Genomic DNA, 56240 nt, shown 5'->3' with positions numbered 1-56240 from the left:
GCTGTGGCAATTCTGCCCCGACTTGTCCGCTGCAAAAATCCGATTTGCATTAAGTACGGTTCGTACACGTCCTCAATTGTTTGAGTGTCTTCTCCTGTGGAAGCTGCAAGAGTTTCTAAACCCACCGGGCCGCCGTTAAAGTTTTCGATCATTGCTGTCAAAAGACACCTATCTGTCCAATCCAAACCTAGCGGATCGACGTTGAACAGTTCTAGGGCCACTGAGGCGACTTCGGCATTGATTGGCTTTAAATTTTTGACTTCGCTGTAGTCTCTAACTCGCCGCAGCAAACGGTTAGCGATGCGGGGCGTTCCGCGAGCTCGGCGGGCAATTTCTGTGGCTCCTTCTGGGGTGATTTGAGTGTCGAGAACTTGGGCGGTTCTTTGGACAATTAGACTAAGTTCGTCTATTTCGTAGTAGCGCAATCTTTGGATCAAGCCGAAGCGATCGCGCAATGGAGCTGTCAGCGACCCGACTTTTGTGGTTGCTCCTACTAAGGTAAAGGGTTTCAGGGGAATGCTGCGGATTTTGGCGCTTTTGCCTTGACCGATCGTAATATCTAACCGACAGTCTTCCATCGCCGGATAGAGGATTTCTTCTGTAACTTTAGATAAACGGTGAATTTCGTCGATAAACAGCACGTCGCCTGCTTTGAGGTTGATCAGCAATCCAACAATATCTCGCGGTTTTTCTAAAGCTGGGGCTGTGGTGATTTTGCATTCAACTTCCATTTCTGCTGCTAGAATTAGCGACATTGTGGTTTTTCCCAACCCAGGCGGCCCGTACAGTAACAGGTGATCCATCGGTTCGCCCCGCGATTTGGCTGCGGCAATTGCGATCGCCAAAACTTCTCTCAAGTCTTTTTGCCCGATGTATTCAGCTAACCGCTGTGGTCGGATTTTGTCGTCTTGTTTGCTGTTGATTTCGTCGGGTAGTTCTTGCGATTCTAGCAAAGATTCCGCCTCGGGTTTGGCCACTTTTTTGCGACGGGTCGGGGCTATGTCTTCGGGTAGATTTTGGTCGGAGGGCTGTTGTTTGGAGGAGATAATAGCCATATTTATCTGCGATCGGGCAGCGGGAATTGTTTACAATTATTGGCAGAATCTTGACAATTATTGAGTTCGTTATGAGTATTCCATCTTCTTTATTAGCATCGGAAAGCATAACTTTTGAGGGGGCGATCGAGCTGACTCAATCTTTACTGTCGTTTATTGAGGCCGATCGACTTTTACAAGCCGACATCCGGCAAGCTGTTACATCTCTGGTGAAAACACAGAACGGTGCTAGGGGGTTTTTTGTCACCTATCTAACGGACGATCGACAGGAGGCAGATCAGCCATCACCCGGAGTAGTCGAGGCGCTGCGATCGGCTCCTGAGATCGTAGCAGAACTGCTGGTGAAAAATTTGGCGATGTCGGCGGCGATGGTTGTACATCATTCGCGCCAGCAAAAGGAGGAAATGGCGGCCGATTCTGCTAGAGTGCAGGAGCGATCGCGCAATTTAATTCAAATGCTGCAAATGCCAGCCTGTCAAACTATAGCGTCGCAAATGCTAAAAAGTTTGCAGAGTGCCAACGGCGAGTATGAAAAATTTTTCCAGCGGTGGGGCTACGACAACGAGCAAAAACTAGCGATCGGTTCGGCAGTGCGATCGGCGATCGGCTAAAATAACCTCCGAAGGAAGGGGAAAGAAGAAAGAAGGAAGAAGCCCAAGCCAAGGTGGCAGATGCTTGATCAAAACGACGGGGCTGTGGAATAATTGCGGTTTAGCAAAAGCTGCACAATTGTAGCTTGAGTTGATTTAGGTGTGAAGCTAGTGAACGAGGGCGAAAAAATTGCAGAGAACTGTGAAAGGAGTTGCCCAAAAGGCCCGAAAGCTGGGCGGCAGGCTGCCCAGAAATACGCCCCGGCGGTGGGCGAAGCTGAATCTGCTGGCAACATTGGTGCGCCGGGACTTGGAAGCTCAATACAAAGGCTCGATTCTGGGCAATTTGTGGCCGCTGCTGAATCAGCTATCGCAATTGGTGATTTACACTTATGTATTTTCGATCGTCCTCAAGGTAAAGCTCAGCCTTGCAGGCTTCCCAGAAAACAGCGACATTACATTTGGAGTCTGGTTGTTTGCAGGTTTGCTGCCTTGGACTGCCTTCACCAGCGGTTTGATCAAGTCGGGAGTATCGGTGGTGGGGCAGCCGAATTTAGTAAAAAAAGTGGTATTTCCTCTCGGTTTGCTGCCCCTAGTGCCGATTTTTACAGCTTTTATTGAAAGTTCTCTGGGTTTAGCAGCTTTGATTGTGATAGTAGCAGTGTCGTCACAAAAGCTCAACGCTACTTTATGCTTGCTGCCGCTGGTGTGGATACCTCAGTTGCTGATAACTGCTGGTTTGGGATATTTGACAGCGGGCTTGACTGTATTTTTGCGAGACATTCCTCAGACATTAGGTGTTATTCTAAATTTTTGGTTTTATTTGACGCCGATCGTCTACCCAGCATCAATCATCCCCCAAGAGTGGCGAGCGTGGATATTTTGGCTAAATCCAATGGCCGCCATCTCGGAGGTTTATCGAGATCTCATACTGCTTGGAGAAGTTAAGCATTGGGGCGAATGGGGTGTCGCCACGCTAATTTCTGCTGCTATATTTTGTGGAGGTTTGGCGGTTTACCGGCGTTTGCGTCCCGCTTTTGCTGACGTGCTGTAAATTTATTTGAGAGCGAAAGTCCATCTAAAATCTAAAATCTAAAATCTAAAATCGATTGTGCTGTAAATATGTTTGAGATTTCAAGTCAATCTAAAATCTAAAATCTAAAATCTAAAATCGATTGACTGCCGCCAATGACAGAAAATGTAATTTCACTAAAAAATGTTTCCAAATGCTTTAAGCGGTACGATCGTCCAGGAGACCGCTTAAAGGAAATTATTTACCCCGGCAAAAAACTTGCTGACGAATTTTGGGCCCTACACGACATCAATCTGGAAATTCCTCAAGGACAAACTCTGGGAATCGTCGGTCGCAACGGTTCGGGGAAAAGCACTCTCCTGCAAATAATTGTAGGGACGCTAACGCCTACCGCAGGAAGCGTGGATGTTAAAGGGCGAGTCTCCGCTTTGTTGGAACTCGGAAGCGGGTTTAACCCGGAATTTACCGGGCGACAAAATGTGTTTTTTAACGCTCAGTTACTGGGATTCAATCAAAAAGAAACTGAAGAAAAATTTGACGATATAGCTGCTTTTGCTGATATTGGCGATTTCATCGAACAGCCAGTCAAAACTTACTCTAGCGGTATGTTTGTCAGGCTAGCTTTTGCCGTTGCGACTAGCGTTGAGCCAGATATTTTGGTGGTTGACGAGGCGCTTTCGGTGGGCGACGAAGCTTTTCAACGCAAGTGTTTTGCCCGCTTGCAAAGCATTCAGGAAGGTGGCGGAACAATTTTATTTGTTTCTCACGCTGCTACTTCTGTGGTGCAACTTTGTACGTCGGCGATTTTAATGGATAGCGGTGAATTGCTGCTCGCTCACACGCCGAAAGTGGTAATTTCTAAGTATCAAAAGCTGATTTATGCCGATCCGGATCAGGTTTTGGGGTTGAAGTCAGATATTCGAGCTCTGAACCAACTGACAAAACAGGAAAGTCAAGACCACATTCAGGATGCTAATTTAGAAAGCACAAAGAGGGAAGTTAAACCGGAGCAACATCTCTCCAAACCCCAGGAATATTACGATGAATTTTACGATCCGGGGATGATACCGTCGAATACGGTAAGGTATCCGTCTCGCGGAGCAGAAATTATCAACCCCCACATCGAGACGCTGAAGGGAAATGTGGTAAATCACTTGCTCGGCCGTCAAGATTATATTTATACTTACTCTGTCACTTTCTCCCGGTCAACTTCCAAAGTTAGGTTTGGAATGTTGATTAAAACAATTAGCGGTTTTGAGTTGGCGGGTGCTTCTTTGAAGGCTTCTACTCAGTCAGTTAGGTATGTGGAAGCGGGAACGACAATTGTAGTGAAGTTTCATTTTAAATGTTTGCTGAATCCGGGTGTTTATTTTCTGAATGCTGGGGTTGTGGGAACGGTAGATGGAGATTTAACTTATCTGGATCGCTGCGTTGATGTGGCGATGTTTAGAGTTCAGTCTTGTACTGAGTCCTGCGGTAACGGCATCGTTGACTTGCTGATCGAACCGTGTTTAACTGTTGTTAATGCTGATTCTCTAGTGAAAGAGCAGTCAACAGAGGTTATCTAAAATTCTGTAAAAACAATGAGCGATATCAATTTAGATTTAGTCGAAAATCCCGTAATCAAAGCATTTATTCAAGATCAAGCTAAGTTCCCCGAAAATTTTAAACTGAATATCTGCGAAGACGATGAAATGTATTTGTTCAGCTTGAACAACGTCAAAGACGATCGCGATCGAGCTTTGGTGCGCTATTATTCGATCGGGCGTCGCATCTTGGATACGGTTAAACAAGTTGTGGACTGGCATTTTGGCAGTTTTGAAAAGGTACCCTCTTTTCTGGATTTTGCCTGCGGTTACGGTCGATTTACCAGGTTTTTGATTCAGGAAATACCGCCCGAACAAATTTGGGTTTCTGATATTTATGCTAACGCGGTTAAGTTTCAAACTGAATACTTGGGCGTCAACGGTATTGTCTCAACTGGAAAACCAGAAAAATATTTAATTGACCGCAAGTTTGACTGCATTCTGGCTAATTCTTTTTTCAGCCATATGCCGGAAAGAACTTTTACAAGTTGGTTGCAAAATTTGTACGATTTGTTGACTCCTAACGGCATTTTGATGTTCAGCGTTCACGATGAGTGTTTGCGCCTAGCCAATATAGAAATGCCAGCTAATGGTATTTTGTTTAGTCCTCAAAGCGAAAGCCAGTCTTTAGATAAGGAGGAATACGGCACAACTTATGTAACTGAAAAGTTTGTGAGAGAATGTGTCGCGCGAGTTAGCGGAGGCAAAGCTTTTGTTCACCGCATCAAAAAAGGCATATGCAGGTTTCAGGATTTGTATGTTGTAACAAATGAGTTAGTTAGAGATTTTTCGGAGTTGAAATTCCATCATCACCCGGAAGGATATATTGATGTTGCTGCTTTTACGAATAAGGAGAATTTGTATCTAGAAGGATGGGTAGCTGATGTGAATTTAGACGGTCGAGTTGAGGAGCTGCAAGTGCTGGTAAACGGCGAGGTTGTACAGAGGTGCGAGCCTTTTTACGATCGCCCGGATGTGGCTGGATATTTTGAAACTGATGGGGCTTTGCAGTCGGGTTGGAGGTGTTATTTACTAAAAAATACCGTGGCGTTGGAGGATGTGTTAATAGTCAAAGCAATCAATAACTATGGTTTGGAATGGATTCTGGAAACTTGCACGGTTAAATCGCTGGTTAACCAAAGGCAATCGCAGTCTTTATTGGGGTCTACTCAGACAAAACTAAAATTACTCGAAACTCAGTTAGCTTCGGCTAAGATAGAATGGGAGCAAAGCCAAAGTAAGTTAATGATTACTCAAACGAAGTTGGAAGAAACTCAAACTGAATTAGTTTTAGCTCAAACGCAGTTGGAGAAAACTCAAAATCACTTATTATCGGTGCAAATGCAGTTGGAGAAAACAGAAAATCAGCTAATTAATCTCAATCAAGAACTAGAGCAAGCGAAGTGTCGAGTTTTAGCAATGGAAAGCAGCAAGTTCTGGAAGATCAGAAGCGCGTGGTTTCAAGTCAGGCGATCCCTGGGCTTAGCGGGAGAGTAGCGATAGCAAGTAATTTGGGTGTGGGAATTAGGGCAAGGGAGAGAAATTGTGAGTACAAATGACAGCAAACCGTCGGTTTTTATTGTTACTGGAATGCACCGTTCCGGTACGTCTTTAACGGCTTCTTTGTTTCAGAAAGTCGGGGTTGATATTGGCAAAAAGTTGGTGGGCCCGGCCGACGGAAATGTGAAAGGTCATTTCGAGAATGTTGATTTTGTGGAGTTTCACAAGAGTGTTTTACGATCGCACGGCATAGATGAACTCGGCTGTACGTTGGAAAAAACGATTCCGGTAGCAGCGGAATACGTGGAAATTGCGAAACGGGCGATCAACCAAAATCAACAAACTCAGAAGCATTGGGGCTGGAAAGACCCGCGAACCGCCTTGTTTTGGGATTTTTGGTTAAAATTGCTCCCCGAAGCTAATTTTATCTGCGTTTATCGATCGCCCTGGGAAGTAGTCGATTCGCTGTACCGCCGGGGAACCGATGTCAGCTTGCTGCAGCATCCCGAAATGGCAGTAAAAATGTGGCTGCACTACAACCAACAAGTATTAGAATTGTTTGAAAGTTTTCCCGATCGCTGTCTGCTGGCCAACGTTTACCCGATCGGCAACACTCCCGAATTTTTTATCGATCGAGTCAACGAAAAATTTAACGTTAACTTAAGTGCGATCGCAGCCGACAACTTTGAAGAATCTTTATTAGTCAACGATATTGTTAAAAGTCATAGACCGAGTTTAATAGAACAATATTTTCCCGAAGCATTAGAACTATATCAAGTTTTAGAAACCAAAGCCGGCAATCTCAGCAGCAAATCTAAATTGTCGAATGACCAAATTATTCATTTTCCAGTATCTCCTGTCGGGCCTTTTGAAGATTGGCTCAAAATCCGCTTGCTGGAAAAACAACAAAAAACCAGCAATTTAGAAGTCAAACAGTGGCAAGAACAATTTCAACAAGCTCAAGCAAAAGTGTTGGAATTGGAAACGAAGTTAGGAGAAACTCAAGTACAGCTTGATGGCAAAGAATCTCAATTTCAAAAAGCCCTAGCAAAACTGCTCGAATTAGAAACAGAATTAGGAGACACTCAGGTACAGCTTGACGGTCAAGAATCGCAATTTCAAGAAGCCTTAACAAAAGTCTTGAAATTAGAAACAGAATTAGGAGAAACTCAAGTACAGCTTGACGGCAAAGAATCTCAATTTCAAGAAGCCTTAGCAAAACTGCTCGAATTAGAAGCAGAATTAGGGGAAACTCAGGTACAGCTTGCCGGCAAAGAATCGCAATTTAAAATAGCCTTAACAAAAATCTTAGAATTAGAAGCAGAATTAGGAAAAACTCAGGTAAAGTTTGAAGAAAAAGAATTTAAATTAGATCAAAAATTAGCTGAATTATTGAGCTTGGAAACAGTCCAGAGTCAAACTCAGCAATATTTGGAACAATCGCGGCAGGAAAATGCCAAAATCCAGGCTGAACTTTCTGCAATCAAGTCTTCTGACTGGTGGAAACTTAGAGAAAAATGGTGGGAATTTAAGCACAAAATCCGCGATTTGTTCCCAAGATTTGTTTTTTCTTTAGACCAACCAACTACTTGGCAAGTTAGCGATTCCCACCTGTTAATTGTGGGCTGGGTTTTTAACACAAAAAAAAATATTAAAGCCGTCCGCGCCCGAATTGAAAATAAGAGTTTTGCCGCTGTTTACGGTCGGGAAAAAAGCGACATAGCTTGCTGGTATTCTAATATTGAGTCGGCAAAAAAATCGGGTTTTACAATTGAATTGCAAGCCCCCGCCGGACGGCATGAGGTGTTGTTGGAAGCGCAAGACGAGGGAGGAAAATGGCATTTTTTGGCAGCTTATCCGCTGTTAGTTTCAACGATTCAAGCGTCGTTAGATGTACCGGTGGTGTGGGAACAGCGTCAGGGTCAAGTTTTGTTTGCGGGTTGGTGTTGCCACCACGATCGCAAAATTGCTAAATTAAGTCTTTTGTGCGGCGATACTTCTGTAGAATGCGCCTACGGTTTGCGCCGAAAAGATGTCGGCGAAGTGTTTCCTGACTGGGTTAACAGTTCGGAAAGCGGCTTTGAGGCGCTTGTCAATTTGCCTCCGGGTGAATGGCACGTTTCTCTGCAAGCCGAGTTAGAAAACGGGGAAATTTTGTATTTTCAAGCACCGAAAATATTGACTGTGCGGCGCTACGATATTTGGCAGCGAAGTGCTGATAAATTTGAGGAGTTTTCGAGTTTTGTAGAGGCAATTCGGCAGCGGGCGAGGGAGAGAAAACAGCGTCTCGGCAGAATTGTGCCGATGCCTTGGGAAATTGTGAAGGTGATGCGTCAGTTTGGGAAGATTTACAAGCAGCAAAAACAGTTTACTGCGCCGGGAGATTTGCTGCCGCCTGCGGGTTTTGTGATTGCTTCACCGATTGATAGGTATGATGCTTGGCTGCAGGTGAATCAGTGGAACGATCGCGCGCGCGATTACCTGATTTCTCGGCTAAAATCCTGTGGGGAAGCGCTGCCAAAAATCTCGGTGGTAATGCCAGTTTACAATCCGCAGATAGATTTTCTCGAAAGTGCGATCGACAGCGTAATCAATCAAGTTTATCAAAACTGGGAACTCTGCATCGCCGACGATCGCAGTACCGACGCTAGGGTTGCTGAAACTTTGAAAAATTGGGCCGCAAAGGACGATCGTATCCGCATCACATTTCGCACAGAAAACGGCAACATCAGCGCCGCCACCAACAGCGCCGCCGCCCTCGCCACAGGCGACATCATCCTGTTTTTAGACAACGACGACGAACTAACTCCCGACGCATTAGGCGAAGTCGCCTTACATTTTGCCGCGCATCCAACCACCGACTTTCTCTACTCAGACGACGACAAAATCGACACCAAAGGTCGCAGATTCGCCCCGCAATTCAAACCAGAATGGTCGCCGGAACTGCTGCTTTCCTATATGTATCTCGGTCATTTGTGCGCCGTCAAAAAAGAAATCTTTGAACAAATAGGCGGCTTGCGGCTCGGTTTTGAAGGCTCGCAAGATTACGATTTTGCCTTAAGAGCAACCGAAATTTCTCGCCGCGTCGCCCACCTGCCTTTAGTGCTTTATCACTGGCGAACCGCACCAGGTTCTACAGCCGTATCTGGCGCCGCGAAACCATCCAGTTTTTCCGCAGGTCAACAAGCCATTCAAGACGCACTAAACCGCAGAAAAATTAAGGGAACTGTCGCTCAGCACGCCTGGGCAATCAAAGAAAATTTGGGCATATTTGCCCAAGATTTCCCTGATGATGGCCCGTCAGTAACTTTGATTATTCCTACTAAAAATCAAGTTAAACTGCTGAAAGCCTGTATCGATTCTCTCGAAATTACAACATACAAAAATTATCAAATTGCTGTCATTGACAACGAAAGCGACGATCCAAAAACCCTGGAATATTTAAATCAGTTAACTTGTCAAGTTTTACGAATCAAAAATCCTGGAGGAAAGTTTAGTTTTGCGGCAATTAACAACCGCGCTGTCGAACAAGTTGACAGCGAATACGTGTTGTTTTTGAACAACGATACTGAAGTAATTACCCCGCGATGGCTGAGTCAAATGGTCGGATACGCTCAAATTCCTGCTGTGGGTGCAGTCGGTGCGAGGCTGTTATATCCCGACGGCAGAATTCAACACGCGGGCATAATTCACGGCCTCCATCACGGTTTAGCGGGTCACGCTTTTAAGCTGATGAACAGCGACAATCGAGGTTATCTTTCTCAAGCGATGGTAACGCGAAATTACTCGGCGGTAACAGCCGCTTGCACGATTACTCCGCGTCAATTGTTCTTAGAATTGGGAGGCTTTGATGAGGAGAATTTTGCTGTTGCTTACAATGATGCAGATTATGGATACCGATTGTTAGAACTCGGTTATCGGTGCGTTTACTGTCCCGATGCGGAGTTGTTGCACAAGGAGGGAACTTCTAGAGGTTTTACTGACAATCCTCAAGAAGTTGCAGCTTTTAGGCGCAAGTATGCGAGGAAAAATGATGGTTTTTACAGTCCTCATTTGTCTTTGGAAGATGAGTATTTTCATATTCAACCCCGACGGGTTTTTATGAAGGAAGAAGGTTCGGCAACGGATTATGTAACGGATGTAACGGATGTAACGGATGGCGGATTGGCAGCGGATTTTGTAGCGGATTTAACGGATTTAACGGATGTCACTGATGGAAGGGACAAGGGAGAGTTACAATTTGCTGATGCTGGTTTGTTGGTAGGAGAAGCAGAGAATCTGATTCATCCTATCAAAGTTTTGATGTGCAGCAATTCGCTGGATTTTACGGGCGCGCCGCTGCATCAGTACGAAATTGCGGTGAAATTGGCGGCTGAGGGTGCGATTTTGCCGATCGTACTTTGCACCACAGACGGGCCCCTGCGTCAAGCTTACGAACAACAGGGAATTGAAGTCATTGTGCGCGACAATCCCCTCGAACACATCTATCAGCGCGATGCTTACGATGAAGCTATCCGCAGTTTTAGCAAGGAAATTGAAAGTTTAAAAGTAGATGCAGTTTATGCCAATACTTTAGAAAACTTCTTTGTAGTTGATGCGGCCCAAGAAATCGGAATTCCGACGGTGTGGAACGTGCACGAAAGCGAACCGTGGCAAACTTATTTTAATAGGTTTGGTTCGGAGATTGCGGCGAGAGCTTTGGAATGTTTTCGCTTTCCTTACAAGGTAATTTTTGTGGCGGATGCGACGCGGGACAGATATTTACCTCTCAACAGCCACTACAATTTTACAGTGATTCATAACGGCTTAGATTTGAGCAAACTGGAAAATTTGGATAATTCAGAATTTGCTAGAAAAAGTTTAGGTGTTGCAGCCGAAGATGTGGTAATTTTGTTGCTGGGGACAGTGTGCGAACGCAAAGGCCAGCAGGATTTAGTTAAAGCACTTTCGCTTTTACCTGAAAAATGGCACAATAAAATCAGGTGTTTCATTGTGGGCGATCGACCGAGTATTTACAGCAGTAAATTAGCTGATATGGTGGGCGAATTGCCGGAAGAGTTGCGGCAAAGGGTGACAGTAGTTCCAGAAACTGGGGAAGCGGGAAAATATTATAAAGCGGCGGATATTTTTGTTTGCACTTCTAGGATAGAAAGTTTTCCGAGAGTGATTTTGGAGGCGATGGCCTGCGATTTACCAATTATTACATCGCCGGTTTTTGGGATTAAGGAACAAGTCAGACCGGGAATTAACGGTTTGTTTTATACACCCGATCGCCCGGACGAATTAGTTGCAGCTTTGATGAGTTTATTGGAGGATAAATCATTGCGGCAGCAGTTAGCGGGAAATGCTAAATATGTCTTGGATTCACTCAATACTTTTGAGGAAATGACTCAAGCTTATGCAGAGATTTTCTGCGAAGCATATTTCAGCAGTGATTAGTCATGGGGCATGGGGCATTGGGCATTGATAATTGGTAATATCAAATCCGGCTGTACCGGAATTATTAAACCGCAGAGAACACAGAGGACACAGAGGGAGAGAATGGAGAGATGAATCATTCCAATGAAGACCGGATTTGATATAATTGGTAGCACAGGGAATGAGAAATGAAGACTTGCGGAACATATTGAAAATCCAGACATCTATACTATAAAACAATCAAAAATGAATGATGAAAAAATGACCGATCGCCCAAGAGTAGATTATGAAACCGCATGGGATAGTTACGCCCAACAGTGGCAAAAAACTAATGCCGAACTTGCCCATATTGGCGACGAATGGATAGGTAAAGCTGCAGGTGCCGCCAACTCCTTAACCGAATACGAAGCGCTGATCGAACAGCAATTTATTGCACCGTACATCAAAAAAGAACATCGGGTTTTAGAAATTGGTATCGGTGGCGGAAAAACTGGTTCCCTGCTGCTGAAATATTGCGATCGCCTAATTTGCGCCGACATTTCCAGTCAAATGCTGCAAGCCGCCCGATCGCGCTTGGGAGACGATCGCGTTTCCTACGTCAAACTCGACGGTTTAACATTAGACGGCATCACCCCCGGTGCAGCCGATGTCTGCTTTTGCTACGATACAATGGTACACGTAGAACCCGTAGACATATTCAACTACCTAACACGCATTCCCAAACTGCTGCGGGGCGATCGTCTTTGCGTCTTTCACCACGGCAATATTCTCAGCGATTTAGGTTGGGAAAAATTCGCCAGCGAGTGGGATAAAAACTTATTGGGACGCAGAGATGGCACTGCATTCTCAGTAATGACTGATACAATTATGGAAAAATTTCTCAACCATTTAAACTATGAAATCATCCTGAAAAACACCGAATCTGTCCCGCGAGATTGCGTCTGGATCTGCAAAGCGCCAGTCAGTAGTTAGGAGTCAATAGTCATTAGTCATTAGTCATTAGTTAGGAGTCAGTTGGTAGGGGCGGTGCCCCCGTGCGGGCCCTCTTGGTAGTCATCAGTTAGGAGTCATCAGTCATTAGTTAGTTGTTATTGGTAAGAGTTAACGAATCACCAACAGACAACATTCAACAGTCAACAGTCAACAGTCAACAGACAACAGTCAACAGTTAACAGTCAACAGTTAACAGCCAACAGCCAACAGTCAACAGTCAACAGTCAACAGTCAACAGACAACAGTCAATGAAAGCATTATTTCTTCACCCAAACTTCCCCGCCCAGTACCGCCACATAATCACGGCTTTAGGCGCAGATCCCAAAAATCAGATTGTTTTCGGCACTAAAAACGAGCGTCCCGAATGGAACATTCCCGGCGTTCGCAAAGCAGCATTTACCCCCAGCCGCGAACCCAACCCGCAGACTCACCAATACGTCCGCCCTTTAGAAAGTGCAGTCATCTACGGACAAGCTGTATTTAGAATGGCAGAACAACTCAAAGCAGACGGTTTTGTACCCGATATTATTTGCGGACATTCCGGTTGGGGGCCGACACTGTTTGTCAAAGAAGCTTTTCCAAATACGCCGCTTTTGTGTTATTTCGAGTGGTTTTATCACTCTATTGGTTCCGACGCAGATTTTGATCCGGCGGAACCTTTAACAGTTGACGACATGGCGAGAATTAGAATCAAAAATGCGCCGATTTTGATCGATTTATACTCTTGCGATTGGGGTTTGTCGCCTACATACTGGCAGCGATCGCAATTTCCCCCAGAATTGCAGCAAAAATTGTCCGTACTCCACGACGGCGTAGATACAGATTACTTCAAACCCGATCCAGGCGCTAAACTAATTTTACCCAACTTAGATTTGTCCGGCGTTGATGAAATTGTTACCTATGTATCGCGGGGAATGGAACCTTATCGGGGCTTTCCAGAGTTCATTGAGTCGATCGCCTACGTGCAAGAACGCCGCCCCAACTGTCACGTAGTTGTTGTTGGTTCAGACAGAGTTTGTTACGGCCGTTCGTTACCAAATGGCGAGTCTTACAAAGACCATATGCTCAAAAAAGTGCCGCTAGATATGTCGCGAGTTCACTTTGTTGGGCCGCTACCTTACGGACTGTATTTAAAAGTAATTCAAGCATCGGACGTACACGTTTATTTAACCAGACCTTTCGTGCTATCTTGGTCGATGATTGAATCTTTATCGGCAGGATGTTTAGTAATCGGTTCCGACACCGGGCCCGTGAGAGAAGTTATCCGCGACGGAGAGAACGGTTTAATCGTCGATTACTTCTCGCCGAAACAAGTAGCCGATCGCATTGACGAAGTTTTAGACCATCCTACCCGCATGGCAGAAATTCGCGTCAAAGCCCGTCAAACCGCTCTAGAACGCTACAGTTTAACTAAAATGCTGCCGCAGCAATTACAATTGATCGAGCAAGTAGCAAATCGTTCCATGCCACCTACAGTTGGTATGGAACCAGAACGGGAATTAGCAGCATCTTTTGCAGTGAGAATTTAGCAATAAAGTTAGTCAGGACTACGCGCTGCATAATAGCGGGATGATTTTGATTTTTTTTGTGGGATGGGCGTCCCGCCCGTCCGGCTTATTTTCGGGCCTTCCATAATGGAAGGCAGTCCGTTAATCATTTCTAGGCTAGTCGCAAACTAGCTTCCAGAGCAATAGACCTCTTGCAAAAAAAATCTATGTTATACCAATTTCCTAAAGTTCGGCTACAGATATAGCCTCTAAAATGAACGGATATCCCGTCAAAGAAGCAATGACTTCATTTGTTAACTTTTCTAATTCTTTTTGCACCGCATCTCTCAACTATTCTATATTATCAAATCTAACCATTTCAATTGTTCTTTTATACAGCAGATTCCATGTATATATGATACACTGTATTGAGTAGATTAGCGAAAAAAATGAAAGCTTATTCGATTGAGTTTCGTGAGAAAATAGTTAAAATACAGCGGATTCCAGGCTCATGAACTACAGTAGCAGCAGCTTGTAAACCAGTTTTTAAAGTGCTTAATATTGACTAAATCAAGCGCAGTAGCAAGTATTACATCAACCATCTTGGTAGTGGTTGGTGAAAACTGACGTAAAAAAGCTGGTAGTCCTGCATAGTCAGGACGACGCCAATTTTAACAGAAAAAAGTGGCTGTACTTGCTTGAAAGTACCGATTTTTGTTACTATTGTTAAAACCCAACTAAATTTTTATGAAATCAACTACTAGGGCGCTGAAAGAATGGAATGTAGCAGTTAATGCTTTGGAACAAGGTCAAACGATTGTGCTGTTGCGGAAGGGGGGAATTCGCGAGCAAGCCGGACAGTTTAATGTTGGTGACAAACAGGTTTTGCTGTATCCAACTTTTGAACACCAACAGCCGGATTTATTAAAACCGGAGTTTGCAGATCAAGTAAAAACTGTCGAATCTGGCTGGCATCCTGAAGTTATTAGAATTGGCAGTTGGGCGGAGATTACCGATGTTTTTTTGGTAGCTTGGGAACCAGCCATTACTGCGCTGTTTCCTTATCATATTTGGAATGAAGAATTTGTTAGCGATCGCCTGAAATGGAAACAAACTCAGCCAATTTATATTTTATTGCTGCGGACTTATCGCCTTGCAGAAAGCCGCGAAATTCCCTACATTCCTGAATACGGCGGTTGCCGTTCTTGGATCGATTTGGCAGATGCTATTTCGCTGGAGGGAAGCCAAGCTGTTTTGAGCGATCGAGAGTACCTTGAACGCTCAAATGAAATCCGCAATCTGATAGCAAATCCTGCGAATGCTTCTGGTTCGCAGAGAGTGACAACGCTGACGGAAGGTAGCCAGGATTTTAGTCCTCATTAATAGTTTTTAAGGTACTTTTCGAGAGGCGCGCTTCTACAAAACCCAATCCAAAATCCGCAGCTAAGGCCATTAAAGCCGCCGGAATTGCCCCAGCCAAAAGTAACTGATTGTTGACGGTAGCAACGCCGCGAAAAATAAACACCCCCAAGCCACCCGCGCCAATTGCAGCGGCGATTGTAGCGAGTCCGATCGCAATTACTGCTGCAACTCGCACGCCCGCCAGAATTACGCTCAGTGCCAGGGGAATTTCCACTTGCCATAACAGTTGTATATCAGTCATTCCCATGCCTCTTCCGGCTTCCGTAATCGCTGGATCGATGCCGACAATACCAGTATAAGTATTGCGGATAATTGGCAGTAAAGAATACAGAGTGAGGGCGATGATTGCAGTGCGATCACCTATTCCACCCACTACTGGCACCGGGATTAGCAAGCCAAACAAAGCTAAACTGGGAATTGTTTGCATAATATTAGCAAATCCCAAAATTGGCTTTTTCAATTTGGGTTTTCTGGTGACTAAAATTCCTAGGGGCATCCCCACAATAATAGCGATAAAAATTGCAACAGTTACTAAATATAAGTGTTCACTGGCGCGCTGAATTATCTCAGCGCCATAGCGGTTGATAAAATTGATCATTGGGTAATTGGTTATTACTGATTGCTGTCAATCTTATAAATCATTTTCCATTTCAGGACTTGGTTCACCAGGATAGAAGCGAGAATCCAGAATTTCCTCTAAGCTGTAAAGGCAATTTTGAGGAAATGTTTTGAGAGGTAAATCGGTTTCTCCTACTGCCAAATCTCTACCGTTTTGATAAGCTTCTTGGAAAGCTTCTTGCAAGTAAGGTTTCAGACTTGGGTTATCTTGTATCAGTCTCTGAGTGTCCCGCCGCTGCACTCGAATTGTAGACAGCCAGCTACGACTCCGCTGCTGGGGCTGATATTGCCACTTCAGCAAATGTCCCAGCAAAATGCTCAAACGATTTCTAATTTCTTGACGTTCCTGTTTGCCCAAAGATTCAATCTCCTCAATTAAATTTGGCAAGTCAAGTTGACTCCACTGACACTTGCGAAGTAACTTGGCTTGTTCTTGCGTCCAAGCATAGAAGTCTGTCTCGTAAAGACTGTGCATCGTTTGATTATCAGCTTAGTTACTAAAACTATATTATCAAATTTTTGCTAAATTATTCAAATTTAGCTACTTGCAAACATTCAAGAAATGCGCGAGCTTCTGGATGCTGAGATTTTAAAAAATCATCCGGCGAACCCAATTCAACCAATCGTCCATCCTGCATTAAACCAATTTTAGAAGCTAACAAAAAAGCTTCTTGAATGCCGTGAGTTACAAAAATCACAGTTTTACCCAGTTGCTGCTGCAATTGACCGAATTCTCGCTGCAATTCCAGACGAGTAATGGGGTCTAAAGCACCAAACGGTTCGTCCATTAACAATATCGGAGGGTCAGCCGCCAGTGCTCTAGCGACGCCTACCCGCTGCCGCTGTCCGCCGGATAACTGATGGGGATAGCGTTTGGCGAAATGCTGGGGGTCGAGGTTGACTAATTCTAACAGTTGCCGGACGCGAGATTGAATACGATCGCCCTCCCAACCTTCCAATTTCGGCACTAAACCGACGTTTTGCTCGACGGTAAAATGGGGAAATAAACCGATTTCTTGAATCACATAGCCAATTTTTCTGCGTAGTTGAATTGGGTTCCACTGAGTTGTTGGTTTTCCCATGACAAGAACTTCGCCGCTGCTTGGCGTCAGTAAATTGTTAATCAATTTCATGGTAGTAGTTTTGCCACTACCGCTGCGTCCCAGCAATACTAAAACTTCTCCTTGCAGCACTTTGAAATTGAGTTTGTCTACTAAATGCCTGCGGTTGAGACGATATGTAACGTCGAGGCATTCGACAGCAACTTCATTATTGAGAGGCATGATTAGCTCCGGTGATTTGGGTTTTCAGGAATTTTAGGACTTACAGACAAGGGGCTAGAAACCAGGTTTTTTTCTTAGATAATTTGCTGCTTTACCCAAGATTTGGCAGAGAAACCGGGTTTATGAGCGTAAGTCCTAAAATTCAAATCAGCGAGCAGCGGGGGACAATTGCCAATTCTAAAATCTAAAATTTAAAATCAACTTGATTTTGCCATTCTAGCAGTAATGCTCGACATTGGAGGCAAGTTAATTTTTTAAGCAAGTCGCGAATTCCGTCTGGGGTGACAGGATATTCAGCACCGATAAGTTCGGGGTTGACTGTTGCTGTAGGGTGCAATTCTGCAACAAAACCGTAGAGTTTTTGATTGGAGAAGGAACTGTTTATTGCCCAGCCGACGGTGTTAATGGGTTCCATGCGGGCGATCGCGCTTTCTGTCACGCCTAGTTCTTTCTTGAGTATAGCTGGAACAGCCGCTGCTGGCGTGGATTGGGCTGGTACGCGACCGCCGGGAAAATCCAGGGTTGCTTCTGCCACGCCGGGGCGATACATCGGTGGGGGAAACAGCAATTTGTCAGCTTGAATGGTCAAGATTACAACTGAATCAGCTCTTTCTACTCGCCAATATTCTACTGTTTGCCCTTCGGTCGTTTCGAGATGTTCGGCGATTAGTTTTACCCAATGAGAGTTGATTTCTACAAAGCGGTCCAGAGTTTTCCACTGAGATTTGGCAGTTTGGTTCATGTTGACAGTTGACAGTTGACCAAAGGAAGAGGGAAGAGGGAAGAAGGAATTAAGAACCTCCTAAGCGTCGGGTGCGGTTGCTATGAATCCGATGTTTTTACGATCGTAATCGATCGCTACCGATCGCAACAATAGCCGAGCGACCTTTTCAGCTTTGAGCCTGTGTTTTCCTCTCGATTGTAAATTTTTGCTACAAGGCTACACATTTGCCTAGATAATTCCGTAACATAGACTACATAATCAAAGTTTATCTGCGCCTTCGCTCTGCGTTGTTTCAACCGCGCCCTGGTGCAGACTCTTAGCTAGACAGGAGTAGTTATGCAACTGCAAACAGATATTCGTACTTGGCAATCTCAAGCAACGCCCGGAAGCTTCGCCGGTGTCCGCGACTGGGAAAAATTTGGCTGCGCCGTACCTGCACCAAAATTGGCTCCTTCTATGTGGGTTAAATTGTTCAATCCGCCAACCGCATTCAGCTTTGACGAAGCGTGGCTGTTGTGTGAATGTTCGGAAGAAAAGTGGCTAGCTTGGATTCCTGATTATGGGGAAATTTTACTGAGTACACATGAATTTTGCGCTACTAAATCGTGAATTACCCAGACAAACTTTGATAAACCAGGTGTTAAAATCCATATCCCTCGGGTTCCACGGGATTTTTTGGGAAAAATCTGGTTTCTGCGTAATTATGTCGTTTGCAGTGAGGAATGCAAGTCCTTATCACAGTTTAAGGACTTGCATTCCTCACTACAAACCTCTTATATGATGTCGTTTCAGCCGATATCATAGAATTCCTAATCCAATACGGTTCACTTAACATATTTATGCCCCGGAGATCCCCCTAAATCCCCCTTAAGAAGGGGGACTTTGAGGGCATTCTTGTCCCCCCCTTTTTAAGGGGGGTTAGGGGGATCTGTCTTAAGTGAACCGTATTGAGTCCTAATCGATATTAATTGAAATTTCGCTAACAAAAAGAGCAATAGAAAACCTATTGCTCTTTTTGTTCAAAAACACTCTCTAGTTTTTATCTGTAGATAGCGGAAGTTATATCAACTGGCCTCGATTGACCCCAATATCGCTGCGGTGACGGGTTTAGTGTATAGATGCTTGCATGGGAGATATTGGTGAACCCGCCCTTACAGCAATTACGGTCAATTTAGCCCCTGTGATATTGCTGGCTTATTTGCAAACTGCACGGTTATTTGCATTTCTGACAATCGTGCCTACTCTACCATTAATCTGAATCGGGTTCTTAGTGCTGGCTCGAATCAACAGCGGTTGTTTGGCAAGACATTCTCTGATTGATGCTGCCCAGGCGGTGAGAGCTCCGGTGTATTCTGTACGACCCGCTGGGGCGCGAAACTGATCGGTAATTAGGAAATCCGAGGTGATGCTAGTGTCAGTACCAACATTGGTAATAATTGGAAAGTCAAAGGCTTTAGGCAAGGTTCGGTCTTGGATTCTGCCCGGTACCAACTGATATTTCTTCGAGCCACCCTTGTAGTCAATACCTGCTTGAGGGCTGGTGGGAGGGCTGGTTTGAGCCAAGGCGGAAACAGGCAAGCTTGCTACCAAAACGGTGCAGCAACTCCAAAATAATTTCGATTTCATCCGATTCATCTCCTCAACTTTATGACGATTAGCACTAATTTAGGTAGGTTCTAAAAACAGTAGCTTTTATGAAAAAAGCGCCTCATGACATTGAGCTTTTGAGTTTGAGTTTAACCTGCCTAATTTATTACCAAACATTCTCAAAAATGTTAAAACTGGTTGGCCTGACAAACTGTAGAAAAGTTTCAGTTGAGTTAGATATTTACACATCTGAAGTTGTTACAGCATTGGGGAGTCGGTTTTACCAGAATGATTCATTTTCGAGCGATGTCATTGGAACTTTATCAAATTTTGTCTCAGATATCAAGTTTTGCCGATCGCACATCGCATCTTAACACTGTCCCAGCAGGTCGATCGCCCTTTGAGTGTTACGCGCTATACCAGGACGAGAAAGATGCTACAGTGCATCGATGGGCGTTTGAGTGTTTTCAAGCGACAATAGGCAGAGAAGGGGCTTGAAAATAGGTGAATTTAGTGGAAGATAGCAAGATTATAGACTTATCGGAAATTATGGGTGTTCCCGCGGCTCCTGCGGGTTACAAATCGGGCTTTGTGGGTATTATCGGGCGGCCGAATGTTGGCAAATCCACGCTGATGAATCAGTTGGTGGGGCAGAAAATTGCGATTACTTCGCCGGTGTCTCAGACGACGCGCAACAGGCTGCGGGGCATCCTGACGACACCTGAAGCACAAATTATTTTTGTCGATACTCCCGGAATTCACAAGCCGCACCACCAATTGGGTAAGGTTTTGGTGCAGAATGCGCGCACTGCGATTCAGTCTGTGGATGTGGTGCTGTTTGTGGTGGATGGTTCGGTGGAATCGGGTGGGGGCGATCGATATATTATAGAAATTCTCAGCAATTGCAAAATTCCGGTGATTTTGGGGATGAATAAGTTGGACGAACAACCGGAGGATTCCGTGTTGATCGATCGCACTTACGAGCAAATTGTCAATCCTGAGTGGCCAGTCGTCAAGTTCTCGGCTCTCACGGGCGAAGGTGTCGAACCGCTGCAACAATTGTTAATCGAACATTTGGAGGTTGGGCCTTATTATTATCCGCCAGATTTGGTGACTGACCAGCCGGAACGCTTTATTATGGGCGAATTGATTCGGGAACAGATTTTGCTGCTGACGCGGGAAGAAGTACCGCATTCCGTAGCAATTGCGATCGACATTGTTCAAGAAGAAGCGAAAATTACCCGCATTCTGGCGACGATTCACGTCGAACGGGATTCCCAAAAAGGTATTTTAATCGGTAAAAGCGGCAGTATGCTCAAGTCGATCGGCAGTGCGGCCCGGGAACAGATTCAAAAGTTAATTGAAGGCAAAGTATACTTGGAGTTATTTGTCAAGGTGCAGCCGAAGTGGCGGCAGTCGCGCACTCGTTTGGCGGAATTGGGCTATCGGGTGGAAGAGTGAAACTTTGGCAGTTGGCAGTTGGGGTTCTTCCGTTCTATGAATCAAGAATCGAGCACGACTTTCGCTCTGAGAGAGTTTCATCGGGGCCGAAGAGTCGGTACAAACTCCCGCTTAACAACTAGAACGCCATTCCAACAACAGTACAGTAAACTGAGAGCAGCCCCATTCGCCCCAGTTGACCTATGCCGCGTTGGTTCAATACTGCTGGCCCATGCCGCGATGACATCCACTATCTGCTTCCTGCCACCCGTCGCCTCCCGAATTTAGAGCGACTGATTGCTCAGCAAAGCTATTTCGTCATCCATGCACCCCGGCAAGTGGGGAAAACCACCGCTATGCTGGCGTTAGCCAAACAACTCACCGAAAGCGGACAATATACAGCCGTGATGCTGTCAGTTGAAGTGGGCGCACCCTTCAGTCAAGACATCGCGGGTGCAGAAGAGGCGATTCTCGGTGCTTGGCGAGACAATATTTCCGTCCGCCTCCCACCCGAATTACAACCGCCTGACTGGACAGCGATGCAGTCGGGACAGAAAATTCGGGCTGCTTTACAAGCTTGGGCACAAGTTTCATCTCGTCCTTTGGTGGTTTTCATCGATGAAATTGACGCACTACAAGACCAAGCTTTGATTTCTATTCTGCGACAACTGCGCGATGGTTATCCCAATCGCCCGAAAGCGTTTCCGCAATCGGTGGGTTTAATTGGTTTGCGGGATGTTCGCGATTACAAAGTGGCTGCGGGGGGAAGCGATCGACTCCATACATCTAGTCCGTTTAATATTAAAGTGCGATCAATTACTCTGAGAGATTTTAATGCAGAAGAAGTCGCGGAACTTTACGCGCAACATACCCAAGATACCGGACAAGTTTTTACACCTGAAGCCGTAGCATTAGCTTTTGAACTGACTCAGGGACAACCTTGGTTAGTGAATGCTTTAGCTAAGGAAATTGTAGAAGAATTAGTAGCAGATGAATCTATAGAAATTACACCCGAACATATTTTATCAGCTAAAGAAATTTTAATACAACGGCAAGATACGCATTTGGATAGTTTGGCAGAACGACTCAGAGAAAACCGAGTCAAAGCCATTATCGAGCCGATGTTGGCGGGTTTGGAACTGGGCAATATCCCCAATGATGATATTCAGTTTTTAATCGATTTGGGTTTGTGTAAGATGGATGTTCAGGGTGGATTGACGATCGCCAATCCAATTTATCGAGAAGTGTTGCCCCGCGTCCTCACCGTAACCCCAATGGCTTCTCTGCCGCAAATTGCACCGAGTTGGTTGACTCATGAAGGCAAATTAGACACGCAAGCGTTACTCAAAACTTTTCTGGAATTTTGGCTACAGCATGGCGAACCGTTACTCAAAAGTGCATCTTATCCCGAAATAGCCCCGCATTTAGTGTTGATGGCGTTTCTGCATCGGGTGATTAATGGTGGGGGAACATTGGAGCGGGAATATGCGATCGGACGCGACAGAATGGATTTATGTTTGCGTTATGGTGAGGTAACATTGGGAATTGAACTGAAGGTTTGGCGAACTCGGAAAGTCGATCCGTTGAGTAAAGGGTTGGAACAGTTAGATGGGTATTTTGCTCGATTGGGACAAGATGAAGGGTGGTTGGTGATATTCGATCGACGCGAGAATGCGATCGAATTAGAAGAACGACTGAATACTGAAATTCATCTGACACCAATGGGGCGAACCGTTACAGTTATTCGTGCGTGAAGAAGTTGCTTCGTTTCGGTGTTACTTGCCGCCGCCCACTTTAGCCGTTATCTCGCAAACGCTGCCTGACTTTGGAGATGATTCGGAATCTCGATCGAGACCTTGACAAATCAGAAAATTGGTAGAATAAATAGATACGCTAGATGTCGATCGCTGCCGATGGGCGATCGCTTATAATCGGATGAAAGCGCGATCGATAAAACTCACCCCAAAAGCACCTATGAAAAGCACGATCGAAATCGATAGCTCCCTCATCACCAATGCGCTCCAAGTCACCGGACTGACTGCACAACAAGAAGTCATCGAATTGGCCCTGAGCCTGCTGATCCAAATGAAAAACCAACAGAACCTACGTGCGCTACGGGGTAAACTCGCCTGGGACGGCGACCTCGATCGCATGAGAACGGATGATGACTCCGATCGAGAACAATCCTTTTTTGAGCTAGCCGGAATCTGGGAAGGAAAAAATATCACCCTAGACGACATTCGCAAAGACGCATGGGGTAAGGATACATTCTATGTAGCTTCACAGAAAAATGGTATTACCGAGTGTTTCTTATGAACTACCGAAACCATATCACGATCGAGGCAAATAAACGCGGTGGTAAGCCTTGTGTACGCGGCTTGCGAATTACGGTTTATGAAGTGCTTGAGTACCTGGCTTCCGAGATGACCGAAGCAGAAATTCTAGACGATTTTCCCGATTTGACACGAGAAGATTTAAAAGCTTGTATAGCTTATGCTGCTGACCGTGAGCGTCGGTTTATGACTGCGACCTTATCCGCATGAAATTACTTTTTGATGAAAACTTGTCGCCCAAGTTGCCGAATCGTTTGAGCGATATTTTCCCAAATTAGCTTCACGTCCTTTGATGTGGGCATGAAAGCAACGATCGACCCAATAGTTTGGGATTATGCAAAAGACAATAATTTGATGATTGTCTCGAAAGACGCGGATATGCACGATCTGAGCTTAGTATTTGGGAATCCACCGAAAGTTATTTGGCTTTGTCTTGGAAACTGTTCGACATTGCAAATTGAAAATTTGCTGCGTCAGAATTTTAACGCGATCGAATTATTTTATGAAGACGATAATTTATCGCTGCTTGCTTTATCATAATGCACCGATCGCCGAGAGTGTGCGATCGACTCTAATCTCAAAGATAATAAAGATAGCTTTTTTCAGTGCGACGGCTTAAGTGTTTAAGTTGAATTGTGCGGCGAACTCGATCGAGGAAAGGAGATTCTGATGGGGAGTAAGAAGGAGTTGACCTACGTCCTCGATCTGCGGTATTATTCGATTTTATCCAGTATTGTACCGCAACTGCGATACAATTATAAGTTAGGCTACCTTGAAAGTTTCTTTTGTCAGCAGGAAAATCCTGTTTATAGTGTAGTCATGCCCCTTTATGGTAAGTGAAGAGAATTAGCTTTATGACAATAGACTTCGGCAGTATCAAAGGCTACAATCCTGATAGAGGATTTGGGTTTGTCGGTCATACTTTTTTTAATCCTGATGGAAAAGTTTTCTTCCATATCAAAAAAATCAAGAAAAAACATCCTGAATTAGCTCAAAAATTGGACATTGGCGAAGCTTTTGAAACAGTCAATTTCTGGTATGAAATTGAAACCACCGAAAAAGGCGAACAAGTTAGTAAGCTTTGGCTAAACGCAGACAATATCCCTCAAAGTTACAAAAATGAATTATCTGGTTTGATCCAAAAAGTAGAGAGTATCTGGAAAAATATAGGCTCTCCAAAACCTAGTTTCCTTGACCTTGTAACGATAGACTTGGTTGGAGTTGATCGCAAACATGAACTAAGTGTTGAGCGAGATAACTTAGAGAGTCAGCTTAGAGCGGCAGAGGAGGAGCAACGCAGGGAAGCAGAGGAGGAGCGACGCAGGGAGGCAGATGAGGAGCGACGCAGGGAGGCAGATGAGGAGCGACGCAGGGAGGCAGATGAGAAGCGACGCAGGGACGCACGTATTGAGTTGTTGCTACTACTAAAGGAGCTGCGTCCTTTAAAATTTAAATATAGTAATCAACTCTCAGCTTATATTGTAAACAATCAACTTGGTTATAGATATCCAAATATCTCAGGTATTGTAACAATGGCAGAAGAAGGTAGACAATGGGATTTTAAGGGGGGATTTTCTAAAGAAGTTTATAAAATTATTTGTAGGGAACTCGGTTTGGCAAACCAGGGGACGGGTGCTACAGCAATAGATTTTGAATCATTTCAACAACTATCAAATAGGATGAGACAGAAATGAGTAAACCCTATTACAAAAATAAACTTACAGACAATTATGGTGTTCTTGAAGGGCTGGTATGGTCAAATCAGTCTTCCTACCTCCAACTGAGGCTTGTAAGCGCTGTTGACGGAGAGATTGAGTTGAGTTACCAGTACGAAGATGTTACGACTGAAAATCTAGTTGAAGTCTCATCGGAGGAAGTTCAAAAGGCTCTATTGGGTTTTTAGTTAAGTTGTTGAAGCCCGCCTAACACTGCGTTGGTGCGGACGGAACAGAGGTTATCGGTGGGTGATCTAACCTGTCTGCCGCCGCTCACTTTAGCCGTTATCTCATAAACCCTGCCTCACCTTGGAGATGATTCGGAAGCTCGATCGCGAGTTTGACCTACAAAAAATTGGTAGGATCGGGCAAGGTCGGAGAGCGATCGCCTGATTCAGGAATTTTGTCAGGAGTTGGGGATTGAGGTGAATTTATAATTTAGGCAATAAAAAATAATTTTTGCTAAATTGTTAACAACACTCAAAAAAAGTGAACACCATGCTTAACCTCTCCCATAGCCGTCCTCTGAACCAATTTCAACAGGAAGCTGCTGAGTTGCTTCATCAGTTTGAAACAGATAAAACACCAATCGTAATCACCATTAATGGTAAAGCGGTTGCTGTGCTTCAGGATGCGGAAAGTTATGAAAAACTACTTAATCGGTTAGAACTTCTTGAAACTCTTGCAGGTATTCGTCAAAGCTTAGGGGAATTCGATCGAGGCGAAGGGGTTTCTATTCATCAAGTTTAGGGAAGGGGGGAGTATTTTCAAAGATGGAAACTCAACTATACGAGAAATTCATTCAAAAGGTAATTATTTTAGGTAAACAAAAGGAATTCTCATTAACCTCTTCGATCGACAACTATTTAATCATGAATTATCGGCTTAAATTAGAACGAATCGATAAACTAAAAGCTTGGCTAGATGGGTTTAGACCGTTCGATTCCACCCTCGTCGCCGAACTCAAAAAGCTCTATGATGTTCGCTTTACTTATAACTCAAATGCCATTGAGGGTAATACTTTAACCCAAAGTGAAACGGAATTAGTTTTAACGAAGGGCATTACTGTGGGGGGCAAAACCCTTGACGAACATTTAGAAGTTATTGGACATAAGGAGGCGATCGATTATATTGAAAATTTAGCCCAAAGGGATACGGAGATTAATGAATGGGAAATAAAGCAAATTCACAATCTTATTCTCCGCAAAATTAACCCGGAGGAAGCGGGTAGTTATCGCACTCTGGATGTGATGGCGGCAGGAACGAACTATCGTTATCCTCCCCATTATTTACTATCTCAATTAATGGGGGATTTTGCGCTTTGGCTCAACTCGGAATCTGCTTTAAGGCTCCATCCAGTCGAATATGTAAGTATCGCTCATTATCGTTTTGTTTCTATCCATCCTTTTCGGGATGGGAATGGTCGAACGGCCAGATTATTAATGAATTTACTCTTAATCCGTGCAGGCTATCCGATTGTGGTGATTGACAACCAAATCCGCAATGATTATATTAATGCTTTAGCCTACGGGCAACAAAACCAAGACGATTTAAGCCAGTTGTTTGCATTGATTTTTGATGCTACGATTAGTTCGCTTGTGGAAGTTTTAAGATTGTTGGTGACTGCAAGTAGCAGCAGGGGAAAGGGACAGGCTTTTTATCAGGAGATTACTGATTTTCTCGATCGCAGCAGTGGTTTAGGGAATGGCGAATAGGTAATGGGTGGGATGTTAAACCAAAAATGTTCCTGCGTACCAATGCTATCTCGCAAACGCTGCCTGACTTTGGAGATGATTCGGAATCTCGATCGAGAGCTTGACAAATCAGAAAATTGGTAGAATAAATAGATACGCTTCGATCGCGCACCATGCAACAAGCTAGTAGATCCAATCTTTTCGCCAAACCTCAAACGAGGAGATTCTCAAATGCCATTGGCTGAACTAATGTCACAGATCCAGGAACTTTCAAAAATTGACAAGCTTCGGCTGATGCAGTTTCTGGCAACAGAACTGGTCAAAGAAGAAGATGCAACAAACTTTTTTTTTGCCGATCGAGAGTATCCGGTCTGGTCGCCTTACAATTGCTCTGAGGCTGCCAATGTTTTAATGAATCTTCTGACGACAAAACAACAAGAACAGAATGGTTGACGCTCAGAGATTTCCCTACAAAATCATTGACAGCAGTCTTGGCATGGTCGATCGAATGCCGTATCTGCCATTGACACAGTTCAATAGCTTATAAAAGCTAGCGTATCAGGGCAGCTTTTTGAGATTGATTCATGTAGAGTAAACTATAAATATGAATTCTCGCAAAGAGGTACATGAAATGACACTAGCTGAAGTGCTTCCGTCCGCACGATTGCTTTCCGCAACAGAAAAACTCAGACTAATTCGGATTCTGGCTGAGGATTTGGATATGGCTGAGGATATTTCACCGTTGGAACCATTTAAAACATATGATTTGCCAACGACCTATGATAGCTTTGGGGCGGGTGCAGTTTTGATGGAAACCCTCAAAAAATCAACACAGAGCAATTGATGTATGCGATTTAAGTATTCAACCACCAGCCCAGCCCAAAATGAGTTTGATAGTTTACCAAGACTGTAATTATCATTACGCCGGGAAGATCGAATAGTTGAATCGATCGGTTTGGTGGATAGTGGGGCTACAGTTAATGTCCTACCTTGCGAACTTGGTCTTCAACTGGGCGGCGTGTGGGAAGATCGCAAAGCCATTATTCAATTAGCTGGTAATCTCGGCAACCAACCAGCAATGCCTTTTTCTGCGATCGCCAGAATTGGAGAATTTCCACCAACTGAATTAGTCTTTGCATGAGTGAAGCGTCCAAATACACCTTTGATTCTGGGGCAGACGAATTTCTTTCTTGAATTTGATGTTTGCTTCTACGGTTCCCAAATGGAATTTGAAGTCAAACCGAAGTCCCCGTAACCATCCAACTAACAAGTTATTGGAGCGGACGCACAGGGTTTTCGCACTTCGTTTTGGTCATATCTGTCGCCACTGAATCGAACCGTTCTCTCGTAAACGCTGCTTCCGCGAGGAGATGGTTCGGAATCTTGATCGAGAATTAAGGATGCCGTAGGAGATTCCGATCGAGCTTTATCCGGCCCAAAAACAAAGAAAAAGCCGCCCTAAAAGGCGACGTACTGAGCCTTGCACTTGATCCTTGCACTGATCCTTGCACTGCCCTTCGACGTAGTTTATCCTGAGCGTAGTCGAAGGGCTCAGGAACCGCGTAGCCGAAGGGTAGCCGAAGGGTAGCCGAAGTGACGGGACTTTAGCACTCCGCTACACTCCGCTTATTACCAACAACTATCAAGGCAACTCAACGGAACTCGGTTTAGCAATGTGAGGCAAGCCCCAGCCCAATTTTTCCCGCAAAATGTGGAAAAACTCAAAAGATTGCACCCGAATAAAGCGGGCTTGGTACGGAGCTCGCTCGACTTGCACCCAATCCTCCGGCAGAACATAACATCCGCCGTTCCCGTCTACCACCATTACCAGGCGGTTCGGACTTGCCGGCAAAATCTTGACCGGCTCAGTGTTGGAAAACACCAAAGCCCGCGAAGCCATTGAATGCGGGCAAATAGGCAGCAACTGCAACACCGGCACTCCGGGAATGATGACAGGGCCACCCGCAGAAAGGGCGTAAGCTGTCGATCCTGTCGGAGTCGCGATGATGACTCCATCTGCTGCAATGTCAACAGAGGCGTGCTGACCGATCGCCACTTCAAAATGACACATACAAGTCAGCGGTTCCCGGTGCAGCACCATTTCATTGAGACAAAGGGCTTCCCAGAGGCAGTCGTTTTCTCGAAACAGCCGCACCGCCAGCATCGATCTTTCTTCTATTTCGTATTCTCCGGCGATCGCCTTTTCCAAAGCTTGCGGGAGCAAGTTCAGGTAAGTTTCTGTTAAAAAGCCCATGTGACCGGTATTGACAGTCAGCAGCGGCACTCCGATGGGAGCAACTTGGCGAAATGCCGACAGCACCGTACCGTCGCCGCCCAAAACCACTGCAAACTCCATGTCGCTGTCAAAACCGGGGGGGACGAGTTGGTCGATCGGAGTATGGCACATCGGGCGATCGGGGCTAGAATAGCCCAAAATTCCCCCGGCACCGGAAACCGCGCAGACCTCCCAGCCGCGGGCAGTCAGCTTGTCTTTCAACTCTTCGGCGATGCGACAAGAGACTGGTTTAACGTCGTTGTATATAATTCCAGCTTTCGGCACTTTAAAAAGTAAAGGGCATTTTTTGTTTACTCCGTTTTTTAGTCTTAAGCTGCTCGTACTCTATTTCCTTGAGCTTCTTCATAATCAGATTAAAGTATTCTTCGAGATAAGACTCCAAAGTAGTAGTTTCTTTGGGGTCGATTCCGAAGACGCTGTAAACGTCATCCATCGGAGCTTTCAAGGGTTTTCCGGCTGCTAAAACTTCTGAAAAAGCCAATCTGTCAGCTACGTTCCAACTCCACTGAAAGAACTTAGCAAATTGACGAGTAGCCTGCAACAAGGCATCTGGCGTGCGGGTGATTTTGGCTTGCTTCCCAGAAAGCCGCTCGCACAACCGCACAATTTCCTCAGCATCCCAAGCTCGATTTCCCACCACCGGAAAGGTTTTTTTCTCGGTTTCGGGAACGGTAAGAGCTCGGACGGCAAACTTTGCCACGTCCTGAGTGTTCATATAAGCAAGGGCTGACGGCTTGTTGGGCAGCCAGACTGCCTGACCATCCAAAATCGGCATGGCGTACAGGTTCACCAGTCCTTGCAAAAAGCCGCAAGGTCTCAAGATTGTGTAATCTAGACCGGATTCTGCTAAGAAAAGCTCCGTACAGCGCTTGATTTCCAACAAGGGAACTTGCGGATATTTCTCGGCATCGAGAAAAGAAAAGAATATGTAACGCTTGATGCCTGCTGCTGCTGCTGCTTGGATTAGCGATACTTTTCCGTCCCAGTCTACTCTTTTGATGCTGACAGAATCTGCCGCGCTGGCTGTTGCTGCATCGATGATAGCAGTGACGCCTTCTAGTGCAGGAATCAAGCTGTCGGGCTGACAAAGGTTCCCCGGTACGAGTTCAGCGCCCCATTCTTTCAAAAATGCAGCTTTTCTGTAATTTCTGACTAAACAGCGCACCTGGTAGCCCTCGTCTAGGGCGCGGCGGGCTATTTGGCGGCCGAGAGTGCCGGTGGCACCTAAAATCAATAAAGTCATCTAGGGATTAATGATGAATCTTAAACTTTCAATAAGATGGTATCAGGTTTTTGTTATGTTTTTTATAAAAACTTAACAAAAGCCTGATTTTTTCTCATTTTGGACTTGAAAGCTTCGGCAGCAGGCTGGCTATGGGTGGCAGGCAGAAGCTAGAAGGCTTAATTTAGAAGACTTCTGAATGATTGTTGCAAAAACTTATTCTTCGCCGCCTTGCAGTTTGAGCAGGAGGAAGCCTCCGCCTATACCCACGAAAATTAGGGAAAAGGACAAAAAGGCTGCATTGAAAATTTCAGGATTCATGGTTTTATATGTCTAATTGGGCGATCGCATTAAATAAAGATAATATAATTTGGGGCAACCAGGTACATGAATGCTAAAATTTCAGTGCCGAAATTCCTGTATTTTGTTGGAGAAAACTGCTTTGAGTCTCGATCGGCAATCAAAACTAGCTGTAACTCTGGGAGATCCGGCGGGAATTGGCCCGGAAGTGATTCTCAAGGCATTGGCCGATCCCCCTGCTGCTTTGATGGTGACGGTTTTCGGATCTAAGAGAATTTTGCAGCAAACTTACGATAAGTTGCGATCGAGCAATCCAGCAGAAGCGGCAAATCCCGAAACATTAAATATTATTGATATTGAACCAGACAGCAAGTGGGGCTCAATTGTCCCCGGTGTCGGGAATGCTGCTAGTGGGGCGGCTAGCTTTGCGTATATGGAACAGGCGATCGCCCGTACCATCGCCGGCGAATTCTCGGCCATTGTCACCGGCCCCATTTCCAAAACTTGCTGGCAGGCGGCCGGTTACAATTATCCCGGACAAACAGAACTCCTCGCAGAAAGGGCAAAATCGCAGCGATTCGGAATGCTGTTTGTCGCCACATCTCCCCACAGTGGCTGGACGCTGGTAACTTTACTCGCTACCACACATATTTCCCTGCGTCAAGTACCGGATGCTTTGACTCCAGAATTGCTCAGCGAAAAACTAGAATTGCTGATAGACTGTTTGCGGGAAGATTTTGCGATCGAAAGACCGAAAATTGCGATTTCTGGCTTAAACCCTCACAGTGGGGAAAATGGCAAACTGGGAAATGAAGAGCAAGATTGGATGATACCGTGGTTGGAAACGCAGCGCGATCGTTTTCCTCAAGTGCGGTTAGACGGGCCAGTACCCCCGGATACCATGTGGGTAAAACCGGCTAAAGTTTGGTACGGCTTAGCCAAAGAAGCTCACGACGGTTACTTGGCAATGTATCACGACCAAGGCTTGATTCCAGTCAAATTGATGGCTTTCGACAAAGCAGTCAACACTACAATTGGCTTACCCTTTGTCCGCACATCTCCCGATCACGGCACAGCTTTTGATATTGTAAGTCAAGGAATTGCCGATGCCTCCAGCATGAAGGCAGCATTGCAGTTAGCGGCTCAGTTGGCTAGTCGCAGAACAGCAGTTAAAATAGGGCGATAGCTTTAGTAAGCCTGACGCTGCGAAAAATTGTGTCATTCCTATTGATTTTCGCTGGGGTGAGGCGGCAAGCAAGCTGGTAATTTCCTTCGGTCGATAAAAATCAACTTTTGGTAGCTCAGTATGGCAGAATATAATGATAATCCAGGCAAAATATATCAGTCAGAAAAAGAAGTTTCTGATGCAACTCAGGCAAGTTCTAAAGCTGGAGAGCAACTTCAGGAATTGCTAGTCATACTGACTGAATTTCAGTTATTGAAAAAATCCAAAAAAGAGCCAAGCGAGCTGAAATTACCGCTTTCGGAAAAGTCGGTTCAGCGATTAGAGGATGAGGAAAATCGGCGCAAACAATTGTCTTTTCTGATCGAATCACCGAGTATTGTACCGGAAGTATTAACTAATGATGAAGAGATCCCCTCTCAAAGACGAGAAAACAATAATGAGGAACCAGATTTATCTATAGCCGGGAAGGTATCTCAAAAAAATCGACCGTCGGAGGAAGAATTAGAACAAGCAGTAGAGGAGTTTAAGCGGTTGCAAGAACTGCTGTTTGAAAGGGATTTACCGGAATTTTACAGTAATGTTTTGAGCGTGGAACAAAGGTTAGAAAATTTTGAGAAGTTGATGTCTGAACCCCAAGAGTTGATGACTTTACTGAAACCGTTAATTCCTGAGTTAGTGAGAGATGAATTAGAGGGGTTGAAGTCGGAATCAAAAAAGGCGATCGCACTCGCTAGCAGTAATAATAATCCGCTCGAATTGCAGGCAAAATTAGCGGATTTGGAAAATCAAATTGCTAATTTGAACCAGCAGCCACTGCCGAATGCAGAACAGTTAATGCAACGGGTGATGTTGGTGGTGGGCGATCTGCTCAACCGTAAGGTAGAGGAGTCTAAGTTAGAGGTAGCTTCGGCGATCGCACCAAAAGTCAATCAAGTAATTCACAATCAAAACGGACTTGAAGAACACGTAGTAAGAATTGAAGATAGAGTTGCGAATATTCAGCATCGTTACCAGCAGCAACCGGAAGATTTAATCAAGCAGCTAGTACCAGTAGTTAGCGAATTGCTGAACCGCAAAATTAGTGAATTAAAATCAGAGATTGTCGAAGCTGTTACCCCCTCAGTACAGGTAAGAATAGCTTGGGTAGAAATAGAAGAAAAAGTATTGAGCATCATCGAACGCCGACTGGCTACGCAACAGTCGCCAATTCAGAAGCCAGAAGAGATAATGGCGATGCTAATGCCGGCAATAACTGATTTGCTGAATCAGAAAATCGATGAATCAAAATTACAAGTAGCAGGGACGATCGAACCTTTGATACAATCAGCAATTCTTCAAAGAGAAGTTCAAGGAAAATTGAGCGATGTAGAAAGTAGACTAAATAATCTTCAGCGACAGCAAAAATCTCAGCCGGAAGATATAATGGCAAGGTTAATGCCGTTAATGATCGAGTCGCTGAACCGGAAAATCGAGGAGACAAAGTTAGAGGTGAGAGAGGCGATCGCACCTGGTGTCAACACGGCTATTCAAAACAGCGGTATTGCAGCACAAATATTAAATAATGAAACTAAGATTGTCGAAGTTCAGCAGCAAGTTTTAGCCGAGATAGAAGGGTTGATGGCAAGAATAATGCCAGTGATTGTAGAAATGCTGTCTCGAAACATCGGGGAAGCAAAACTAGAGATAGAATCTGCGATCGCCCCCGCTGTCGATGCCATCATTCAGAATAAAAAGATCGATCAAAGACTCGGGAAGATCGAACAACAGATTGTGGCGATCGAACATCGGATTTATGAATCGACAGACTTGTTTACCGATTTACTGAAACCTTTGATTGACGAGCTGATGGTTAGCCATCACGCCCAACTGCAAAAGTCTGTCATCGAATCTATTTTACCCTTGTTAGATGAAGTTGTAAGTTATAATTACAGACTCAACGATAAAGTAGGGGAACTCGATCGCAAAATTACTGATGCTGAATGGGGAGGCGATCGGGAAGAATTACTGGCACGAATTAAAATCATTTTTCCCGAAATGATGATCCAAACAATTAATGAGTCGAGAAAATCATTTGTCGAAACCATAGCTCCCATAATTGATGAAATAATTAATACCAAAACCCGAGAAAATAGACAATCGATGGGAGTCGCCATATCACCTGCTCTGACAGTGGGAATCAGCCACAGAATGAGTGAATCGCCCGATGAAATTGCCATGGCGATCGCGCCGGAAATGGCCAGCGCTATCAAACAGCAAATTCATCTCAAGCGAGAAGCAATGTCGGATGCACTTTATCCGATAATCGGCAGCACGATTTTAAAATACATCGCCGAGATGATGCGGGAAATTAATGAAAAACTAGAAGCCACTTTAAGTCCAGAGGTAATTAGTCGCAAAATTAAAGCAAAATTGCAGGGAATTTCTGAAGCAGAATTGCTGATGAAAGAAACAACACCACTGAGTGTTAAAGCTGTTTTTTTAATTCAAGCAAAATCGGGATTAGTAATTTCAGCAGTGCAGCATTCTGAACGCGAACAGCTAGAATCAGAAATGGTAGGGGGGATGCTGACTGCTATTCGGGCTTTTGTCAACGATTGCATATCTCAGTCTGGAAATATTGCCGAGATTGATGCCATAGAATACGGCACATCTACCATAGTATTGGAAGTAGCGGGTTCGTGTTATCTAGCAGTAGTGATGCAAGGAGAAACCCGCCAGTGGTTTAAGTACAAAATGCGATCGATATTTAACAATATTGTTCAAGAATACGGAGATCAACTTCAGTCATTTAACGGCGATCCAGCAACTGTGCCACCCGAAGTAAACTCGAAATTGCAAAAATTAATCGAGACAGATGTAAAAGTTAAATCTTCTAAACTGCCAATTTTACCCATTATCGGTTTGGCAGCGTTAGGTTTAATTGGCTTACCTTGGGGAATTCATCAATACCGCAGCGGAGTTGAAGCGAGCTTAGAAGCAGATACGAATTTAGCTTTACAATCTGCTCCAGAGTTATCGGTTTATCGGATCGCGGCAGATGTTAAAGATAAATTATTGGAGATTTCTGGACGAGTGCCGAATCAAAAGCTGCGATCGAAAGCGGAAAACATTGCTCAGCAAGCGGCTCCAAAATTAAGAATTGAAAATAAAATTATAGCCGTTGAAGTACCTCCTGATCCAGTTTTAGTCGAAGGCGATGTCAAGCGGACGGTAGCTCTTTTGAATAAAGTAGAAAGCATTAATATCTCAGCTCGCTATACAGAGGGAAAAGTCGCCGTTGCAGGCAGCGTCAGCAAAGTGCCAGATGCTCAGAAAATAACTCAAGCTTTTGAGAAAATTCCGGGGGTGAAGTCTGTAACAAATACAGTGATAATAGGAAATCCACCGCCACCAAAAATAATAATGCCAGTTCGCGTGTATTTCGGTGCTGGTTCGGCAAGTTTGCAGGCGAAAGATGTAGCACAAAAGCTTAGCAAAGTCAAGGAATATATGGAGAAAAATCGCACGAAGAATTTAAGGATAGTTGGCTACAGCGATTTGAAAAGCACTCCAGCCGAAAATCAAAAGTTGGCACTGGAAAGGGCGACAAATGTGAAAGGTATTTTGGTTAGACAAGGGATAAATGGCAACAGAATACAAGTTGCTTCTACTAAGGGTCGTCCCGAAGGTTTGGAGGCAAATCAACCCCTGTGGCTGAGCAGATTGGTAGTATTTGAGGTGATAAATTAAAATTGGGAATTGGAAATAGGGAATTGGGAATTGGGGATAGGGAATGGGGCATCGGGCATTGGGCATCGGGCATTGTTAATTGGGAATTTTCCCTAATGACTAATGACTTCTTTCTCTTAATTTATAGTAACTGGCAAGAAGGTTAGGACATTTTTTAGGGCTGAAAATATTGCTGTGACTCCATTTCCCTTCTTCCTTCTTCCTTCTTCCTTCTTCCCTCTTCCTCTTAAATTAATCGAACTCGGCCGGATGTAAATGCTTGTATTCGATCGCCCGCCAAGCATACTAACAAGCGGCCGCTTCCGTCAATGCCGGCGGCTTCTCCGCAGATGGTTTCCGACGCAAGTTCGATCGACACCGGGCAGCCAATCAGCGCATCACGGCGGCGCAATTCCGGCAAAAGTAGCGCTAAACCGGACTTGGAGGCTGGCTTGTCTGTGGTAGAAAACATATCGGCTAGTTCGAGTAAATAGTGCCGCAGTCGATCAAGCAAACACAGTTCATCTGGTACTGTACTAGCAATAGAATGCAGGCTTACCGCATTGCCAAGATCCCTTTCATCCAATCCCGCAGCCGCGAAATCTACGCAGCGGTTGAGTCCAATTCCCACAACGGCGCGAGTTTTGCCAGAAACATTGCTAGAAGTGGCTTCACAGAGAATTCCGGCTAATTTGTGGCGATGTATCCAAACATCATTCGGCCATTTCAGGCGCAGCATATCGCGGCATTCGGGAACCAAATCTTCGATCGCGTAAATCACCGCCAAACCGACTGCTAAACTGAGTCCGGGTAACAGATGGGGATTGAGATTGTCTAGGACAAAGCTCGCAGTAAAAACACCGGGCGGCGAATACCAAGTGCGTCCGTGTTGACCGCGCCCGCTGGTTTGCTGCTGAGTAAATATTACATCTCCGTGGTGAAGTTTGGCCGCGCGGGCGATCGCCCAACTGTTTGTACTCTCGCAGGTTTCTAACGAGTGCAGCCAGTGAGGGAAGTTTGGGCTATCGGTTGATTCTGGTGGAATTAATAGCTGTTCAGACAAGGTTTGATTTGTAATATTTGATATCTCAAAGCTGATTATCGCAGGCCAATCGGTTTTTTTTAGGTGATTTGGGCGATCGGCATTTTCCTCACTCATATCAAATCCGTTAGTATCGAAATTATTCATCTCTCTCTTCTCTTCCTCTGTGTTCTCTGCGTTCTCTGTGGTTAAATCATTCCCGTACAGCCGTAATTGATATCAGTCATGGACGCACAGAGAGTCAGAAACCCGGTTTCTACGATAAGAAACCGGGTTTGTTTAGCCTTATTATCACCCTCAAAAAAAGACAAGCAATCGCCCCACAATTTACGCTGATTGGTCTTGCATTTCCAGCAACTCAGGAACCGTCACAAACCGATATCCCTGCTGTTTCAAACCAGCAATCATCTCCGGTAAAGCCTTAACAGTACGAGATCGATCGCCCCCGCCATCGTGCATCAAAACGATCGCCCCCGGCTTCGCACCCTTCAACACATTATTAACAAAAGCCGACGGTTGAGCGCGCGGATCGGTATCCGCAGAAGTTACCGACCACATCACCACAGAATAATTCTGCTCCTTAGCATACTTAGCCAAACCATTATTCAAAACACCCCCCGGCGGGCGGAAGAAAGTAGTCTTAACTCCCGTCGTTTCGTAAATAAGTTTAGCCGTGCGATCGATTTCATCAGCCGCCGTCGCCGCATCCATCGCATCGTACCAGTGATGCCACGTATGATTGCCGATCGCGTGACCTTCTGCGACAACTCGGCGAGCAATTTCAGGAGAACTTTCGATAGATTGACCTAGCCAAAAAAAAGTTGCTTTAACATCATTTTGCTTAAAAATATCGAGCATTTGTTCCGTCGTTTCCGGCCACGGCCCGTCATCAACCGTTAAAGCAATAACTTTCTCAGAATTTTTGACTTTTCCTTCAAAAACTGTTGTTCCCTGAAACTCTTCCGGCGGCACAAAAGTCAAAAGTTTTTCTTTTGATTCCAATACAGTCAGAAGTTTCTCAATTGTGCGATCGACATTAAACGCTGTGCGATCGTCCCCTACTTCCTTTGCTAGCGGATTTACCGTTAAGGATTGGCTGAGATTCTGCACCTGCACCTGAGCGGTTGCAGGATTGTTGCTTCCCTGTTGGTTTCCTGGCATCAGCGTACCGATGACAAAGCTAATCGTAGCAGTGGCCAGGGCGATCGCCACAAAACGCCATTTTTTTCGCAGTCTATCAAACAGATGATGTCCGCTCACTTGAAATTCCTTTCACTCCACACTGCGGATAATGATAATGGGAATTTCAGGCAAAAAAAACTGAATTTTTTATAAATATCTCTCAGCGGGGATTGACAGCGGGATCCCAAGGGCGATCCCGAATGCGGGCGATTTGCGGGCGATCCCGATTGCGCCTATACAGACGAAACCAATGCCAAGTGGGTTGAAGAAATTTAGAAGTCGCCGTGGAGGTTGAGTGCGGCTCAAACTCAATCTGCTTTTCCAGAAGTGCCACCTCGCGCGACGGCGAGAATTCACAGAAATCGGAGTGTAGTACAGTTTTAATTTCAGATTTACCACGCGCTACACCACCAGTTCAGCAGCCGAAGGTCTTAGCCTTTATGGGTTTTGCGGGACTGGGAGTGTTGGTTTGGGCGATCGACCACCATTGAAAAAAACCAATTTCAAAAAAAGTTGTATTACCCCCTTGACATTTTCGTACTACACGATGTAGTATAAATGTATGGCGAAGGGGAAAGAGCTTCAAAGCTTTATCTCAAAAGCAATACGAACCTTGAAAACTGAATAAATAATTAATCATGTCACATAATTGCGGACATTTGGCGGTGTAGACTCCGGCAACAAAAGCCCAATCGGGTTGTAGTACGCGGAATCAACCGCCACCCCGTCCCAACTTGAGTAATTCAAGGACAGAATATTGTTCATTTTCGCGGGGGTATAGCTCAACCGGTCAGAGCAGTCGCCTGTCGAGCGAAAGGTTGCGAGTTCAAGTCTCGTTACTCCCGTCAAAGTCCCGTAGGCAAAAGTCAAGCCGTCTCCCCCTCTGGCGTGAAGATTGCGAGTGCAAACCTCGTCGGGACTCCCAGGTTAGGTGGTCGAGTGGTTGAAGGCATCGGTCTGCAAAACCGAATTTCGCGGGTTCAAATCCCGCCCTAACCTCTGTTCCCAATCAGAAATTAAAAATTAGAAATTAAAAGATTAAACTAACAGTCTTTTAATAGAAATTTTTAACTTTGAAAAGGAACGAAGCGAAAGTGACATTGCAGCGTAGCTTAATCGTAAAGCGCCAAGTTCATACCTTAATCAATGCGGGTGCAAATCCCGCCGCTGCCACCAAAAGCAGGGATGGTGTAACTGGCAACACTCTGGTCTCCAAAACCAGCATTCTGAGTTCAAATCTCAGTTCCTGTGCCAATTTATAGTGCTGTAGGCAAATGGTTTAAGCCGCTTGGTTTTCACCCAAGTGATTGCGGGTTCAACTCCCGTCAGCACTTCTCGTGGGTCGTTGGCAGAATGGTTTTGCAGCCGCCTTTTAAGCGGATGGATCGAGGTTCAATTCCTCGACGACCTACCAAAATTTCTATCTTGGGTCGGCCCTCCTATTGGCGTGGGTAGCTGTCTGTAAAACAGTAGCTTAAAGCGTTGCTGGTTCAATTCCAGCCTGACCCATTTGTAACTGCATTTAATCCGCAGTTGCAATCTTGAGAGCGTGGTGTAGCCGGATAACATCTCAGTTAATAAAACTGAAGATTGGGGGTTCAAATCCCTCCGTTCTCGCTCAGGAGAGGTGGCCGAGTGGCTTAAGGCGCTTTCCTGCTAAGAAAGAGCGGTTTAACAGCCGTCGAGGGTTCAAATCCCTCCTTCTCCGTTTTCCCCCGATAGCTCAGTTGGTAGAGCGCTTGTGTGAAGAACAAGAGGTCGTCAGTTCGATACTGACTTGGGGGATTGCGTTGCCTTATAGCTCAATGGTAGAGCAAGCGGTTGTTAACCGCTAGGTTGTAGGTTCGAGTCCTACTGGGGCAGCCATTTTTTTAATTGCCGGGTAGACAAATTGGTAAAGTCGCCTATCTCTGAAATAGGAGTTTCTGTAGGTTCAAAGCCTACCCCGGCACCCAATTATTGGGAAGTCGCCTAATCGTATGGCACCGCTCTTTGAAAGCGGCAAAATGCAGGTTCGATCCCTGCCTTCCCAGTTCTGCTATTACCAAAGCAGATAAATTACACTCCTGTAGCCCAATTGGCAGAGGCCGCAATTTCAAAAATTGTGTTGTGTGAGTTCAAATCTCACTCCCGAGTACCAAATTTTCAACTAAGTTTCTACTTGCTCCTGTGGCGGAATTGGCAGACGCGGCAGACTTAAAATCTGTTTTATTTTGAGTGTGAGTTCGAGTCTCACTAGGAGCATGAACGGGATGTAATTCAGCGGCCAGAAGCCATGCTTTGGGAGCATGGAGTCGTTGGTTCAAATCCAACCATCCCGACTTTACCCCTGTGATGTAATTGGAAAACATCACTCGTTCTGAACGAGTGTTTTTTGCAGGTTCGAGGTCTGTCAGGGGTATGAGGTTTTATTCAATCTCAAATCTCAAACCTCAAATCTCAAATCGGTTTTGCCCCTGTAGCCCAATCGGTAGAGGCGCTAGATTTAGGATCTAGTTAGTGCTGGTTCGATGCCAGTCAGGGGTATTTGGTGACATCGCGGGTGAAGTAGCCTGGGTAGGCTTGGAGGTCTCATAAGCCTCTTAATAGCAGGTTCAACTCCTGCCCCCGCCACCAAAAATGCAGGTGTGATTTCAGTTGACAGTTGACAGTTGACAGTTGACAGTTGATAGCGACCTCTACCTGGAAGCAAGAGGATTGGAGTAATGAATAGTCTTCTTTTAATTTCTCCCTACAAGGGTTCCGGCTTTAAACCAATTTTTTTTGGTAATTAACAACATGAGGGTTTCATACAGCCTTTTTGCGGGTTCAAATCTCACCATCTGCTTGGCGTGCTGGTGTAGCTCAATTAGGCAGAGCAACTGATTTGTAATCAGTCGGTTGTAGGTTCAATTCCTATCACCAGCCCCACAATTGCGGATATGGTGTAACGGTAGCATTCGAGTCTTCCAAACTCTAGGCACGAGTTCGAGCCTCGTTATCCGCTTAGGGAAACAAGAAGTTTGTTAAATCTCACATCTTGCACCATTCTCAAGAACAGGCAAGATGCCTGTTCCACAAAGAGTAGATTTTCTTGTGGAACGGGCATCTTGGCCGTTCATAAAAGGCTTATTGATAATGGTGCAACATCTCAGTTAAATCCAAAATCTCAAATTTTAAATCGGTTTGCGGGTGTCATGTAGCGGCTAGCATCTGAGTATGCCATTCTCAGCGCATGGGTTCGAGTCCCATCATCCGCTTTTGTAGTCCTGAGCTTCGATGGTAGAGCATCTGCCTTAAAAGCAGGCGCGGGGTAATATCCTGCCAGGACTACTAATTTATGGGAGTGTAGCTCAATGGATAGAGCGCCGCGCTATGCGCTACCGCGCACGCTTCGCTAACGGACGCGGATGTTGTGGGTTCAAGTCCTGCCAATCTCGTTGTTTTTGCTTTAATTTAAGGAGGTTGATTCCATTGAATGGATAATTTTTTATATTAAGATCGATCGCCCTTTGCGTGTCCCAATTTTTGGAGCCTACATACTTTAGTACGAGAGGAAAGGTAACGCTGTCAAATTCAGCGGGCGTTTGAGAACGAGGAGTGCCATGAACCCGGCAGGTTGGCTTAAAGGTAGCCATCCTTTAAAGAGTGTGTAGTAACTCATCGGCGGAGTCCCTCTAGTAACTGAGAAAACGCAATGCTCTGATAACTTGCACGTCAAAGTGCGTGAAGCGCAGCTATCCCGTAGGGAATCGCACAAATCAACAAAAAATACGGGAGTGTAACTCAACTGGATAGAGTGTCGAGCTTCTACCTCGAATGTTGTGGGTTCGAGTCCTACCGCTCCTGCTGTCTGGGGTTCGTAGCTTAATTGGTAAAGCATCTAACTGGCTGTTAGAAAGATATCGGTTCAAATCCGATCGCAATCCACCACACCAATTTTCGATTTTCGATTTTCGATTTTCGATTTACTTGACAGGTAAATCTTTTACCCGGGGTCATTCGATTTTCGATTTTCGATTTTCGATTTACTCTACAGGTTAATCTTTTACGGGGTCATTCGATTTTCGATTTTCGATTTTCGATTTTCGATTTTCGATTTTCGATTTACTCCACAGGTGAATCTTTGACCCGGGGTCATAGCTCAATTGGTAGAGCGCTTGCTTTGCACGCAAGAGGTTAGGAGTTCGATTCTCCTTGATTCCACTGCGGTGTCTGAAGCCAAAACGGTAGCGGCGCTGGTTTGTGGAGCCAGTAATAGCGGGTTCAATTCCCGTCAGATACCCCTTGGAAGATGCCGCTAAATGGTTGGCAACCAGTCTTGAAAACTGGGGTACAGGTAACTGTAAGGGTTCGATTCCTTCATCTTCCTTTTAACCACCGGAAGTCGAAAAGCGAGACACCGTGCTGATAACGCGGGGATAGGAGGGGCAGTACCTCCTCGGTGGATTTCTTATGATTTTATATAGAAATTATGGAGGATGAGGGTTAATTATTTTCACGAGATTTACTATCATATACTGAGAAAAATTATGGGGAGGTCGCCTAAGTGGAATGGCACCGTAAAAACTTTGGAAAAGCGGCTCCCAAAAGGACGATCGGGTTTGTTGAGTAGGGTAAAAAGTTGCTTCGCGACGTTCCCTGAAAACGCAAACTGGCAGCGGGTTGCGGAGGCACTGAAAGGAATTAACAGTCCGAGATGGGGGCAGTTCCCGTCTGCTTGCGGGCAGTAAGGAAGCGCGTTTCCTGAAAGTTGCTGTCGATCGATGCGGGTTCGAGTCCCGTCCTCTCCATTTCAAGTCCCTGTTGAAAAGTTCCAACCCGTGCCCTAACGGTTAAAGCATACATACTCGGCTGTTAACCGACTAAAACCAATGCTTTGCGTACTTGCACGGGTTGGTACCTGTGGAACCTCAGTGACCGTGGGGGTCTACATCGGGGTCGTAGCTGCACGTTGGCCGCAGTCTGGTCATCACCTGCTTCAGCAAGAAGCCATTGCTGTTCCAAGCCGTATAAGGATTAGCCCCTTGTCCCTTCAGCCACAAGGTTTGTCGGGCTTTGTTATGGCAGATATTTGCCAGCAGGCTGACGACTGACGCTAAGCCGAGTTCATCGACAAGGGCTTCGAGTTCATCTTGGGTCATAAGCAAACCTCCAGGGTTGACTATTTCCCTGAATAATAGCATAATGGGGTAAGACTGGGTACCAAGTAGCGCTAGTCCGGTGTATGTATATCGTCAATGAGTTTATATTCGTTGATAGTTGCCAGGAGCATCAGTTTAGACATGGATATTCCTGACTCGTCAGAGAGCTTCTTCAGCTTTTGATGAATTCGGTTGGGCATTGTGACTTTTATGGTTTTGGAAGCTTCGTCTTGTTCAGCCATTTCAAGCAGTTATGTTTAATTGACACCAGCTTATCCTCTTTCCGAGTACCGATCGCACCTTGCTGCTATCGTCTGTAGGGATGCGGGCGCAGCGCGATAAAATGGCTGCTGCTGCGAAACAGTCCGCTAACAAATAAAAAGGTCGATCGCAAATCTCTAACCAAAGGAGCGATCGGATATATGAGTTACATTCAGAAACACGCAGTAACCAAACAACTTAATAAAAAAGGTGAAGTATGCGAAAATTAAAATATTATGTTATACTACTCTAGATGCGGGAGTATAGCTCAGTTGGTTAGAGCAGGTGACTCTTAATCTCAAGGTCGAAGGTTCAAGTCCTTCTACTCCCATCCCCAATAACCTACTATTCACAAGGCTTTGAGGCTTTAAACTGTCTGTAGTATGTCGTTTTTAGCTCATTTTGCGCTCACGATGGCAGTCAACGGCTGTAGCGGTTGGATTACTGTGAGTGTTTGCGTTGTGAGATTTTTAATGCCGATCGGCTCATCCGATCGATAAAAGTGCGATCGCCCAAGCTATTTTTAAACTGAATAACAACAGGAAATGGTGATTAGCTATGATGGCCAATCTCTCGGCGCGCTGCTATGCGGGCGATCGCGATTTAGATGCGATCGCCCATTTAATCAATACTTGCGAAGAAGTCGATCGGCTGGATCAAGGCACTTCAATCTCCGAATTACAACAAGAATTTAACGAACCTTCCCGAAATCTAGCCCGCGATATCTGCCTTTGGGAAGATAGCGACGGCAAATTAATCGGTTTTGCTCAGTTGTGGATTTCTGAACCTGGGGAAGTCATCGACGGTTCGCTGTCGTTTCGCGTCCACCCCGACGCGCGATCCGGCGCTGTGGAAGCGGCGGCAGTGGCTTGGGGCGAAACGCGGATGCGCGAGGTAGGATCGGAGCAGGGCGCGCGCATGAAGCTGCGATCTGCGGTGAGGGCTGAGGATTGCGATCGCATTTCTGTGCTCGCAAGTTGCGGTTTCAGGGCCGATCGCTATTTTTTCCGCATGGCGCGATCGCTCTGTGAACCAATCCCAGAACCGCAATTTCCCGAAGGTTTCTTGCTGCGTCAAGTCTCCTGCCAACAGGATGCGGAAGCTTGGGTAGAAATGTTCAACCAGTCGTTTATCGACCACTGGAACCACCACGATTTTACAGTAGAGAAATCCAATTACTATTCAACTCTACCCAATTACAGAAACGATCTAGATTCGATCGCTGTTGCAGCAGACGGCACTTTTGCCGCTTTTTGCTACTGCGAAATTAACCCCGAGGAAAACGATCGCACCGGCAGAAACGAAGGCTGGATTGGTGTTCTCGGTACGCGGCGCGGCTTCCGCAAAATTGGATTGGGACGAGCAATGTTGCTGGCTGGTTTGCATCGACTCAAAGCTGCCGGTGTCGAGACTGCTATTCTCGGCGTCGATGCTGAAAATTCCTGCGGTGCGCTGCGGCTTTACGAATCAGTAGGCTTTCACAATATTCGCAATAGCATTTCTTATGTTAAGGATATTTAATTGATAGGGACTTACTCACATCTTGCACCATTCTCACGAACAGGCTGTCCGGCCTGTTCCACAAGAAAATTCACTCTTTGTGGAACAGGCCGGACAGCCTATTCATAAAAAGCTTATTGAGAATGGTGCAACATCTCAGGACTTACGCACTCCGACCCAAGAAACCCGGTTTTTTACCGGATATGCGGGTAGCAACGAAATATTTTCCTGAAAAAACCAGGTTTCTCGCCACTGGTGTAAGTTTTATCTAAAAAACTTTTGCTACCCCCTTGACACTTATGTAGTATAAGTGTAGTATATAAATATGGAAAGCGCAGGACAAGCAAAAACCTGTATTTTTCGTGCAAATTCTGAACCTTGACAACTAAATATTGCTCAAAATTTCAACGAACATCAATTTGAAAGTCTTGTAAGATAGACTCGATGGTCATGTTGTTACTTTATACGAGACTGTTCAGTTACAAACTGACTCGGCCCGAGTCAGGTGTTGTACGAAATCAGTCTAATTTCAACGAATTTGATGCGGATTCAGAACAGACAAGTTCTGCCAGGTTAGAATCAACCAAAAAGGCTGAGGAAATCCGCAAAATAAAACAAGCTTATCATTTAGAACGGCGATTCTTTCAGTAAAGATTATCAGACTTCGTGAATCTTTACCGATACTGGCAATTTGCTAAGTCTCACAAAAAGCCAAAGTCGAGAGCAGATAAGCTACTAATCCAAAATCCAAAATTGCTCTAGGAGGTATCGGTAATGGTTCACATTCGTTTTGAAGGACGTTCCTACGATCTGGCCGAAGACCAACTGGGTATCGCGGCAGGAATGAGCGACAAGGCTATTAAGGAACGTCTGGCAAATCATTTTGATGTCAAGGGATCTCGCTTCGAGTCTTACGTTCTGGATCGCCGTCCCAGCGGCGATTTAATTGTTCGCCCAGAAGCCGTTTACGGCTAGAAATTCACTTAAAGCACGTATTAGGCAGCGCACCCCAACTAAAGAAGCTTACAAACTGGATACGTTCGACTTAAAATCGAATTGTAGGTTCAATTCCTACTTGCCGCGAGGCTAAAGCTTCTCTGACTTGTGCGCTGCCTTTTATAGCTGAATTTTTTATATCTATCCGGCGCTGAAAAGTTCCACTTCGCGCCCCAACAAAGGAAGCTTACATACTAGCTCATTGGTAGAGCAATTCCCTTTTAAGGAACTGGTCGCGGGTTCAACTCCTGCGTATGTGCCAACGGCTTTCTTGACTTGCGCGAAGTGACCTTTTAGGCGCTATAAACTCTTGTTGTTAATTCAGGATAATAATTAAGTAATCCTGTTTGTATTGAAGACTTCCGTCCTCAAAAATAAATTGGGTATTAGCCATGAGAAAAAAACTGGCAATTTACCGATCGCCCAAGGAGATAGACAGTCTGATTCATGCCTTCCAAGAAGGCAACCTGTCGCGAAGTCAATGGACGCACGAAGCACATTTAACCGTTGCCCTTTGGTATCTGTGTTATGACTCAGAGCAAGAAGCGATAAATGCGATTCGCAATGGCATTAAACGTTACAATTCGGCTCAAGGAATTGAAGCTACAAAAGATAGCGGGTATCACGAAACACTAACTCTGTTTTGGGTGCGAACTATTCGCGGGTATCTCGCCGATGAAAGCCAAAATCGCTCGATCGTACATCTGGCTAACGGTTTGATTGCAAAATATGCCGATCGCACTTTACCCTTTCGCTATTACACCCGATCGCGCCTGATGTCCTGGGAAGCTCGGATTAATTGGGTTGAACCAGACTTGAGATCCCTTGAACTAGAAACAGTTTCCCTCAAATAATTTTCAATAGCAGTTTTTGCCGCGCCCCAATCGCGAGAGCTTACATACAGACCCTATTAGGTTTAGCCATAGGTTTACTAAAAAAGCTCCCCAAACTTGCGCGGTGATTTTTAAATTTCACTCGCTAGCGTGCAACAACTGCCAACCACCGATTTTGAATACTTCTCAAATCCAAAATCCAAAATCGAATAGGAAGGTAACACCAATAAATATGAATACAGCAGAGCGCGATTTACGTTTGGAAATGCTCAACAGTCTGCTGACCACTCCTCACCGACAATTGGAAAAGGTGACAGAAATTCACAAGTTAATTGTCGAATTAGACCCGATTTTTTACGGTCATTTAGCGGTGTGGTATCAGCGTCAAGGCGACGTGCGCGACCACAAGGAAGTTTTTGTCGGAAATTTGCTAACCTCGGCGCTGACGGAACACCGAGATGCCGGTTTTATGATGCTGCAAGAGTTTCCTCCCTACGAGGTTTCGCGGATTGTGGACTTTATGAAGCAGCACCAGAATAAGGTGCCCCGCAGCGCGCGCACTGCTGTCACTCGCTATCTGAAATCGCGGGAAAAGAATCCGCAGTTTTTCGATCGCGCCGCCATCCGCAACCGCAAGGCGATGAAGCATTTGTACGCAACGCTGCACGTCAAGCCGAGCGATCGCGCTAATGCTATCCTGTTTAAAGACAATCCGCCGGAAGACTCTCTGGCATTCGTTTTGAAGCAGTTAGCAAAGGCGGCGACACCTGCAGAACAGGCGAATTTGATTGTTGAGTACAAGATTCCGTATACGATCGCAGTTGGTGCGATCAAAATGCTAACGCCAACGGTGTTAGCAGCGCTGATTAACTCGATGTCGCCGCAGGAAGTCATCAACAATTTGAAATCGATTCAGTCTCGCGGCGCGATGGATCACCCGGAAGTCAAGCAGTTGATTGACTCGAAGCTGGATGAAGCCACAAAGTGCGATCGGGTTTCTGCTTACAAAGCGAGTGTTGCGGGCGCGGGCGCGAAATTCGACGCAGCCACGGCGGCGAAGCTGGAAGCGGTGACAAACGAACAGGTGAAGAAGCGCGGCAAGATTGTTAAAGCAACCGGTTTGTTGATTGACAAGTCGGGAAGTATGGAAAGTGCGGTCGAAGTTGGCAAACGTCTCGCTGCTATGATTTCGGGCATTTCCGAAGCTGCGCTGTTCGTCTACGCCTTTGACACGATGCCGTACCCAGTCCAAGCAAACGGCAGCGAATTGACCGATTGGGAGCGCGCATTCAAGCACATTCGCGCTGGTGGCGGCACTAGCTGCGGTTGCGCGGTGGAAGCAATGCGGATTAAGAAGCAGGTTGTCGAGCAGTTCATTATCGTAACAGATGAAGGGGAAAATTCTGCACCTTATTTGGCAGATGCTTATCAGAATTACTGCCGCAGTTTGGGGGTAATTCCTGATGTGCTGATTGTGCGAGTTGGCGCTTACTGCGAATATGTTGAAAAGCAATTGAAGGAGAAGCAAGTGTCGGTGGAAACGTTTACGTTTGCGGGTGATTATTACTCGTTGCCGAATTTAGTGCCGATGTTGTCTCGTCCTTCGCGGCTGGAGTTGTTGATGGAAATTCTGGATGTGCCTTTGCCAGTCAGGGATGACAAGTGATATAATTTACGCATTGCCCGTCAGTTATGCTGGTGGGCAGTGTTTACCCTTATATCTTCTAGCAGAGAGCATAAGGTTGAAAAAATGATCCAGGGTTTGCCAGATGAGTGCTGAGGGTGAGAGCGATCGCGTAGAACGTCAAGCCGTTTTCGAGCCTGAGTTTTTAGAAGACCTAGAATATTGGGTACAAACTGACCGCAAGATGGCGTTACGCTTCATCAAAATGGTCAGAGAAATTCTGCGAGACCCGTTTGAAGGAATTGGCAAGCCGGAACCCCTAAAATACGAATTTTCTGGCGCGTGGTCGCGTCGATTGAATCAACAACATCGTATTGTTTATTTAGTGAGTGATGACCGTGTTAATTTTCTGAAAGGGCGCTATCACTACGAGTAAAGCGATAAAAGTTTAGACCTTAAGTTAGTGGGAGTTAAAATTTTATGTCAACTGAGATTACATACATTGAAGCTGAAGCAAATTTAGAAAACCTGTGCACTCGTGCTGTTGAAACTGGGGAAGTAATCGTCATTACTAGGCCAAACGGCAAAAATGCAGTTTTGATTTCTGAGGCAGAATTAGAAAGTTTGCTAGAAACGCTTTACTTGTTGCGTTCTCCTGCTAATGCAACTCGCTTGTTAATGGCACTGAAACGAGCTAAATCAAGAGTTACTCAACCTCAGACGCTTGATGAAATTTGCACAAAATTTGGGCTTGATGAAGATGCCGATGGACTCGATCCGTCAGACCAAGTTATGCTAGAGGGAATGCGTCAACATCATCGACATTTGGCAGAAACAGAATCGCAGAATTTTCGGAGTGCAATGTGATCTCGCAAGTGTTCGCGATATAATTCTAATCTAACCGTATTTGATATTACTCCCAAACATCTCCCTCAATATCCTCAAGCGGCAACTTTTTCCCGATTCTGAATTCTTCTCTAGTTTTCTCGATAATTTCTCGTAACTCTGGATTGGCGATGGATGACACTAACTGGGAATCCGCACCAGCCAAAGCCGCGCGCAGCTTGGGCGAAGTGAGTGCGGGATATTTCTCTAACACCTGCTTTTCTGTCCATCCCGCCGCAAACAGCCCCAGCAAGAATTCTACAGACAATCGAGTTTCAGGCGCTGCTGGTTGACTTGTTGAAGTTTTCGGGTTGGGATGAATGAGCTTTCGCCAGTCCATTGTTTTACTTAAACGATTTGGGAAGATTTCGCCAATTATAGTACATTTGGACACAGTATAAACACGGGGAGCGTTGACTGACTCTGTAAATTGATACCGCAGATCGTTTCCCGATTTTCCGATTAAATTGTTATTACGATCGCAGTACAGCACTTTCTTATAGACTAGACTGATGGGGTGCCGATCGGGCGATCGACCTTTTTGCTTCTATCCGTTTCATTGTCAATTCAGTGCCAAAGCCCGATCGTACTAAATCTCAGCCCATTGTGCAACCCACAATACAACTACTTTAACTTCTTAAAACTATGGGAAAAAAGTCGAAAGCCAAAAAATCCCAGGTCAAAAAATCCAGTTTGCTCTCCCAGCGACTGCAAGAAGCTCTCGATCGAGGCAGTAAAGTTTGGATTAAAACAAATAATAGCAGTTTCGGCGGCATCCCGATTAATTTGTTCGGGGAGTTTGCGGAACTTTTGGTGATAGTTCCCCCTAACGAACAGGCGGAAAATATCGATGCTTACGGACAAGTTACGTGGCTGATTAGACTCTCTGATATTATTGCACTCGCTTACCCTACTGAATACTGGTCTAAAGATAGATTAGAAAGTTTGCTGCCACCTGATGCAGTTACTTCCGAAGTAGGAGATTAACTGTAAGGTGCACATGGTGCGCCCTACTTTTCGCTGATTTGTATTTGGTAAGGTGCGCCTAGCGCACCCTAATTTTACTATTTTTTAACCGGTTTTACGACCAAAAAAAGACACTGAGCCGACCAATTTTTATCACTTTAATTAGTCGTTGCAAGCTGAAAGCTTGATTTTACAGTTACCGCCATCTAGCTCGCTGCAAGCGGCGAGAGCTTGAGCTTCTGCTGCTTCTTGATCGTCGCCCCAGCCCGCACCTGCTCCTCCTGTACCTACGGCGATCGCTCCACAATTATTCCTATTATAGGTCAGCGCTTTGCAGTCGTTCGCACCTCCGGTTTCTTCATTGCAGAAGCGTACTGCTGCGTTTAGTGCTGCTTGCTTTGTAGCATGATCCCAACTAATACCAGTGGCGTCAGTAGTCGCAGAATAAGCAGTAGCTCCATAGGTGCTCTGAGCTTTAGCTACCTGAACCGAGCCAAAAATAGGAAGTGTGAGAGCTGTCACTACAACCAACTTAGAAAAGAGCTTTTGCAGCATATTTACTTTAGATATTTACAAGGTAAAATTTGGAGTCTCGCTCAATATTATATTAGGATATTCATTTGTGTCAAGACTGTTTATAAATCTTTATGTTTGTTTAATGTAAAAGTGTGTTAGGTAAAAAAATAAGACAGGAATTACGCATTCCGACGCATAGAAACCGGGTTTTTTAGCGAATCGGCGGGCGCGAACGAAATATTTTCGTAAAAAACCAGGTTTCTGATTCCCTATGCGTAAGTCCTGTAAGATTACGGAGGTCAATTCAGTGGCAGATATCCGCAAAATTATCAGCAAACTCGCGGCCCAAGAAGGGCAGCTACTCGATACCCAATTCCTAGCTCCTTGCGTGCGCGGAGGAAGCGTGCGGATCAGGGTTAGCTCAATGGTTTATACTTTTCAACCCCAGCCGCAAAACTTTGAAGGATGGGCTATTTTTACCCCTATTAATGAGAAAATAGCTGCGGTGATTGAGGAGCCGAGTTTGCCGCAAGTTGCCGAGTATTTGCAACTGCTTGTACCCGTTCGCTTGCATTTGGCTTGCGTGCTGCAAGGGCAAACTTGGCTGGCATATCCTGTTAACGAATCTGATGCTAAACAGCGCACTGGTGTTGCGAAACCCGTACCAGTCCATTTAGTAAGTGAAGGTTCGCAGTTTGAGCCGATTGTTGCGCGCTGGGACGGTGATTGTTTGTGGTTTGAAGAGATAGACAGACGCGCCGATCCGCTGCCGTCTGAGAAGTTAAAAGCAGGTTTACAAAAGTTGATTTTACCTCAAGATGTTCGCTTTAAAGGGATGACACCGGAAATGCGAACAGTTTATGAGTTGGTGTCCCGAAATATTAAAGATTTCGATCCGAAAGTGCGGGAAGAAAAGCGCTTGCAGCGGGCGTTGAAAATGGGTGGCGGTGAATTGCGGGATTTTTGCGACCGCGAAAATTATTGGCTGGTTGAATGGACTAGCGGCAGTGGAGAACATCATAGTTCTGCGATCGCCAAAAATGACTTAACAGTAATGAGTGCTGGCATTTGTCTCAGTGGCTTGGACAAAGATTTCGACTTGCAGTCATTAGTCGGAGTAGTCGAAAATCGATAAAAATCATCAATTCTGTCAACTATCAACTGTCTACTGTCAACTGTCATGAGTATATTTTTTCACGAACAACTTTACAGAAGTGCCGCAGTGATGTCCCAGATCAAAAATTTCCCGGTAACGGTGTGCGGCGCGGGTGCTTTGGGTGCGAATATTGTAGAGAGTCTGGCGCGATCGGGCTTTTGCCATTTAAAAGTCATCGATCGCGATCGCATCGAAGAACGCAACCTTTCCACTCAACCCTATTATCGATCGGACATCGGCGCATTCAAAGCCAAAATTCTCGCCAACAACCTCTACCGCGCCTTGGGAGTCAGCATTGACGCGCACTCAAAAGAATTGACGCCCGCAAATGCCGATCGGCTGCTTGCCAACAGCGCCACAGTCATCGATACTTTTGATAACAGTGTCGGGCGGCAAGCAGTCAAGGATTACTGTGCGAGTGCCTCCCTTCCATGCGTACACGTCGGATTAGCTGCAGATTACTCCGAAATAATTTGGAACCAACACTATCGGGTTCCTTCAGCGGCGAATGATGACGTTTGCGATTACCCGCTGGCGCGAAACTTGGTAATCCTGACAGTTGCAGTTGCCTGCGAAGTTATTGTTACCTTTGCTGCTACCAAACAGCAACAAAATTTAACTTGCACGATCGGAGATTTTGCAGTAAAGCCACTTATATTGTAGAATGTCGGTTGACTGTTGCCAGAAACCCGGTGAATCGAGATTGGATACGTCCATCCCAGAAACCCGGTTTCTCACTCTCAAACAATCGTCAAACTTGCAAAAAACGCTTGAGAAAATTAACAGGGAAACTATGTCCGAAAAAGTTTGTACTGGTACTATTGCACTAGAATGCAAGCCAAAACCGACCCCTCCCCCGGAAAAGAAAGATCCGCCTAAGAAGCCGGAGCCGCCTTTTTTGATTTTAACATCAATTCTACTTTTATTGATTTTGACTGGCATCGGTGGCGGAGCATATACTGCTTCATCAAGTGACGCAATTTGCGCGCCGCACGATGATTGCAACGAACCAGAATTCAGACCCCATAAAAGGATTTTAAAACACGGATCGAGAGGGGCAGATGTGAAGAAACTGCAAAAGTTGTTGAACGCGCGGGGCTTGTCCCCACACCCGATCGTAGTTGATGGCGTGTTCGGCCCGACAACTCTCACAGCAGTGAAGAAATTTCAGCGGCAAGCTCATATTCCTGTAGACGGAGTTGTGGGAGGCAAAACTTGGGACAGACTGTTTGCTAGTTCGTAAATTTAAGCACCCGACAGCAAAGGTTCCTAAGTCATCATTGCTAATCATTAATCGCTGCGGTTTGTAGTTGGACAGATAGCGCATTTTGTGCAACTACAGACACAGAAACTTTAATCAACAATCCATCGCATACTAGATTGCCAATGAATGAAGTTTTAGATTGTTGGTTTGGTCGCTAGAATGAAAAATTAACAGGAAAAATATGGCCGGATCACAGACTTTTTATTATTTACTAGCAGTTCTCGCCCTATTAGTTTTGACGGGCACAAGTAGAGCCAACTATGCAGCGGGCTCCGCAGTTTGCTACACTGATGATTGCCATCGACCAGCAGTAAAACACCATAAAAGGATTTTAAAATGCGGCTCGAAAGGGCACGATGTGAAGAAACTGCAAAAGTTGTTGAACGCGCGGGGCTTGTCCCGACACCCGATCGTAATTGATGGCGTTTTCGGTCCGACAACCGAAGATGCAGTGAAAAAATTTCAGCGACAAGCGGATATTCCTGTAGACGGAGTTGTGGGAGGCAAAACTTGGGACAGACTGTTTGCTAGTTCGTAACTTTAAGCACCGGACAACAAAAGTTCCTAAGTCATTATTGCTAATCATTAATCGCTGTGGTTTGTAGTTGCACAGATAGCACATTTTGTGCAACTACAGACCCAGAATCTTTCATCAACAATCAATCGCGTACTAGATTGCTAATGAATGAAGTTTTAGATTTTTGGTTTGGTCGATCGCACTCTCCTGAGTTTGGCAAAGTCCACAAGAAATGGTTTGAAAAAGATGCGGATTTTGATGCAGAAGTGCGCTCGCGCTTTCTGCCGCAATACGAACTAGCCGCATCCGGTAAACTCGACTCATGGCAAGATTCCCCCGACAACTGCCTAGCATTAATTATACTGCTCGATCAATTTCCGCGTAATATGTTTCGCGGAACGACCCAAGCATTCGCCACAGACAACAAAGCCTTAGCCACCGCCGAATACGCTATTAATAATAAATTCGATCGCGAATTGCTGACTGTACAAAAATGGTTTATTTATCTGCCTTTTGAACACAGCGAAAACTTAGAAAACCAGCAAAAATCTGTCGAACTATTTCGCCAACTCAGCGGCGATACAGACAGCGATTCAGTCATTGAATACGCGCAGAAGCATTGGGAAATAATCGAGCGTTTTGGGAGATTTCCCCACCGCAATCAAATTCTCGGACGCGAAACAACCCCGGAAGAAGCCGAGTTTCTCAAACAACCCGGTTCGGAATTTTAAAGCGCGTGCCCAAAACCTTTAGGCTACTTAAATTATCAATATGTGCTTCAAACACCAAGAATATATAGATAAGCTTTCAACTCAATGCCCGCCACAGGACTATGAACCTAAAGAAATGCTGGCTTTTAGATTTGTATTTGAACCAAATGATGAACGATCTATTAATAACTTTAAACCAGTGCTGATAATAACTCCGCAGCGCAACCTAAAACCACAAACTGAAGCAACCAGATGTCAAGGTTATGCGCTATCATTATTTGATACCAGGGAAAATGCCGAAAAACGTTATTTAACACTAACAAAAAAAAGAAAAAGACTGCGCGATTCTCTGGGTACTCACATAGCAGCAGGATCTCTCTACAAGACAGATGGAGTTGTCTCCAAAATAGATGATAACGGCCACTTGAGCCTACATGAATTTGCTACGGCTGATTTAGCAGCAAAATTTGTAATAACCTCTTGTTTATTGTAAGGTACAAAAATATGGAACAATTAATAGGATTTAAACTAAGTAAATTTCCTCTAACTCTCAGAAGCATAGTCAATTTAGAGTATTTCGACGGCCCGCTACTATCGCTTTTTGAGAATGAATACGGCGATAGCTATCTTTATTCTTGGTGCGATGTAGATAATTTGTACAATCGCTGGTTGGTTTTCAGAGTTGCACAACTAACTCTCAAGCTTTACATAGAGGGACAAGTTTCATTGCACGAGTTAATTGTAAATCCTGTTGACGGATTTCTCTATTCATTAGATATAGACAATGATTTACAGGTGAAAAACACTTATTTAATCCTGCCTGAAAATTTACCTGCAATCTACTTGCCCGAAACAGATTCCTATTACGAACTGTCTGATTTGAATCGCGAAACGGCGGAAGAAGATAGGTTATTAATTTTTCAAAAGCTTTCCGGTGAATCTCAACTTAGCAAGGTTTGAAGCTGACTAAACAACCAGATCCCCGACTTCTTGAAAAAGTCGGGCTCTAATCGATCGCCCAATCGTCAGCCGCGATACTGCACTCGATAAATCCGGTTATTCGCTTCCTCAGTAAACAGCAAACTCCCGTCAGGTAAAACCAGCAAACCAACCGGCCTCCCCCAAGTTTTCGGGCCCGACGGATCTGTGAGAAAACCAGTCAGAAAATCCTCATAATAACCTTGAGGGCGTCCGTTCGCCGCATTAAAAGGTACAAACACGATTTTATAACCAGTTCCAGCGTTCCGATTCCAACTGCCGCGAAACGCCACAAATGCCCCGTTCAGGAATCTTTTGGGAAACGTTTTGCCGTCGTAAAACTGAAGCCCCAAAGCCGCCGAGTGCGCCTGAAACAGCACGTCCGGCATTAATGTTTTAGCCGCTAAATCAGGTCGATCGCTATTGCCGTTTCTAGCGTGGCGCGGGTCGAGCAAATTCGGCTTAAAATAAGTGTAAGGCCAGCCGTAAAACTCGCCTTGACGAATTCTTGTCAAGTAATCCGGCACCAAATCATCTCCCAAACCGTCGCGTTCGTTGACTGTCGTGTAGAGTTGATTGGTTTTTGGGTGAAAATCCAATCCCACGGGATTTCGCAAACCGGAAGCAAAAATTTGCTTGTTTTGGCCGTCCAAATTCATCACTTGAACAGACGCCCTCGGCAGCGGTTCGACATCGGCATTAGACTGCGATCCAACTGAGACGAAAAGCTTGCTATTGTCGGGGGAAACGACAACATTTCGCGTCCAGTGTTGGTTGTAGCCGCCGCCCGGTAAATCGGCAATTTTTTGACCGCTACCAGTCAATTGTTCCTGCCCTTTTGTGTAGGGAAATCGGCGGACTTCAGCGGTATTTCCGAGGAAAAAATAGCGATCGGCAAAACCCATGCCAAAAGGAATATTTAACCCGTTTTGGGCACTTGCAAAAGTTTTGCGAACCTCAGCAACCCCGTCGCCGTTGGCATCTCGCAACATCGTAATCCGATTCTGCCGGGTTTCTGTTACCAAAACATCGCCTGTCGGCGTCAAAGCCAGCCATCGGGGAGCGTCTAAATTGTCAGCAAAAACGTTGACGACAAAGCCAGGAGGCACTCGCAGGACGGGCGATGCGGGAATCGGTACTACTTGAGGAGGTTTTGAGGCGCTGTCGCTGGCTCCTGGCTGCGGCAAAGAAGTTGCAACAATGCGGATTGGCTGCGGCGACAGCGGTTTGGTCGGTACAATTTGATTTGTCCCAACATTTACCACCGGTGCACGGGAGGGAATTTGCGACAGGGGGCCGTTGTCGTCCACAGCAGGGGCGATCGCATCTGTAGCTTGATCGCACGCCATCATCGGCAACAGCAGAATTAGCAGCAAGAAACGCAGGTAATACATAGCAGCGATTGCTCCACAATTGCTGGAGGTAGGGTCGAGAGAAGATGTTACCATCTTCTCCCTCCCATTCGGAACCGTGCTTGCGACTTTCATCGCACACGGC

The 56240-nt window shown here is 45.3% G+C and carries 53 protein-coding genes and 26 tRNA genes (1 of these 79 running past the window's edge); 64 read left to right on the top strand and 15 right to left on the bottom strand.

Features of this window, described 5'->3' with window-relative positions; all coding sequences use genetic code 11:
* Nucleotides 1–1055: the 5' portion of a Holliday junction branch migration DNA helicase RuvB gene (gene ruvB / locus QUA44_RS12670; protein WP_333251623.1), read on the bottom strand. It extends 46 nt beyond the left edge of the window; only the first 1055 of its 1101 coding nucleotides appear in the window; the start codon lies at nucleotides 1053–1055; the stop codon falls past the left edge of the window.
* Between the two features lie 71 nt (nucleotides 1056–1126).
* Between ruvB and QUA44_RS12665 the strand changes: the two genes are divergently transcribed.
* The 8 genes from QUA44_RS12665 (at nucleotide 1127) to QUA44_RS12630 (ending at nucleotide 15045) form a co-directional block, all read left to right on the top strand.
* Complete coding sequence (locus QUA44_RS12665) at nucleotides 1127–1666, top strand: hypothetical protein (protein ID WP_333251624.1); 540 nt, start codon at nucleotides 1127–1129, stop codon at nucleotides 1664–1666.
* Nucleotides 1667–1847: 181 nt separating this feature from the next.
* Entirely contained in the window at nucleotides 1848–2699 is an 852-nt protein-coding gene (locus tag QUA44_RS12660; protein ID WP_445243665.1) for an ABC transporter permease, read from the top strand.
* Between the two features lie 134 nt (nucleotides 2700–2833).
* Nucleotides 2834–4246 (top strand): ABC transporter ATP-binding protein, encoded by a 1413-nt coding sequence (locus QUA44_RS12655; RefSeq protein ID WP_333251625.1) that lies wholly within the window; start codon nucleotides 2834–2836, stop codon nucleotides 4244–4246.
* Nucleotides 4247–4261: 15 nt separating this feature from the next.
* Nucleotides 4262–5761 (top strand): methyltransferase, encoded by a 1500-nt coding sequence (locus QUA44_RS12650; protein WP_333251626.1) that lies wholly within the window; start codon nucleotides 4262–4264, stop codon nucleotides 5759–5761.
* Nucleotides 5762–5809: 48 nt separating this feature from the next.
* Nucleotides 5810–11203, top strand: coding sequence for a glycosyltransferase (locus QUA44_RS12645; protein WP_333251627.1), 5394 nt, complete (start codon nucleotides 5810–5812; stop codon nucleotides 11201–11203).
* Between the two features lie 225 nt (nucleotides 11204–11428).
* The gene (locus QUA44_RS12640) at nucleotides 11429–12154 is read left to right on the top strand and encodes a class I SAM-dependent methyltransferase (RefSeq protein WP_333251628.1); all 726 of its coding nucleotides are present in this window, start codon (nucleotides 11429–11431) and stop codon (nucleotides 12152–12154) included.
* Nucleotides 12155–12423: 269 nt separating this feature from the next.
* Entirely contained in the window at nucleotides 12424–13704 is a 1281-nt protein-coding gene (locus QUA44_RS12635) for a glycosyltransferase family 4 protein (RefSeq protein ID WP_333251629.1), read from the top strand.
* Between the two features lie 705 nt (nucleotides 13705–14409).
* Nucleotides 14410–15045 carry a DUF1802 family protein gene (locus QUA44_RS12630; RefSeq protein ID WP_333251630.1) on the top strand — a complete coding sequence of 212 codons (636 nt, stop codon included), beginning with the start codon at nucleotides 14410–14412 and terminating at the stop codon, nucleotides 15043–15045.
* Here the strand turns inward: QUA44_RS12630 and QUA44_RS12625 are convergent.
* From QUA44_RS12625 to QUA44_RS12610, 4 genes are all read right to left on the bottom strand, one after another.
* Nucleotides 15032–15682 carry an ABC transporter permease gene (locus QUA44_RS12625; protein WP_333251631.1) on the bottom strand — a complete coding sequence of 217 codons (651 nt, stop codon included), beginning with the start codon at nucleotides 15680–15682 and terminating at the stop codon, nucleotides 15032–15034. The genes QUA44_RS12630 and QUA44_RS12625 overlap by 14 nt on opposite strands.
* Nucleotides 15683–15715: 33 nt before the next feature.
* Nucleotides 15716–16177, bottom strand: coding sequence for a DUF29 domain-containing protein (locus QUA44_RS12620; RefSeq protein WP_333251632.1), 462 nt, complete (start codon nucleotides 16175–16177; stop codon nucleotides 15716–15718).
* 52 nt (nucleotides 16178–16229) lie between these two features.
* Nucleotides 16230–16985 (bottom strand): ATP-binding cassette domain-containing protein, encoded by a 756-nt coding sequence (locus QUA44_RS12615; protein WP_333251633.1) that lies wholly within the window; start codon nucleotides 16983–16985, stop codon nucleotides 16230–16232.
* A 184-nt stretch (nucleotides 16986–17169) separates the two neighbouring features.
* Complete coding sequence (locus QUA44_RS12610) at nucleotides 17170–17727, bottom strand: NUDIX hydrolase (protein ID WP_333251634.1); 558 nt, start codon at nucleotides 17725–17727, stop codon at nucleotides 17170–17172.
* A gap of 318 nt (nucleotides 17728–18045) precedes the next feature.
* On the opposite strand from QUA44_RS12610, the gene QUA44_RS12605 reads away from it, so the two are divergent.
* Nucleotides 18046–18318: a hypothetical protein gene (locus QUA44_RS12605; RefSeq protein ID WP_333251635.1), complete on the top strand. Its 273-nt coding sequence runs from the start codon at nucleotides 18046–18048 to the stop codon at nucleotides 18316–18318.
* A 585-nt stretch (nucleotides 18319–18903) separates the two neighbouring features.
* Here QUA44_RS12605 and QUA44_RS12600 read toward each other — a convergent pair.
* Nucleotides 18904–19335, bottom strand: a complete 432-nt coding sequence (locus QUA44_RS12600; RefSeq protein ID WP_333251636.1) for a hypothetical protein — start codon at nucleotides 19333–19335, stop codon at nucleotides 18904–18906.
* A 249-nt stretch (nucleotides 19336–19584) separates the two neighbouring features.
* Between QUA44_RS12600 and QUA44_RS12595 the strand changes: the two genes are divergently transcribed.
* From QUA44_RS12595 to QUA44_RS12535, 13 genes are all read left to right on the top strand, one after another.
* On the top strand, nucleotides 19585–19794 hold the full coding sequence (locus QUA44_RS12595) for a hypothetical protein (RefSeq protein WP_333251637.1): 210 nt from the start codon (nucleotides 19585–19587) through the stop codon (nucleotides 19792–19794).
* Between the two features lie 51 nt (nucleotides 19795–19845).
* Complete coding sequence (gene era / locus QUA44_RS12590) at nucleotides 19846–20757, top strand: GTPase Era (RefSeq protein ID WP_228042427.1); 912 nt, start codon at nucleotides 19846–19848, stop codon at nucleotides 20755–20757.
* A 182-nt stretch (nucleotides 20758–20939) separates the two neighbouring features.
* Nucleotides 20940–22490, top strand: coding sequence for an ATP-binding protein (locus tag QUA44_RS12585; protein WP_333251638.1), 1551 nt, complete (start codon nucleotides 20940–20942; stop codon nucleotides 22488–22490).
* Between the two features lie 220 nt (nucleotides 22491–22710).
* The gene (locus QUA44_RS12580; RefSeq protein WP_333251639.1) at nucleotides 22711–23052 is read left to right on the top strand and encodes a type II toxin-antitoxin system VapB family antitoxin; all 342 of its coding nucleotides are present in this window, start codon (nucleotides 22711–22713) and stop codon (nucleotides 23050–23052) included.
* A complete protein-coding gene (locus QUA44_RS12575; protein WP_006634608.1) occupies nucleotides 23049–23279 on the top strand; it encodes a DUF433 domain-containing protein in 231 nt (76 codons plus the stop codon). The genes QUA44_RS12580 and QUA44_RS12575 overlap by 4 nt, the downstream gene beginning before the upstream one ends.
* Before the next feature lie 90 nt (nucleotides 23280–23369).
* On the top strand, nucleotides 23370–23609 hold the full coding sequence (locus tag QUA44_RS12570) for a DUF5615 family PIN-like protein (RefSeq protein ID WP_333251640.1): 240 nt from the start codon (nucleotides 23370–23372) through the stop codon (nucleotides 23607–23609).
* Between the two features lie 314 nt (nucleotides 23610–23923).
* Nucleotides 23924–24763 (top strand): hypothetical protein, encoded by an 840-nt coding sequence (locus tag QUA44_RS12565; RefSeq protein WP_333251642.1) that lies wholly within the window; start codon nucleotides 23924–23926, stop codon nucleotides 24761–24763.
* Nucleotides 24760–24972 carry a hypothetical protein gene (locus QUA44_RS12560; RefSeq protein WP_333251643.1) on the top strand — a complete coding sequence of 71 codons (213 nt, stop codon included), beginning with the start codon at nucleotides 24760–24762 and terminating at the stop codon, nucleotides 24970–24972. Before QUA44_RS12565 ends, QUA44_RS12560 begins: the two co-directional genes overlap by 4 nt.
* Before the next feature lie 310 nt (nucleotides 24973–25282).
* Nucleotides 25283–25534 (top strand): type II toxin-antitoxin system Phd/YefM family antitoxin, encoded by a 252-nt coding sequence (locus tag QUA44_RS12555; RefSeq protein WP_333251675.1) that lies wholly within the window; start codon nucleotides 25283–25285, stop codon nucleotides 25532–25534.
* 23 nt (nucleotides 25535–25557) lie between these two features.
* Nucleotides 25558–26499 carry a Fic family protein gene (locus QUA44_RS12550; RefSeq protein ID WP_333251644.1) on the top strand — a complete coding sequence of 314 codons (942 nt, stop codon included), beginning with the start codon at nucleotides 25558–25560 and terminating at the stop codon, nucleotides 26497–26499.
* A 210-nt stretch (nucleotides 26500–26709) separates the two neighbouring features.
* Nucleotides 26710–26931: a hypothetical protein gene (locus QUA44_RS12545; RefSeq protein WP_333251645.1), complete on the top strand. Its 222-nt coding sequence runs from the start codon at nucleotides 26710–26712 to the stop codon at nucleotides 26929–26931.
* Nucleotides 26932–27109: 178 nt separating this feature from the next.
* Entirely contained in the window at nucleotides 27110–27322 is a 213-nt protein-coding gene (locus QUA44_RS12540) for a hypothetical protein (protein ID WP_333251646.1), read from the top strand.
* A gap of 114 nt (nucleotides 27323–27436) precedes the next feature.
* Nucleotides 27437–27619, top strand: coding sequence for a hypothetical protein (locus QUA44_RS12535; RefSeq protein ID WP_333309698.1), 183 nt, complete (start codon nucleotides 27437–27439; stop codon nucleotides 27617–27619).
* A 501-nt stretch (nucleotides 27620–28120) separates the two neighbouring features.
* Here the strand turns inward: QUA44_RS12535 and QUA44_RS12530 are convergent.
* The 3 genes from QUA44_RS12530 to petM all read right to left on the bottom strand — a co-directional run bounded on the left by QUA44_RS12530 (nucleotide 28121) and on the right by petM (nucleotide 30317).
* Nucleotides 28121–29038 (bottom strand): NAD(+) kinase, encoded by a 918-nt coding sequence (locus QUA44_RS12530; protein ID WP_333251648.1) that lies wholly within the window; start codon nucleotides 29036–29038, stop codon nucleotides 28121–28123.
* A gap of 1 nt (nucleotide 29039) precedes the next feature.
* Nucleotides 29040–30017, bottom strand: coding sequence for an NmrA family NAD(P)-binding protein (locus QUA44_RS12525; protein WP_333251649.1), 978 nt, complete (start codon nucleotides 30015–30017; stop codon nucleotides 29040–29042).
* 195 nt (nucleotides 30018–30212) lie between these two features.
* Entirely contained in the window at nucleotides 30213–30317 is a 105-nt protein-coding gene (gene petM, locus QUA44_RS12520; RefSeq protein WP_172189541.1) for a cytochrome b6-f complex subunit PetM, read from the bottom strand.
* Between the two features lie 70 nt (nucleotides 30318–30387).
* Here petM and pdxA point away from each other — a divergent pair, with 70 nt between their 5' ends.
* Together pdxA and QUA44_RS12510 are read left to right on the top strand one after the other, a co-directional pair.
* Entirely contained in the window at nucleotides 30388–31482 is a 1095-nt protein-coding gene (gene pdxA / locus QUA44_RS12515; protein WP_333251650.1) for a 4-hydroxythreonine-4-phosphate dehydrogenase PdxA, read from the top strand.
* A gap of 120 nt (nucleotides 31483–31602) precedes the next feature.
* Entirely contained in the window at nucleotides 31603–35211 is a 3609-nt protein-coding gene (locus tag QUA44_RS12510) for an OmpA family protein (RefSeq protein ID WP_333251651.1), read from the top strand.
* 226 nt (nucleotides 35212–35437) lie between these two features.
* Here the strand turns inward: QUA44_RS12510 and QUA44_RS12505 are convergent, their stop codons facing one another.
* Together QUA44_RS12505 and QUA44_RS12500 are read right to left on the bottom strand one after the other, a co-directional pair.
* Nucleotides 35438–36379, bottom strand: a complete 942-nt coding sequence (locus QUA44_RS12505) for a biotin--[acetyl-CoA-carboxylase] ligase (RefSeq protein ID WP_333251652.1) — start codon at nucleotides 36377–36379, stop codon at nucleotides 35438–35440.
* 180 nt (nucleotides 36380–36559) lie between these two features.
* Nucleotides 36560–37492: a polysaccharide deacetylase family protein gene (locus QUA44_RS12500; RefSeq protein ID WP_333251653.1), complete on the bottom strand. Its 933-nt coding sequence runs from the start codon at nucleotides 37490–37492 to the stop codon at nucleotides 36560–36562.
* Between the two features lie 693 nt (nucleotides 37493–38185).
* Here QUA44_RS12500 and QUA44_RS12495 point away from each other — a divergent pair.
* From QUA44_RS12495 to QUA44_RS12380, 24 genes are all read left to right on the top strand, one after another.
* Nucleotides 38186–38259, top strand: a tRNA-Asp gene (locus QUA44_RS12495).
* 80 nt (nucleotides 38260–38339) lie between these two features.
* Nucleotides 38340–38413 (top strand) — tRNA-Cys (locus QUA44_RS12490).
* A gap of 180 nt (nucleotides 38414–38593) precedes the next feature.
* Nucleotides 38594–38668 (top strand) — tRNA-Trp (locus QUA44_RS12485).
* A 6-nt stretch (nucleotides 38669–38674) separates the two neighbouring features.
* A tRNA-Glu gene (locus tag QUA44_RS12480) sits at nucleotides 38675–38748 on the top strand.
* Nucleotides 38749–38753: 5 nt separating this feature from the next.
* Nucleotides 38754–38828 (top strand) — tRNA-Lys (locus QUA44_RS12475).
* 13 nt (nucleotides 38829–38841) lie between these two features.
* Nucleotides 38842–38923 (top strand) — tRNA-Tyr (locus QUA44_RS12470).
* 34 nt (nucleotides 38924–38957) lie between these two features.
* Nucleotides 38958–39031: transfer RNA gene (locus tag QUA44_RS12465), tRNA-Tyr, on the top strand.
* Between the two features lie 4 nt (nucleotides 39032–39035).
* Nucleotides 39036–39122, top strand: a tRNA-Ser gene (locus QUA44_RS12460).
* A gap of 4 nt (nucleotides 39123–39126) precedes the next feature.
* Nucleotides 39127–39199 (top strand) — tRNA-Phe (locus tag QUA44_RS12455).
* 6 nt (nucleotides 39200–39205) lie between these two features.
* Nucleotides 39206–39280: transfer RNA gene (locus QUA44_RS12450), tRNA-Asn, on the top strand.
* Nucleotides 39281–39290: 10 nt separating this feature from the next.
* Nucleotides 39291–39369: transfer RNA gene (locus QUA44_RS12445), tRNA-Gln, on the top strand.
* A gap of 5 nt (nucleotides 39370–39374) precedes the next feature.
* A tRNA-Gln gene (locus QUA44_RS12440) sits at nucleotides 39375–39447 on the top strand.
* Between the two features lie 130 nt (nucleotides 39448–39577).
* A tRNA-Leu gene (locus tag QUA44_RS12435) sits at nucleotides 39578–39658 on the top strand.
* A 4-nt stretch (nucleotides 39659–39662) separates the two neighbouring features.
* A tRNA-Pro gene (locus tag QUA44_RS12430) sits at nucleotides 39663–39735 on the top strand.
* Between the two features lie 131 nt (nucleotides 39736–39866).
* Nucleotides 39867–39940: transfer RNA gene (locus QUA44_RS12425), tRNA-Leu, on the top strand.
* Nucleotides 39941–40247: 307 nt separating this feature from the next.
* A tRNA-Thr gene (locus QUA44_RS12420) sits at nucleotides 40248–40324 on the top strand.
* A 5-nt stretch (nucleotides 40325–40329) separates the two neighbouring features.
* A tRNA-Gly gene (locus QUA44_RS12415) sits at nucleotides 40330–40400 on the top strand.
* 181 nt (nucleotides 40401–40581) lie between these two features.
* Nucleotides 40582–40653 (top strand) — tRNA-Gly (locus QUA44_RS12410).
* 5 nt (nucleotides 40654–40658) lie between these two features.
* Nucleotides 40659–40726, top strand: a tRNA-Leu gene (locus QUA44_RS12405).
* A gap of 442 nt (nucleotides 40727–41168) precedes the next feature.
* Nucleotides 41169–41242 (top strand) — tRNA-Arg (locus QUA44_RS12400).
* A 7-nt stretch (nucleotides 41243–41249) separates the two neighbouring features.
* Nucleotides 41250–41326: transfer RNA gene (locus tag QUA44_RS12395), tRNA-Ala, on the top strand.
* A 200-nt stretch (nucleotides 41327–41526) separates the two neighbouring features.
* Nucleotides 41527–41599, top strand: a tRNA-Ala gene (locus QUA44_RS12390).
* Nucleotides 41600–41604: 5 nt separating this feature from the next.
* Nucleotides 41605–41678 (top strand) — tRNA-His (locus QUA44_RS12385).
* A 4-nt stretch (nucleotides 41679–41682) separates the two neighbouring features.
* Nucleotides 41683–41765, top strand: a tRNA-Ser gene (locus QUA44_RS12380).
* Between the two features lie 541 nt (nucleotides 41766–42306).
* Here QUA44_RS12380 and QUA44_RS12375 read toward each other — a convergent pair.
* Complete coding sequence (locus QUA44_RS12375; RefSeq protein WP_333251655.1) at nucleotides 42307–42537, bottom strand: hypothetical protein; 231 nt, start codon at nucleotides 42535–42537, stop codon at nucleotides 42307–42309.
* A 518-nt stretch (nucleotides 42538–43055) separates the two neighbouring features.
* On the opposite strand from QUA44_RS12375, the gene QUA44_RS12370 reads away from it, so the two are divergent.
* From QUA44_RS12370 to QUA44_RS12335, 8 genes are all read left to right on the top strand, one after another.
* A tRNA-Lys gene (locus QUA44_RS12370) sits at nucleotides 43056–43129 on the top strand.
* A gap of 227 nt (nucleotides 43130–43356) precedes the next feature.
* Nucleotides 43357–44319: a GNAT family N-acetyltransferase gene (locus QUA44_RS12365; protein ID WP_333251657.1), complete on the top strand. Its 963-nt coding sequence runs from the start codon at nucleotides 43357–43359 to the stop codon at nucleotides 44317–44319.
* Nucleotides 44320–45072: 753 nt separating this feature from the next.
* Complete coding sequence (locus tag QUA44_RS12360) at nucleotides 45073–45273, top strand: hypothetical protein (protein WP_333101629.1); 201 nt, start codon at nucleotides 45073–45075, stop codon at nucleotides 45271–45273.
* Between the two features lie 210 nt (nucleotides 45274–45483).
* A tRNA-Lys gene (locus QUA44_RS12355) sits at nucleotides 45484–45556 on the top strand.
* 130 nt (nucleotides 45557–45686) lie between these two features.
* Nucleotides 45687–46148: a hypothetical protein gene (locus QUA44_RS12350; RefSeq protein WP_333251658.1), complete on the top strand. Its 462-nt coding sequence runs from the start codon at nucleotides 45687–45689 to the stop codon at nucleotides 46146–46148.
* Between the two features lie 205 nt (nucleotides 46149–46353).
* Nucleotides 46354–47793: a hypothetical protein gene (locus QUA44_RS12345; RefSeq protein WP_333251676.1), complete on the top strand. Its 1440-nt coding sequence runs from the start codon at nucleotides 46354–46356 to the stop codon at nucleotides 47791–47793.
* 103 nt (nucleotides 47794–47896) lie between these two features.
* Nucleotides 47897–48187: a Txe/YoeB family addiction module toxin gene (locus tag QUA44_RS12340; RefSeq protein WP_333251659.1), complete on the top strand. Its 291-nt coding sequence runs from the start codon at nucleotides 47897–47899 to the stop codon at nucleotides 48185–48187.
* Nucleotides 48188–48231: 44 nt separating this feature from the next.
* Complete coding sequence (locus QUA44_RS12335; RefSeq protein WP_333251660.1) at nucleotides 48232–48618, top strand: type II toxin-antitoxin system prevent-host-death family antitoxin; 387 nt, start codon at nucleotides 48232–48234, stop codon at nucleotides 48616–48618.
* A gap of 46 nt (nucleotides 48619–48664) precedes the next feature.
* Here QUA44_RS12335 and QUA44_RS12330 read toward each other — a convergent pair whose 3' ends face one another.
* A complete protein-coding gene (locus QUA44_RS12330) occupies nucleotides 48665–48976 on the bottom strand; it encodes a DUF433 domain-containing protein (protein ID WP_333251661.1) in 312 nt (103 codons plus the stop codon).
* 305 nt (nucleotides 48977–49281) lie between these two features.
* Here QUA44_RS12330 and QUA44_RS12325 point away from each other — a divergent pair, with 305 nt between their 5' ends.
* On the top strand, nucleotides 49282–49623 hold the full coding sequence (locus QUA44_RS12325; protein WP_333149124.1) for a hypothetical protein: 342 nt from the start codon (nucleotides 49282–49284) through the stop codon (nucleotides 49621–49623).
* A 141-nt stretch (nucleotides 49624–49764) separates the two neighbouring features.
* Here QUA44_RS12325 and QUA44_RS12320 read toward each other — a convergent pair whose 3' ends face one another.
* Complete coding sequence (locus QUA44_RS12320) at nucleotides 49765–50157, bottom strand: DUF4189 domain-containing protein (RefSeq protein ID WP_333251662.1); 393 nt, start codon at nucleotides 50155–50157, stop codon at nucleotides 49765–49767.
* Nucleotides 50158–50425: 268 nt separating this feature from the next.
* Here QUA44_RS12320 and QUA44_RS12315 point away from each other — a divergent pair, with 268 nt between their 5' ends.
* The 7 genes from QUA44_RS12315 (at nucleotide 50426) to QUA44_RS12285 (ending at nucleotide 54725) form a co-directional block, all read left to right on the top strand.
* Nucleotides 50426–51253 (top strand): hypothetical protein, encoded by an 828-nt coding sequence (locus QUA44_RS12315; RefSeq protein WP_333251663.1) that lies wholly within the window; start codon nucleotides 50426–50428, stop codon nucleotides 51251–51253.
* A gap of 45 nt (nucleotides 51254–51298) precedes the next feature.
* Nucleotides 51299–51937, top strand: a complete 639-nt coding sequence (locus QUA44_RS12310; protein WP_333251664.1) for a ThiF family adenylyltransferase — start codon at nucleotides 51299–51301, stop codon at nucleotides 51935–51937.
* 130 nt (nucleotides 51938–52067) lie between these two features.
* Nucleotides 52068–52517 (top strand): peptidoglycan-binding domain-containing protein, encoded by a 450-nt coding sequence (locus tag QUA44_RS12305; RefSeq protein WP_333251665.1) that lies wholly within the window; start codon nucleotides 52068–52070, stop codon nucleotides 52515–52517.
* A gap of 202 nt (nucleotides 52518–52719) precedes the next feature.
* Entirely contained in the window at nucleotides 52720–53076 is a 357-nt protein-coding gene (locus QUA44_RS12300) for a peptidoglycan-binding domain-containing protein (RefSeq protein ID WP_333251666.1), read from the top strand.
* Between the two features lie 143 nt (nucleotides 53077–53219).
* The gene (locus QUA44_RS12295) at nucleotides 53220–53786 is read left to right on the top strand and encodes a DUF924 family protein (protein WP_333251667.1); all 567 of its coding nucleotides are present in this window, start codon (nucleotides 53220–53222) and stop codon (nucleotides 53784–53786) included.
* A gap of 40 nt (nucleotides 53787–53826) precedes the next feature.
* Nucleotides 53827–54258, top strand: a complete 432-nt coding sequence (locus tag QUA44_RS12290) for a hypothetical protein (RefSeq protein ID WP_333251668.1) — start codon at nucleotides 53827–53829, stop codon at nucleotides 54256–54258.
* An 11-nt stretch (nucleotides 54259–54269) separates the two neighbouring features.
* Nucleotides 54270–54725 (top strand): DUF6575 domain-containing protein, encoded by a 456-nt coding sequence (locus QUA44_RS12285; RefSeq protein WP_333251669.1) that lies wholly within the window; start codon nucleotides 54270–54272, stop codon nucleotides 54723–54725.
* A gap of 65 nt (nucleotides 54726–54790) precedes the next feature.
* Here QUA44_RS12285 and QUA44_RS12280 read toward each other — a convergent pair.
* On the bottom strand, nucleotides 54791–56240 hold a 1450-nt coding region (locus tag QUA44_RS12280), incomplete at its 5' end, for a sorbosone dehydrogenase family protein (RefSeq protein WP_333251670.1).

It is taken from the genome of Microcoleus sp. N9_A2 (genome assembly GCF_036701775.1).
Classification (GTDB): Bacteria; Cyanobacteriota; Cyanobacteriia; order Cyanobacteriales; family Microcoleaceae; genus Microcoleus.
This window is presented reverse-complemented; position numbering and strand designations above follow the sequence as displayed.

Coding starts and splice junctions, on each gene's coding strand:
- QUA44_RS12665 (WP_333251624.1), top strand. CDS start 1,127: ATGAGTATTCCATCTTCTTTATTAGCATCGGAAAGCATAACTTTTGAG.
- QUA44_RS12655 (WP_333251625.1), top strand. CDS start 2,834: ATGACAGAAAATGTAATTTCACTAAAAAATGTTTCCAAATGCTTTAAG.
- QUA44_RS12650 (WP_333251626.1), top strand. CDS start 4,262: ATGAGCGATATCAATTTAGATTTAGTCGAAAATCCCGTAATCAAAGCA.
- QUA44_RS12640 (WP_333251628.1), top strand. CDS start 11,429: ATGAATGATGAAAAAATGACCGATCGCCCAAGAGTAGATTATGAAACC.
- QUA44_RS12635 (WP_333251629.1), top strand. CDS start 12,424: ATGAAAGCATTATTTCTTCACCCAAACTTCCCCGCCCAGTACCGCCAC.
- QUA44_RS12630 (WP_333251630.1), top strand. CDS start 14,410: ATGAAATCAACTACTAGGGCGCTGAAAGAATGGAATGTAGCAGTTAAT.
- QUA44_RS12625 (WP_333251631.1), bottom strand. CDS start 15,682: ATGATCAATTTTATCAACCGCTATGGCGCTGAGATAATTCAGCGCGCC.
- QUA44_RS12620 (WP_333251632.1), bottom strand. CDS start 16,177: ATGCACAGTCTTTACGAGACAGACTTCTATGCTTGGACGCAAGAACAA.
- QUA44_RS12615 (WP_333251633.1), bottom strand. CDS start 16,985: ATGCCTCTCAATAATGAAGTTGCTGTCGAATGCCTCGACGTTACATAT.
- QUA44_RS12610 (WP_333251634.1), bottom strand. CDS start 17,727: ATGAACCAAACTGCCAAATCTCAGTGGAAAACTCTGGACCGCTTTGTA.
- QUA44_RS12605 (WP_333251635.1), top strand. CDS start 18,046: ATGCAACTGCAAACAGATATTCGTACTTGGCAATCTCAAGCAACGCCC.
- QUA44_RS12600 (WP_333251636.1), bottom strand. CDS start 19,335: ATGAAATCGAAATTATTTTGGAGTTGCTGCACCGTTTTGGTAGCAAGC.
- QUA44_RS12595 (WP_333251637.1), top strand. CDS start 19,585: ATGATTCATTTTCGAGCGATGTCATTGGAACTTTATCAAATTTTGTCT.
- era (WP_228042427.1), top strand. CDS start 19,846: ATGGGTGTTCCCGCGGCTCCTGCGGGTTACAAATCGGGCTTTGTGGGT.
- QUA44_RS12585 (WP_333251638.1), top strand. CDS start 20,940: ATGCCGCGTTGGTTCAATACTGCTGGCCCATGCCGCGATGACATCCAC.
- QUA44_RS12580 (WP_333251639.1), top strand. CDS start 22,711: ATGAAAAGCACGATCGAAATCGATAGCTCCCTCATCACCAATGCGCTC.
- QUA44_RS12575 (WP_006634608.1), top strand. CDS start 23,049: ATGAACTACCGAAACCATATCACGATCGAGGCAAATAAACGCGGTGGT.
- QUA44_RS12570 (WP_333251640.1), top strand. CDS start 23,370: ATGAAAGCAACGATCGACCCAATAGTTTGGGATTATGCAAAAGACAAT.
- QUA44_RS12565 (WP_333251642.1), top strand. CDS start 23,924: ATGACAATAGACTTCGGCAGTATCAAAGGCTACAATCCTGATAGAGGA.
- QUA44_RS12560 (WP_333251643.1), top strand. CDS start 24,760: ATGAGTAAACCCTATTACAAAAATAAACTTACAGACAATTATGGTGTT.
- QUA44_RS12555 (WP_333251675.1), top strand. CDS start 25,283: ATGCTTAACCTCTCCCATAGCCGTCCTCTGAACCAATTTCAACAGGAA.
- QUA44_RS12550 (WP_333251644.1), top strand. CDS start 25,558: ATGGAAACTCAACTATACGAGAAATTCATTCAAAAGGTAATTATTTTA.
- QUA44_RS12545 (WP_333251645.1), top strand. CDS start 26,710: ATGCCATTGGCTGAACTAATGTCACAGATCCAGGAACTTTCAAAAATT.
- QUA44_RS12540 (WP_333251646.1), top strand. CDS start 27,110: ATGACACTAGCTGAAGTGCTTCCGTCCGCACGATTGCTTTCCGCAACA.
- QUA44_RS12525 (WP_333251649.1), bottom strand. CDS start 30,017: ATGACTTTATTGATTTTAGGTGCCACCGGCACTCTCGGCCGCCAAATA.
- petM (WP_172189541.1), bottom strand. CDS start 30,317: ATGAATCCTGAAATTTTCAATGCAGCCTTTTTGTCCTTTTCCCTAATT.
- pdxA (WP_333251650.1), top strand. CDS start 30,388: ATGCTAAAATTTCAGTGCCGAAATTCCTGTATTTTGTTGGAGAAAACT.
- QUA44_RS12510 (WP_333251651.1), top strand. CDS start 31,603: ATGGCAGAATATAATGATAATCCAGGCAAAATATATCAGTCAGAAAAA.
- QUA44_RS12505 (WP_333251652.1), bottom strand. CDS start 36,379: ATGAATAATTTCGATACTAACGGATTTGATATGAGTGAGGAAAATGCC.
- QUA44_RS12375 (WP_333251655.1), bottom strand. CDS start 42,537: ATGACCCAAGATGAACTCGAAGCCCTTGTCGATGAACTCGGCTTAGCG.
- QUA44_RS12365 (WP_333251657.1), top strand. CDS start 43,357: ATGATGGCCAATCTCTCGGCGCGCTGCTATGCGGGCGATCGCGATTTA.
- QUA44_RS12360 (WP_333101629.1), top strand. CDS start 45,073: ATGGTTCACATTCGTTTTGAAGGACGTTCCTACGATCTGGCCGAAGAC.
- QUA44_RS12350 (WP_333251658.1), top strand. CDS start 45,687: ATGAGAAAAAAACTGGCAATTTACCGATCGCCCAAGGAGATAGACAGT.
- QUA44_RS12340 (WP_333251659.1), top strand. CDS start 47,897: ATGAGTGCTGAGGGTGAGAGCGATCGCGTAGAACGTCAAGCCGTTTTC.
- QUA44_RS12335 (WP_333251660.1), top strand. CDS start 48,232: ATGTCAACTGAGATTACATACATTGAAGCTGAAGCAAATTTAGAAAAC.
- QUA44_RS12330 (WP_333251661.1), bottom strand. CDS start 48,976: ATGGACTGGCGAAAGCTCATTCATCCCAACCCGAAAACTTCAACAAGT.
- QUA44_RS12325 (WP_333149124.1), top strand. CDS start 49,282: ATGGGAAAAAAGTCGAAAGCCAAAAAATCCCAGGTCAAAAAATCCAGT.
- QUA44_RS12320 (WP_333251662.1), bottom strand. CDS start 50,157: ATGCTGCAAAAGCTCTTTTCTAAGTTGGTTGTAGTGACAGCTCTCACA.
- QUA44_RS12310 (WP_333251664.1), top strand. CDS start 51,299: ATGAGTATATTTTTTCACGAACAACTTTACAGAAGTGCCGCAGTGATG.
- QUA44_RS12305 (WP_333251665.1), top strand. CDS start 52,068: ATGTCCGAAAAAGTTTGTACTGGTACTATTGCACTAGAATGCAAGCCA.
- QUA44_RS12300 (WP_333251666.1), top strand. CDS start 52,720: ATGGCCGGATCACAGACTTTTTATTATTTACTAGCAGTTCTCGCCCTA.
- QUA44_RS12295 (WP_333251667.1), top strand. CDS start 53,220: ATGAATGAAGTTTTAGATTTTTGGTTTGGTCGATCGCACTCTCCTGAG.
- QUA44_RS12290 (WP_333251668.1), top strand. CDS start 53,827: ATGTGCTTCAAACACCAAGAATATATAGATAAGCTTTCAACTCAATGC.
- QUA44_RS12285 (WP_333251669.1), top strand. CDS start 54,270: ATGGAACAATTAATAGGATTTAAACTAAGTAAATTTCCTCTAACTCTC.